Consider the following 52,551-nt stretch of genomic DNA (forward strand, 5'->3'; position numbering starts at 1 on the left):
GGTCACCGAGGCCCCGGCCCCGGCGAAGAAGGCCACCCGCACCCGGACCCGCAAGCCGAAGGCGGAGACCACCGAGACGGCTCCGGCCGCCGAGGCCGTCGTCGCCGAGGCCACCGCGGTCGTCGAGGCCGCTGCCGAGGCGGTCACCGAGGCCCCGGCCCCGGCGAAGAAGGCCACCCGCACCCGGACCCGCAAGCCGAAGGCGGAGACCACCGAGACGGCTCCGGCCGCCGAGGCCGACGTGGCCGAGGCCGTCGTCGCCGAGGCCCCCGCTCCGGTGAAGAAGGCGACCCGGGCCCGCAAGCCGAAGGCGGAGGCCGTCGAGACGGCTCCGGCTGCCGAGGCCGACGCCACCGAGGCCCCGGCCCCGGCCAAGAAGGCCACCCGGGCCCGCAAGCCGAAGGCTGTCGCCGAGACCGCCCCGGAGGCCCCGGCCGCCGAGGCCGCCGAGGCCGCCTCCGAGGTCCCGGCCCCGCGCAAGCGCACCCGCGCCCGCAAGGTCGCCGCGCCGGTGGAGGCCACCCCGGAGAGCTGACACCCCGTGTCTCCCCCCGAGGGGGCGGGCCAGGCCACCCGGCCGGGCCCGCCCCCTCGGGCGTTCCACGCCGCGGTCCCGTCCCGCCGATCGTTCCCGGGGCCCCGACCCGCCTCCGCCTCAGGTCACTAGGCTCGGGGCGCCGGGAGTCCCCGGCGGACCGGCGGGTCGCCGGCAGGACAGCAGGGAGAGCAGCCCATGAGCACGCCGCCGTTTCTGACGCTGCCCCGGTGCGCGCGGGCCGAGCGGGTGGTGACCGGGCGTGGGGAGTTCGCGGCGCTGCGGGCGGAGCCGGCCGGGCCGGTGCGCGGCTCGGCGCTGCTGGTGCCGGGGTTCACCGGCAGCAAGGAGGACTTCATCGCGCTGCTGGAGCCGCTGGCGGCGGCCGGGTACCGGGTGACGGCCGTGGACCAGCGCGGGCAGTACGAGACCGGCGGCCCGGACGACCCGGCGGCGTACGGCGTCGGGGCGCTCGGCGCGGACGTACGGGCGCTGACCGGGGCGCTGACCGCCGACGGCACCCCCTTGCACCTGCTGGGGCACTCCTTCGGCGGCCAGGTGGTGCGCGAGGCGGTACTCGCCGCGGCCGCCGAGGGCCCGCTGCCCTGGCGGTCGCTGACCCTGGTGTCCACCGGCCCGGGCGCGATCGATCCGGCCGAGGCGGCCCGCACCGAGCTGCTGCTGGACGCCCTGCGGGGCATGGACCTGGAGCAGATCTGGCAGGTCATGCGGCAGTTGGAGGCGGAGAGCGGGCAGCCGCGGCCGAACCTGGAACCGGCCGTCGCGGAGTTCCTGCACCGGCGCTGGCTGGCCAACGTGCCGCGGGCGCTGTCCGTCACCGGCGGCCATCTGGTGGCCGCACCGGACCGGGTGGCGGAGCTGGCCGCCGCCACCGCCGGACTGCCGCTGCTGGTGCTGTCGGGCGTGCGGGACCACGCCTGGCCGGTCCCGGAGCAGACCGCGATGGCCGAGCGGCTGGGTGCCCGCCGGGTGGTGGTCGCGGACGCCGGCCACTCCCCCAACGCCGAGCGGCCGGCCGCCACGGCCGAGGCGCTGGCCGCTTTCTGGGGCTGACGCGGCCGGCGCCGACGCCCGCCGGACCGGTCCGGTTCCCCCGGTTCACCGAAAGTGGTCTGTACCACTTCTGCAACTTCGACCGGCTTCACCACAGGACAAAATTCGTTAGTTACGGTAATCTTTGATTCTGTCCGGGAATCATCGCCGGCCTCCGCTCGGCGCCAATCTCCCGAAACCTGGACTTCACGGACGGGCAACGGCCCGGTAGCACCGCCACGTCACCGTGGTTCACGAGGCACTGGACGCACCAGGCAAGCAAGGGGGGCCCTTGCCGCAGCAGACCGCCGCACCCGCGACTACGACCCGCCCGGTCCGGTCTCACCGCCGGATCCGCAGGACCCCGAAAGGGCTGATACCGACTCAGCCGCGACCGCCCCGCCCCGCGGGGTCAGGAAAGGAGACGCCCATGACGAAGACCATGCGCTTCGAGATCGTCCGGCTCGACGACACCAACGGCTCCGCCGCCGACCGCCTCATCGCCGACGCCGCCACCGTGCGCGAGGTCGTCGACGCCGCCGCCCGCACCGGCGAGCGCCTGCTCATCCGCCCGTGCCCGACCGTCTGACCCGGCGCGGCGCCTCCGACCCGGAGCCCACACCCGCCGCCGACGACCCGGGAGCGTCCGATCCGGACGTTCCGATACCCGACTGACGCCCCGTCACCGCATTCGCCGATGACGGGGCGTCAGTGCGTTCGGGGTCGGAGCCGGAACGTTTGCCGCCGCCCGGGACGGGACATCCCCCAACGGGAACCGCCCGCGCCGCGCCCACCCGGTGCCGGTCCGGGCGTCCGCCACCGACAGGTGCCGCCGAGCCCTCCGTACGGGTGATCGTCCTTGACGCGGCGGTCCGGAGGGAGGAGCGTTGACGGCTATGAGGGGCGAGCCAAGCTGCCCGAGGTGCGCCGGTCGGGTCCGCGCCCCCGGTCTGTTCTCAGACACCTGGCAGTGCGACCGGCACGGAGCCGTGCACCCGATGCAGCCCGTGCTGCCCCCGAGTGTGGAGGCCCTCGGCGTCGCCGTCGCCCGCTCCCAGGTCCCGGTCTGGCTGCCCTGGCCGCTCCCGGTCGGCTGGCTCTACACCGGCATCGCCCACGTCGGTGACGACGTTTCGGGAGCCCGGGCCACCGCCGTCGCCTGCTCCGGACCGGCCCCGCTCGGCGGCTTCGGCGAGCTGGTGCTGATCGCCGAGGAGCTGGGCGTCGGCCTCGGTGCCCGCTACGCGGGCCTGCCCGGGCCGGACCCGGGCGACTCCGTCGGCCTCTACAAGCCCGCCGACGCCAAGCTGATGGCCGCCGGGCGGCCCACTCCGATGTTCCACGTCCCGGACGCCCCGGCCGACCGCGCGGTGTTCGCCGGCGAGGGCCGCGGGCTCTGGCTCTGGGCGGTCGCCTGGCCCGAGCAGTCCGCGCTGGTGATGTACGACGAACTGGTGCTGACCGACCTTCGCGAGGCGGGCGCCGAACTGGACCTGCTGCCCTGCGGGGCGCTCTCCCCCCGGCTGCTCGGCTGACCGCTGGCCTATCCTGGGCGGCACCCACGAGCCCCCAGGAGCCCGACCCGTGCGCATCGACCTGCACGCCCACAGCAACGCCTCCGACGGCACCGACAGCCCGGCCGAGCTGGTCGCCGCGGCCGTCGCCGCGGACCTCGACGTGGTGGCGCTGACCGACCACGACACCGTGGCCGGCCACGCCGAGGCCGCCGGGGCGGTGCGCGAGCTGCCCGCCGGCAACCGGCTGACCGTCGTCCCGGGCGCCGAGCTGTCCTGTGCCGTGGACGGCATCAGCATGCACCTGCTGGCGTACCTGTTCGACCCCGAGGAGCCGGAGTTCGCGCGCGAGCGGGACCTGGTGCGCACCGACCGGTTCCGGCGCGGTCGGGCGATCGTGGAGCGCTGCCGGGAGCTCGGCGCGGACATCAGCTGGGAGCAGGTGCGGCGGATCGCCGGGGCCGGCTCGGTCGGGCGGCCGCACATCGCCAGCGCGCTGGTCGAGGCGAGCGTGGTGGCCACCGTCTCGGACGCCTTCACCGCCGACTGGCTGGCCAACGGCGGGCGGGCGGACGTGCGCAAGCACGAGACCGACCCGGTCGCGGCGGTCCGGCTGGTCCGGGCGGCCGGCGGGGTGCCGGTGTTCGCCCACCCTGGCGCGGTCAAGCGCGGCCGGACGGTCTCCGACCAGGTGATCGCCGACCTCGCGGCGGCCGGGCTGGCCGGGCTGGAGGTCGACCACACCGACCACGACGAGGACACCAGGGTCCGGCTGCGCGGCCTGGCCGGCGAGCTCGGCCTGCTGGTCACCGGCTCCAGCGACTACCACGGCACCCGCAAGACCGTCCGGCTCGGCGAACACACCACCGACCCCGAGGTGTACGGGGCACTGCTGGCGCAGGCCACCGGCGCCAAGCCGATCGAGCGCTGAGCGGACGCGAGGACGGACGCGGGGACGGACGCGAACGCGGGGGCCGGGGACTCATGATCCCTTGCCCCGGGGTTCGACGCCGCCGCACCCCGTCCGATCACATCGCGGTCAGTCCAGCCGGACGCCGCGGCGGTTCGGGTCGCGCAGGTCGGCGCCCTGGTCGAGCCAGCGCTCCTGCAGCGCGGCCGCGCCGTGCACCCGCTTCCAGCCCGCCTCGTTGGGCGTCATCGGCAGCAGCGGCAGGAAGCGGACCGGATCGGCCGGCTCGGCCAGTTCCAGGTCCTCGACCAGGCCGCCCGGTTCGGCCGCGAGCACCGAGGTGAAGGGCGCGCCGTCCCAGAGCGGGGAGCCGAGGTCCAGCGAGCCGCCCGGGGCCACCACCAGGCCCTCGACCTGCGGGGTGGCGGCGAAGGTGGCCAGGGTGCGCAGCACGCTGTCGCGCCCGCCCCGGACGGTCAGCACCAGTTCGGCGCGCGGGCCGCGCACCTGGTCGGCGACCGGCGCGGTCGGGTCGGCCATCGGCGCGGCGGACATGCCGAGCGTGGCGTACCGCACGAGGTCCTCGGTGTCCGGGCCGAAGCGCAGCACCTCGATCCGGTCGGCACCGAGGAAGGTGACCGCGGCGCGGCCGCCCGGCTCGCCGAAGGTGGAGATCAGCCGGGCCTCGACGGCGGCCAGCACCGCCTCCCGGGAGAGCTCCGGGGAGGTGCCGCCGTGGGGGTCGCCGAAGAGCGGGAAGTCGTGCGCCATGCCGGTGAGCGTAACCCCCGGGGGTTCGCGGGCCGCGTGCGGGCGGGTGCGCGGGCGCTCGCGGCGGGGCCGCACAAGGATCCTGTAAAGCCTTCGGAAACCTCCGGGAAACCCCACGGCTTCGACGCCCGGTCAGATGTTAGGGTGAGCGACTGGCCACCGGGATCGTTTCGTCCCGGGGCGGCGGCGCGAAGGAGGTGGTTGCGGTGGATACCGGCCGACCATGCAGTACCGGCAGCTCTACCCGGCCCCGACTCCCCCGTACCCCGCGCCCCGCAGGCCCAACCGGCTGAATCAGCCGCGGTAGCCCCGGGCACAGGCCCCACGGCGGACGGACCGGCCGGGAGAGCACTTTCATCCCCCGTTTCACCGGTGTTCTCCGCCGTCGTACCGCGGCCGAACGTTTTTCCTTCCGCGCCGCCGCGCGACGGTTCCTGCCTCTGGGAGCCTGCCATGTCGATGATCAACAGCCTGCGCGCCGCCGTCCGCACCAACCGCCGCCGCGGTGCGTCCGGCGTCTACGACGTCCTGCCCGAGGACGCCGGTTCGGCGGTCGTGGACTGCGCGGTCTACCAGCACGGCAAGCGCAGGGGCGAGACGTGCAGCCCCCGCGAGGCCGCCCGGCGGGTCAAGGCCGCCCACCAACTCCCCGAGGGCGAGGGATCGTTCAGCTGGATCGGGCTGCACGAGCCGACCGAGGCCGAGTTCGAGGGGATCGCCCAGCGCTTCGGCCTGCACCCGCTCGCGGTCGAGGACGCGGTGCACGCGCACCAGCGCCCCAAGGTCGAGCGCTACGACAGCGTGCTGTTCGCCGTCTTCAAGACCATCCGCTACGTGGAGCACGACCAGCTCACGCCCACCAGCGAGGTGGTGGAGACCGGCGAGCTGATGGTCTTCGCCGGCCGGGACTTCGTCATCACCGTCCGGCACGGCGGCCACGGCTCGCTGCAGGAGCTGCGCCACCGGCTGGAGGCCGACGCGGACGAGACCGGGCTGCTCTCCAAGGGCCCGGCGGCGGTGCTGCACGCGATCGCCGACCACGTGGTGGACAACTACCTGCTGGTCGCCGAGCGGCTCCAGAACGACGTGGACGAGATCGAGTACGGCGTCTTCTCGGCCAAGGGCGGGCGCAGCGCCGATGTCGGCCGGGTCTACCAACTCAAGCGCGAGGTACTGGAGTTCAAGCGTGCCGTGGTGCCGCTGCTGCGCCCGATGCAGCAGCTGTCCGAGCCGCTCCAGCGGCTGGTCGACCCGGACATCCAGAAGTACTTCCGGGACGTCGCCGACCACCTGGCCCGGGTCGCCGAGCAGGTGCACGGCTTCGACGAGCTGCTGAACTCGCTGCTGCAGGCGAACCTGGCGCAGGTCTCGGTGGCGCAGAACGAGGACATGCGCAAGATCACCGCCTGGGCGGCGATCTTCGCGGTGCCCACCATGATCACCGGCGTGTACGGCATGAACTTCGATTACATGCCCGAGCTGCACCACGAGTACGGCTACCCGATGGTGCTCGGCGCGATCGTGCTGATCTGCGTCGGGATGTACCGGGGCTTCCGCCGCAACGGCTGGCTCTGACCGCCGCGGCCGGCTCCGGGCCGACGGTCAGCGCCGCCCACCGCGGGCGACCAGGACCAGGCCGAGCAGGATCAGCACCACCGCCGGGTAGGCGGCCGCCGGGGGCCACTGGCCCAGCCAGAGGGCGGCGATCAGCGCCGCACCCGGGGTCTCCAGCAGGATCGCGGTGGAGGTGATCGACGGCCCGAGGTTGCGCACCACGCGGTTGCTCAGCGAGTGGCCGAGCAACTGGGCGGCGACCATCAGCAGCACGATCTGCCACCACACCCCGGCCGGCCATCCGGCCAGCGGCGTTCCGGCCACCAGGCAGATCCCCAGCAGCACGACCGCCGTGGTGGCGTAGCAGACCAGGGTGTAGGCGGTGGTGCTGACGGTCCTGCGGACCTCGGCGCCCAGCAGCATGTACCCGGCCGCGGCCAGGCCCGCGCCGAGCGCGAGGGCGTCGCCGAGCAGTGCGCGCGGGGAGAGCGAGAGGTCCACGCCGGTCAGCACCAGCACGCCGGCGAAGGCGACGATCGTGCCGGTCCAGACCGCTCGCGGCGCCCGGACGCCCATCAGCCGCATCAGCAGGATGGTCCACAGCGGGGTGGTGGTGACCAGGGCGGTGGCCGAGGCCACCGAGGTCATCCGCAGGCTGGGCATCCAGAGCGCGAAGTGCACACCGAGCAGCACTCCCGCGGCCACCGCGAGCAGCAGTGCCCGCCGGCCGATCCCGCGCAGTTCGGCGCGGTGGCGCAGCAGCGCGTACGGGCCGAGGACGCCGACCGACATGACGTTGCGCCAGAAGGCGATCGCCAGCGCGGGCGCGGCGGTGGCGCTGATCAGCGGACCGGACAGCGAGATGCCGCCGATCGAGACGGCGAGCAGCAGCAGGTCGAGGGTGGGGAGCGGGTGCGCCGGCCCCGGGCCGGCGGTCGCGGTCGCGGGGGCGGTCGGGGCGGCGGAGGGGGCGGTCGCGGGCCGGGCGGCGGACACGGCGCTCCTTGCTGGTCGCGGGGGTGGGGCGGTCATACGGTAAGGCCCGTGGCGGCGCAATGGAACTGTCGCCCGGAGGCTGAGACGTCCGACCGGCTCCGGACCGCTCCGCCGGAGGGCCCCCGGTGGCCGTACGCTGTCCGCCATGGACCGTACGCCCGCCGCCGCGACCGCCGACGACTTCCTCGACCAGGCCCTGCTGGAGGAGGCCGCGAAGAAGTCCGGCCTGCTCTGGGTGCGCGCGGACGGGCAGGAGCACGCCCGGCCGCTGTGGCACGCCTGGCACGACGGCGCCGTCGTGGTGGTCGGCGGGGGCGGCGAGCAGCCGCTGCACGGCCTGGAGCCCGGCGCCGGGGCCGTGGTCACCGTCCGCAGCAAGGACAAGGGCGGCCGACTGACCGGCTGGAACGCCCGGGTGGTCGAACCGGCCCCGAACAGCGAGGCCTGGCTGGGCGCCGTCGAGGAGCTCAAGGGCAAGCGGCTGAACGCGCCCGACACCGACGCCATCACCACCCGCTGGGCCCGCGAGTGCCGGGTGCTGCGGCTGGAGCCGACCGGCCCGCTCACCGAGCACCCCGGGGCGATGCCGGACGGCTCGCACGCCGCGCAGCCGCTGCCCACCCCGGCCACCACTCGCCGCCCGATCCCGGCCGGCCTGCCCAAACTGCTGTTCAAGCGCCGTTAAAGGTTCACGCCCGGGACTCGTCCGGCGGCTACCGTGCCTCCCGGCCGGGCCCGGAACACGCGGGTAGCCTTGGCCGCGGACGCGCCCCCGGCGCATCCGGTACGGCATCGAGCGAGTCGAGGGAGTCCATGGCAGGGCCAGGCACCCGGGTCTTCATCTCCCATCTGTCCGCCATCGCGGTCTTCGACCCGAACGGCGACCAGGTCGGGCGGGTCCGGGACGTGGTCGTGTCGCTGCGGCTCGGCGGCCGCCCGCCGCGCGTGCTCGGCCTGGTGGTCGAGGTGGTCGGCCGGCGCCGGATCTTCCTGCCGATGACCCGGGTGACCAGCCTGGAGTCCGGCCAGGTGCTCACCACCGGCGTGATCAACATGCGCCGCTTCGAGCAGCGCCCGTCCGAGACCCTGGTGCTCGCCGAACTGCTGGACCGCACCGTCACCTGGTCCAAGACCGGTGAGCAGGTCACCGTGCTGGACGTCGGAATGGTGCAGAGCCGGCTGCGCGAGTGGGAGATCAGCAAGGTCTTCGTCCAGCTCGGCCGGGCCGGCCGGCTGCGCAAGGGCAAGGGCGAACGGCTCACCCTGGACTGGCAGGACGTCACCGGCTTCTCGCTGACCGAACAGGACCAGGGCGCGGCCAACCTGCTCGCCACCTTCGAGCAGCTGCGCCCCGCCGACCTCGCCAGCGTGCTGCACCACCTGTCCGCCAAGCGCCGGGCCGAGGTCGCCGCCGCCCTCGACGACGAGCGGCTGGCCGACGTCCTGGAGGAGCTGCCCGAGGACGACCAGGTCGAGATCATCGGCAAGCTCCAGGAGGAGCGCGCCGCCGACGTCCTGGAGGCGATGGACCCGGACGACGCCGCCGACCTGCTCTCCGAGCTGCCCGGCGACGAGGCCGAGCGGCTGCTCCAGCTGATGGAGCCGGACGAGGCCGCGCCGGTGCGCCGCCTGCTGACGTACGAGGAGGACACCGCCGGCGGTCTGATGACCACCGAGCCGGTCGTGCTGGAGCCGGACGCGACCGTCGCCGAGGCGCTGGCCCGGGTCCGGGTCAGCGACCACAAGCCCGCGCTGGCCGCGCAGGTCTTCGTCTGCCGCCCGCCGAACGAGACCCCGACCGGCCGCTACCTGGGCACCGTGCACTTCCAGCGGCTGCTGCGCGAACCCCCGTACGTCCTGGTCGGCTCGCTGGTGGACGACGACCTGGACCCGCTGCCGCCGGACACCCCGCTGTCGCTGATCACCAGCTACCTGGCGACCTACAACCTGGTCGCCGCACCGGTCGTGGACGACGCGGACCACCTGCTCGGCGCGGTGACCGTCGACGACGTGCTCGACCACCTGCTGCCGGACGACTGGCGCGACGCCGCGCTGCACGCCCACGACGAGGACCGCGACGACGAGAGCGAAGGGGTGACCGGTGGACGGTGACCGCAGCGGACGGCCGGACGACTCCGCGCGCCGACGCCTCCAGGGAGAACTGCGCCAGCTGCGTCAGCTGCGCGAGCTGCGCACCCGCGAGGGCGGCCGGGACCGGCGCTCGGACACCGCGCCGATCACCGGCACCGGCCGCGCCCGGCTCGACCAGCCGCGCACCGCGCGGCCCGGCCTGCTCTCGCTGCCGTCCTACGACCCGGAGGCCTTCGGCGTCCTGTCCGAGCGGATCGCCCGCTTCCTCGGCACCGGTCGGTTCATCGTCTGGATGACGGTGGTGGTCGTCGTCTGGATAGCGTGGAACACCCTGCTGCCGGCGAACGTGCGCTTCGACGAGTACCCGTTCATCTTCCTGACCCTGGCGCTGTCCCTGCAGGCCTCGTACGCGGCCCCGCTGATCCTGCTGGCGCAGAACCGCCAGGACAACCGGGACCGGGTCAACATGGAGCAGGACCGGGCCCGCAGCGACCGCAACATCGCCGACACCGAGTACCTGACCCGCGAGGTCGCGGCCCTGCGGCACGGGCTCGGCGAGGTGGCCACGCGGGACTTCATCCGGTCCGAACTCCAGTCCCTGCTCAAGGAGATCGACGAGCGCCGGGAGTCCTCCGACGCCCTGTGACCCTCGGCACGCTACCGGCGAGTCAAGGGAATCCGTCGGCGCCGTACCATCAAGGCATGGCCAACGAGACAGAGGTCGCGGCCGGCGTCACGGAGGAGTCCGTACGCCAGGCGCTGGCGACCGTCAACGACCCGGAGATCAACCGCCCGATCACCGAGATCGGCATGGTGAAATCGGTCGGGATCGCCGAGGGCGGCGCGGTGCGCGTCGCGGTCTACCTGACGGTCTCCGGCTGCCCGATGCGCGACACCATCGTCACCCGGGTGCGCGAGGCGGTCGGGAAGGTCCCCGGCGTGACCGGCGTCGAGGTCGAGCTCGACGTGATGAGCGACGAGCAGCGCAAGGAGCTGTCCCAGCTGCTGCGCGGCGGCGCCCCCGAGCGGGAGATCCCGTTCGCCAAGCCGGGCACGCTGACCAGGGTCTACGCCGTCGCCTCCGGCAAGGGCGGCGTCGGCAAGTCCTCGGTGACCGTCAACCTGGCGGCCGCGATGGCCGCCGACGGTCTGAAGGTCGCCGTGGTGGACGCCGACATCTACGGCCACAGCGTGCCGCGCATGCTGGGCGTCGAGGGCCGGCCGACCCAGGTCCAGGACATGATCATGCCGCCGCAGGCGAACGGCGTGAAGGTCATCTCGATCGGCATGTTCACCCCGGGCAACGCCCCGGTGGTCTGGCGCGGCCCGATGCTGCACCGCGCGCTCCAGCAGTTCCTCGCCGACGTGTACTGGGGCGACCTGGACGTGCTGCTGCTGGACCTGCCGCCCGGCACCGGCGACATCGCGATCTCGGTGGCCCAGCTGGTCCCCAACGCGGAGATCCTGATCGTCACCACCCCGCAGATGGCCGCCGCCGAGGTGGCCGAGCGGGCCGGCACCATCGCGGTGCAGACCCACCAGAAGATCGTCGGCGTGATCGAGAACATGTCCGGCATGCCGTGCCCGCACTGCGACGAGATGATCGACGTCTTCGGGACCGGCGGCGGCCGGACCGTCGCGGACGCGCTCACCCGCACCGTCGGCGCGACCGTCCCGGTGCTCGGCTCGATCCCGATCGACGTGCGGCTGCGCGAGGGCGGCGACGACGGCCGCCCGGTCGTGCTCGCCGCACCCGACTCCCCGGCCGGCGCCGCCCTGCGCGCCGTGGCCGGCAAGCTCGGCGGCCGCCAGCGCGGGCTGTCCGGCATGTCGCTGGGCCTGACGCCCAGGAACAAGTTCTGAGACCGTGACCGACGAAGGGCCGGGTGGCCGGACCACCCGGCCCTTCGTCGTACCGTCGCGCGCCCCGGGGCGCTACGGCCGGGTGTAGGCGGCCAGCTCCGGAACGGTGGAGAAGCCGATGCCGTAGGCGCTGACGCCGCGGCCGTAGGCGCCGAGCAGGACGCCGGGGGCCTCGCCGGCCAGCACCCAGCCGTACTCGGACTCGCGGTAGCGGAAGGGCTGCGGCAGCCCGTTGACGGGCAGGCTGAGGGTGGACCAGCCGGGGCCCGCCAGGTCGTCGGCGAGGTCCCAGGCGAGGCTGCTCTGCTGGTCCAGCCAGTCCTGGCGCAGCGCCCGGTCCAGCTGCCCGGGCCAGGTCCCGGCGAGCAGGCCGGAGCCGGCCAGCCAGGCCGCGGAGGAGGCGGAGGTCGCCTCCAGGGTGCCGGTGTTGTCGGCACTGCGGCGGCTGTCCCGGCGCGCCACCGTGACCACGACGGCGAACTTCCGCACGTCGCGCGGCTCGTACCGCTGGGCCGGCTCCTCGCCGTGGCCGAGCGAGCCGTAGTCGACGCTGCCCGCGGTGCGGGGGCCGGCGCCGGCCTGCACCAGGAAGCGACGGCCGGTCCAGCCCTCGTCCAGCCCGTACCAGGGGAAGTCTGCGGACAGGTAGGGCACCAGCGGGTCCACCGGGCCGGCCTGTCCGCCGACCACCGGGCCGCCGGCCGTGGCCGTCGCCCCTCCCGCCTGACTCGTCGCGTCCATCCCCGGGCCTCCTCAAACACACGTTTGCCTGCCGTGGCGCGCTCCCATGGTGGCGCACCGCGGCGCTCCCCGGGGCCGTTCCTGGTACGCGACGGGGCGCGTTGTGACGGACGGCTCAGCGGGAGCAATCAGCACAATAGCGGCGCACACGCCACCGCCCCGCTCAGCCGGTGGCCGGGCGGGGCGGGGGCGCGGAGCCGGAGGCGCCGTACGCGGTGCGGATCGACCGCCGTACGCGGCGTGATCAGGTGGCGTCGGGGTCGAACGGGGGGCGCTCGCCGGGCGCCAGCGGGGCGCCGGTGGAGGCGGCGGCCGGCTCGGACTTCTCGAAGCTGACGCTGCCGCTGCGGCCGTTGACCGGCGCCGCGGGCTTGTCGTCCAGGACCGAGCGGATGTCCAGCGAGTCCTTCATCTCCTTGAGGCCCAGCGGGTCGTCCTGGCCGCCCATGAGCTGCTTGCGGACGAAGGTCTTGGGGTTCAGGTCCTCGAACTCGAAGTCCTGGAACTCGGGGCCCAGCTCGCTGCGGATGTCCTCCTTCGCGTTGTCGGCGAAGGAACGGATCTTCCGGATGAAGCCCATGGTGTCCTGGATCAATTTCGGCAGTTTGTCCGGGCCGAAGATGATGATCGCCATCACGGCAAGCGTCAGGAGCTCCAGCCCACCCACGTCGCTGAACACCTTTGCTCCCTAGCTCGTCGGACGACGGTTCCTACAGGGTAATGGCCACCGGCGAGTCCCTGGTCCACGCTGGGATGAAGCCGTGGTAAAGACCTGCCGGTGGCCGAGGCCGTCCGGACCGGAACACCGGTGTCCGTCGAGGGCCGCTCTAGCGAGTCTGCTGGCGCAGGGCGGCGGGGCCCCCGGGGTAGCGCTCCGGGTAGCCCGGCGGGGTCGCCTCGCGGGTCGCGGCGACCGGGCGGCCCGGGAAGTCCACCGGGACCTGCGCGTTCATCGGGACGAGCCCGCCGCCCCGGCCGGTGCCGGCACCGGGCGGGCTGACGGTGGTGCCGTGGCGCTCCTCGCCCTGGGTGCTGAGCCCGCCGACGCCGCCGAGCGTCACCGCGGCGACGGAGAAGGCGCCCGCGGCCGCGAACACCAGTCGGCGTCCGCGCGCGGGAGGGCGCACGACGGCCGTGGAGGGCTGCGGACGGGCCGGGGCGGCGGTGGGCTCGGGACGGGCCGCGCGCCGGCCCATGAGCGGCCGCAGCACCGCGCCGCGCCCGAAGGCGCGCGGGTCCACCCCGGGCAGCGGGGCGTCGGCGCCGAGCGCGCCCGCGCCGAAGGAGGCCCCGGCACCGCGGCCGAAGGAGCCGCCGTCGAGCCGGCTGCCGCCGAGCGTGCCGGTGGCCGCGACCCCGCCACCGGGCAGGTCGTCGTCGTCATCGCGGCGGCCGCGTCCGGTCGGCCGGTCGCGGTCCGCCGGGGCGTCCTCGGGGAGGTTTCCGACGGCCATCAGGCGGGCCATCAGCGCGGAGGACGGGCCGGGGGTGCCGGTGCGGGTCAGCATGTGCTTGACGGCGCGGCCCTCGTCGGCCTCGGCGAGGCACTGGGGGCAGGTCGCCAGGTGGGCCTGGACGCGGTCGCGCGAGTCGTGGCCGAGTTCGCCGTCCAGGAAGGCGGAGAGGCGCTCGCCCAGGTGGTGCTCCTCGGCGGCGGGCGCGGTGGGGCGGACGGGAAGCGCGTGCAGCGCCGTGTCCGCGGGCAGTGCCACCGCGGGCAGCACGGGCTCACCGGGGTCGTCGCCTCCGCGACGGCCCGGCAGGGCCCAGCCCCGTCGGGTCAGGGACCGGTCGGACGCATCCGAACGATCCGAACCGGACCGGCTGGTTCCGCTCACGATCGCCTCCGTCCGCGCCCACCGGGCGCGACCGCGGCCTCGACCACGCCGACGCCGACCGGCACCGGCTCCTCCGAGCCGCCGCGGCGCTCACGGCCGGGGGCCGAGCCGGGGGCGCGGTGCTTGAGCGCGGCGCGCAGGTGCGAGCGGCCGCGGTGGATGCGGCTGCGGACGGTGCCGAGCTTGACGCCCAGCGTGGCGGCGATCTCCTCGTAGGACAGGCCCTCGATGTCGCAGAGCACCACGGCGGCCCGGAACTCCGGCGCGAGGGTGTCCAGCGCCTGCTGGACGTCGGCGTCGAAGTGGGTGTCGCTGAAGTGCTGGGCCGGGCTGGGCTCGCGGGAGGCGAGCCGCTCGGCCGCGTCCTCGCCGAGCGCGTCGAAGCGGATGCGCTGGCGGCGGCGGACCATGTCCAGGAAGAGGTTGGTGGTGATCCGGTGCAGCCAGCCCTCGAACGTGCCGGGGGTGTAGGTCGACAGCGAACGGAACACCCGGACGAAGACCTCCTGGGTGAGGTCCTCGGCGTCGTGCTGGTTGCCCGTCAGACGATAGGCGAGCCGGTAGACGCGGGCGCTGTGCGCCTCGACGATCTCCTCCCAGGTGGGCGGAGTCCAGGTCTGCGCGTCGGGACCTTCGGTGAAGGTCGCGAGGGCGGGGGCCTCGGTGGCACCGGCGGTCGGCGTAGCGGCCGCGGGCTGGTCCAGGTCGGAGTGCGCAGGCTGGTTCATCACGGGCTTCGGCGTACGGGCCGACGCGGTGCCGCGGGAGTGCCGCCGCACAGGGACGTCGCCCTCGGCCACACCTCCTCGGTCGGCTCTTCTGCCCAGCAGGGCCACCACCATATCCACCTCACCCGTCAAGCCCGGATAAAAGTGCCCGGGAGGCCTTCCGCACCCGGTCCGTCCTGACAACGGCCCGCCGCCGTACGCGGTTCCCGGTCGGCCAGTAATCTGTGCCAGGAAATATCGACATCCCTCGGCACCGGGCTGCCGCCCGGCGCTCCGAAAGAGGCAGCCATCAGCGAATTCGGGCCCGCACGTGCGGCTCTCGCCGACACCTACGTGAGCGAGGACGCGGTGCTGACCTACGCCCGGGCCCAGTCCGCGCGGACCGGGATAAAGGCGATCGGGCCGAGCGGCGGGGCGTGCCTGCGGCTGCTGGCCGCCGCGCTGGACGCCAAGGCGGTCGCCGAGATCGGCACCGGCACCGGGGTATCAGGGGTCTACCTGCTGCGCGGGATGCGGCCGGACGGCGTGCTCACCACGGTGGACTCCGAACCGGTGCGCCAGCAGCTGGCGCGCGAGGCGTACCAGGCGGCCGGGTTCGCGGCCAACCGCTCCCGGTTCATACCGGGCCGGGCCCTGGAGGTGCTGCCCCGGCTCGCCGACGGCCAGTACGACCTGGTGTTCTGCGACGGCGACCCGGTCGAGTCCTGCGAGTACCTGCTGGAGGCGCTGCGGCTGCTGCGGCCGGGCGGGATGGTCTGCTTCGAGGGGGTCTTCCAGGAGGGAAGGCTGGCCGAGCCGGAGCTCCAGGACCCGCAGACCGGCGCCGTCCGGGACCTGGTCCGGGACGTGCGGGAGAGCGAGGCCCTGCTGCCGGCACTGCTGCCGGTGTCGGACGGGCTGCTCTGCGCCATCAAGCGCTGAGCCCGGCGCCATCAAGCGCTGAGCCCGGCGCCCCGCGGGGACCGGGCCCGGAAAACGTGCGGACCCGGGCCGACATGACGTCGTACCCGGGCCCGGCAGCACATCTCCAGGAGATGGCGAGCACCTGCTGCGGTCAGCCGCAGGCCTTCTTCAGGGCCTCGCCGAGGGCGTCGGCCTCGTCAGGCGTGAGCTCCACCACAAGGCGTCCGCCGCCTTCGAGCGGAACGCGCATGATGATGCCCCGCCCCTCTTTGGTGACTTCGAGCGGGCCGTCACCCGTCCGCGGCTTCATGGCCGCCATGCTCGTTCCCCTTCCTGCAACCGCTCAGCTACGCACCGGCAGTCCGTCCACCGCCGGTATCGAACGCATTGATCGGAAGCCATTATCCCGCATGCCACGGGCTGATGACCAACATCACTCTCGGTGCAACCACGGCCGGACCGCCCCCAACCGCCGCAAACCGCGTCATAAGCCCCGGCGTGGCGGCGGCACGGACAGCACCGGAAGGTGCGATACCTCACACTCCCCAGGCCCCCGTGTGCTCCGGCATCCTGACACACACGACCGACACCGCCACGACCCCGGGAGCCCTCACCCATGTCCGATTCCGTGCTGTACGAGCTGGACGGCGGCCTGGCCGTCCTCACCATCAACCGCCCGGAGGCGATGAACGCGCTCGACGTCGCCACCAAGATCGCGCTGCGCGACGCCGTGACCGCCGCGGCCGCGGACCCGGCGGTGCGGGCCGTCCTGCTGACCGGGGCGGGCGAGCGGGCCTTCTGCGTCGGCCAGGACCTGAACGAGCACCTGACCCTGCTGAAGCGGGCCGAGGAGACCGGCGAGGGCGCGCTGCGGACCGTCGCCGAGCACTACAACCCGCTGGTGCGGGCGCTGGCCGGGATGCGCAAGCCGACCGTCGCCGCGGTCGGCGGGGTGGCGGCCGGCGCCGGCGCCTCGCTCGCCTTCGCCTGCGACTTCCGCTTCCTGTCCGACCGGGCCGGCTTCAACACCGCCTTCGCCGGGATCGGGCTGACCGCCGACTCGGGCGCCTCCTGGACGCTGCCCCGGCTGGTCGGGCACGCCAGGGCCACCGAGCTGCTGATGCTCCCCCGGACGGTCAAGGCCGCCGAGGCGATGGAGCTGGGCCTGGCCACCAAGGTGGTGCCGGCCGAGGAACTCGCCGCCACCGCCCGGGCCTTCGCCCGCGAGCTGGCCGAGGGCCCGACCGTCGCCTACGGCGCCATCAAGGAGTCGCTGGCGTACGGCGCCTCCCACTCGCTGGACGAACTCCTCGACAAGGAGGACGAGTTGCAGACGCTGGCGGGCGAGAGCGAGGACCACCGGATCGCGGTGCGCGCGTTCATCGCCAAGGAGAAGCCGACGTACCTGGGCCGCTGAGGCGCGCGGGGGCCGACCACCGGGTCCCCGCGCCGGCGGTCAGCCCTTGGCGCCGGTGCGGACGTGGCAGTCCGCCAGGTGGTCGTCGACCAGCCCGCAGGCCTGCATCAGGGCGTAGGCGGTGGTCGGGCCGACGAAGCGGAAGCCCTCCTTCTTCAGCGCCTTCGCCAGCGCCGTCGACTCCGGCGTGACGGCCGGCACCTCGCTCAGCGTGCGGGGGGCCGGCCGGTCCGGCTCGGCGGCGAACCGCCAGATCAGCGCGTCCAGGCCGCCCTCCAGATCGCGGGCGACCCGCGCGTTGGCGATCGCCGCCTCGATCTTGGCCCGGTTGCGGATGATGCCGGCGTCGGCGAGCAGGCGCTCCTTGTCCGCCTCGCCGAACTCGGCGACCTCGGCGATCTCGAAGCCCGCGAACGCGGCCCGGAAGCCCTCGCGGCGGCGCAGGATGGTCAGCCAGGACAGGCCCGACTGGAAGGCCTCCAGGCAGACCCGCTCGAACAGCGCGTCGTCGCCGTGCACCGGACGGCCCCACTCGGTGTCGTGATAGACCCGGTAGTCGTCGGTGGAATCGCCCCAGGCGCAGCGGCGCAGCCCGTCCGCACCGAGCACCGCGCCCTCGACCTCACCACTCATGCGCACCCGTTCACTTGTCGGCCCCCGGCTTCGCGTCCTCGGGGGTCTGCTCCCCGGCCGGCTGCTTGGCGAGCACCACGGCCGGCTCGACCACCTGGGCGAACTGCTCCAGGCCGGGCAGCGGCTCGGCCGCCGGGTCGGGGGCGGTGGTCGCCTCGACCGCGCCGCGCAGGTGGGCGGCGGCCTCCAGCTCGGCGATCCGCGTGTCGCGGTAGGCGAGTTCGGCGCCGAGGCGGTCCAGGACGTCGTCCACCTCGTCCATCCGGTAGCCGCGCAGCGCCATCGGCAGGCGCAGCTCGTCCACGTCCGCCTTGCCCAGCGGGCGGTCCTGCGGCAGTCGCGCGGAGATGCGGTCCGGTACCGCCTCCGGCATCGACCCACCCCCACCCAGCGCCACCAGGGCGGCACCACCGACCACCACGGCCATGGCGACCACGATCACCCAGAACACGAGCTGTCCTCCCGAACTCCCGGCCGGTCCGCTATGTGGTGGCAGGTAACCACACTGATCATGACAGCATGGTCCCTTAGTGAGGCCGGGGGCCATCATCGCACCCGCAGGAGCTGTGGAGGAGACATCGGTGGCACTGCGCCTGGGACCGCGGGAATTCGGTGACGACGAGCTGGTGATCATGGCGATCGTCAACCGGACGCCGGACTCGTTCTTCGACAAGGGCGCGACCTTCGCCGACCGGGCCGCCTTCGCCGCCGCGGACCGGGCGATGGCCGAGGGCGCGGCGATCCTGGACATCGGCGGGGTGAAGGCCGGGCCGGGCGACGAGGTCACGGTCGAGGAGGAACTGCGGCGCACCGTGCCCTTCGTGGCCGAGCTGCGCAAGCGCCACCCCGAGGCGGTCATCAGTGTGGACACCTGGCGGCACGAGGTCGGCGAGGCGGTCTGCGAGGTGGGCGCGGACCTGCTGAACGACGCCTGGGGCGGGGTGGACCCGAAGCTCGCCGAGGTGGCCGCCCGGTACGACGCCGGGCTGGTCTGCACCCACGCCGGCGGCGCCGAACCCCGCACCCGGCCGCACCGGGTCGGGTACGAGGACGTGATGGCGGACATCCTGCGGGTGACCGTGGGACTGGCCGAGCGCGCGGTGGAGCTCGGCGTGCGGCGGGACGCGGTGGTCATCGACCCGGGGCACGACTTCGGCAAGAACACCCGGCACTCGCTGGAGGCCACCCGGCGGCTGCCGGAGATGACCGCGACCGGCTTCCCGGTGCTGGTCTCGCTCTCCAACAAGGACTTCGTCGGCGAGACCCTGGACAAGCCGGTGAACGAGCGGCTGCTCGGCACCCTGGCCACCACCGCGGTCTCGGCCTGGCTGGGCGCGCGGATCTACCGGGTGCACCAGGTCGCGGAGACCCGCCAGGTGCTGGACATGGTCGCCTCGATCCGGGGCACCCGCGCCCCGGCGGTCGCCCGCCGGGGGCTGGCCTAGACCCCGCCCGGGCCGGGGCCCGCCCGCTGGTCCGGCCGACGGGGCGGGGCGGCCGGGCGTTGGGGCTAGATCTCGCCGGCGGGCCGGCGGGCGTCGGCGAGGATCTTCATGACCTCGTCGATCTCGTCGGTGATGTGGAACAGCTCCAGGTCGTGCGGGGCCGCCTTGCCCTGCGCGACCAGGGTGTTCTTCAGCCACTCGTAGAGGCCGCCCCAGTAGGCGCTGCCGTAGAGGATCACCGGGAAGCGGGTGACCTTCTTCGTCTGCACCAGGGTGAGCGCCTCGAACAGCTCGTCCAGCGTGCCGAGGCCGCCGGGCAGGACCACGAAGCCCTGGGCGTACTTCACGAACATCGTCTTGCGGACGAAGAAGTAGCGGAAGTTCAGACCGAGGTCGACGAACTCGTTGAGGCCCTGCTCGAAGGGCAGCTCGATGCCGAGCCCGACACTGAGGCCGCCGGCCTCGGAGGCGCCGCGGTTGGCGGCCTCCATCGCGCCCGGGCCGCCGCCGGTGATCACCGCGTAGCCGGCCTCGACGAGGGCCCGGCCGATCTCCACGCCCGCCTGGTACTCGGGCGAGTCGACCGGGGTCCGGGCGGAGCCGAAGACGCTGATCGCGGGCGGGAGTTCGGCGAGGGCGCCGAAGCCCTCGACGAACTCGGAGGTGATCCGCAGGACCCGCCACGGGTCGGTGTGCAGCCAGTCGGTGGGGCCGGTGGTGTCCAGCAGGCGCTGGTCCGTGGTGCTCGTGCCGACCTGGTCCCGGCGCACCAGCACCGGGCCCTTCTGCTTCTCGGGCCAGGCCTTCTTCTTCCGCGGCACCCCGACCTGCTCGGGACCGTGACCGTAGTGCTTCTCGTCTCCTGTGCCTGTCATGACGAAACCCTACGCCGATCTTCCCCCGTTTTCAGGCAACGGGGGAAGGTCGGTTGAGCAACCGGAAGGTGGCGTTCGGCCGCTGATCGTACGAGCTGAGCCGCGCGCGGCTCAGCTGGTCAGCCAGGCGCGCAGCCGCTCCTCGACCTCGGCGATGGCGCTCAGCGAGCAGTGCTCCTCGCGCTTGTGCGCCAGGTTCGGGTCCCCGGGGCCGTAGTTGACGGCCGGGACGCCGAGCGCGCTGAAGCGGGCGACGTCGGTCCAGCCGAACTTGGCCCGGGCCTGGCCGCCGGTGGCCGCCAGGAAGGCCTGGGCGGCCGGCTGGGCGAGTCCGGGCAGGGCGCCCGCGGCGAAGTCGGTGACGGTCAGCTCGAAGCCGTCGAAGACCTCGCGCACGTGCTTCTCCGCGTCGGCCTCGCTGCGGTCCGGCGCGTAGCGGAAGTTGACCGTGACGACGCACTCGTCCGGGATCACGTTGCCGGCCACGCCGCCGTCGATCCGGACCGCGTTCAGGCCCTCGCGGTACTCCAGGCCGTCGATCTCCACCCGGCGCGGCCGGTAGTCCGCGAGCCGGGTGAGCACCTCGGCGGCGTGGTGGATGGCGTTGTCGCCGAGCCAGCTGCGGGCCGCGTGGGCGCGCACGCCGGTGAGCCGCACCTGCGCCCGCAGGGTGCCCTGGCAGCCGCCCTCGACCATGCCGCCGCTGGGCTCCATCAGCACCGCGAAGTCGCCGGCCAGCCACTGCGGGTGGTCCTTGGCGAGGTGGCCCAGGCCGTTGCGGTGGGCCTCCACCTCCTCGCAGTCGTAGAAGACGAAGGTGAGGTCGCGGTTGGGCTCGGCGAGCGTGGCGGCCAGGCGCAGTTGGACGGCCACGCCGGACTTCATGTCCGAGGTGCCGCAGCCGTAGAGCAGGTCGCCCTCGACGTACGAGGGGAGGTTGTCGGCGATCGGCACGGTGTCCAGGTGGCCGGCCAGGACGACGCGCTCGGCCCGGCCCAGGTTCGTCCGGGCGACCACGTTGTTGCCGTGGCGGTCCACGGTGAGGTGCGGGTAGCCGCGCAGCGCGGCCTCCACGGCGTCGGCGAGCGCCTGCTCGTCGCCGCTCACCGAGGGGAAGTCGACGAGGCGGGCGGTCAGCGCGCCGCCGTCGAGAGTGAGGTCCAGGGGCGTCGGGTTCGGGCTGCTCATGGGCGCCAGCCTAGTCCGCGGCCCGGTGCGGGCCGGTGCGGCCGCCCGGTGACACGGACCGGCCCCCGCCGCCCCGGGGGCGGCGCCCGGACGGCGAGTGGGCGGGCAACGGCAACCGGGAGGCGCCGCACATCCGTCCGAGTGGGTACGGTGTCGGATCAAGGAGCAGGCGCGAGAGGGGCGACGGTGGCCAGGAGAAGGAGCAGCGAGGAGCTGGGCGACGAAGAGGAGCCCACTCGCCGCCGCGGGCCGCTGCGCGCCCTGCTGATGGTGATCGTCGGGCTGCTCGGCCTGGCCCTGGTCGCCGGTCTGGCCGTGGTCGGGATCTGGTGGTTCGGCTTCAAGCCGGGCGCGTCCGAGGAGTGCACGGTGAAGACCGCGGCGGGCAGCGGCACGCTGGAGCTGCCGCAGGCCGCCAACGCCGCGACGATCGCCGCGGTGGCGCGCTCGCGCGGGCTGCCGGACCGGGCCACCACGATCTCGCTGGCGACGGCCATGCAGGAGTCCAAGTTGCGCAACCTGGCGGGCGGCGACCGGGACTCGATCGGCCTCTTCCAGCAGCGGCCGTCGATGGGCTGGGGTACCCCGGCGCAGATCTCGGACCCGGTGTACGCGACCAACAAGTTCCTGGACGGCCTGGTCAAGGTCCCCGGCTACACCCGGATGCCGCTGACCGACGCCGCGCAGACGGTGCAGAAGAGCGGCTACCCGCAGGCCTACGCCAAGCACGAGACCAAGGCGACCCTGCTCACCTCGGCGCTGGCCGGCCGGGAGCCCGCCTCGTTCTCCTGCGTGGTGCACGACTACGCCAAGCCGGATCCGGCGGACTCCGCCTCCGCCTCCGCCTCCCCGGGCGCGACGCCGGGCGCCACCGCGACCCCGGCCGCGGCGCCGGACCGGGCCCAGGTGCTGTCCGACCGGGTGCGCCGGGAGTTCGGCCGCACGGTGACGCCGGCCACCGGCTACACCTCGACCGTCAAGGGCGCCGAGAACGCCGTCTCGCTGACCCCGGACCCGGCCACCGCCGCGCTGACCTCCTCCTCGGACGCGGGGGCGGACGGCGGGGTGGTCGCCGAGCGGGCGAGCGGCTGGGAGGTCGCCCACTGGGCGGTCGCCCAGGCCCAGCAGCTGGGCATCGCGACGGTCGCCTACGACGGGAAGATCTGGCGCAAGTCCAAGTCCGAGGACGGCTGGCAGAGCCAGACCTCGGGCACCTCGACCAAGCTCGTCCAGGTCACTCTGGCCCCGGCCGACAAGGGCTGACGCACTGGTGTTCGGGTTGCCGCCGGTCGGGTGATTCCGGTCAACCCCGGTGGACCGACCCCCTGTTCCGGCGAACCGGGATGGAGAACCGTCACTGCCCTTGGCCGGGGCCGGTTCGGCGACGTCCGGCCGGGCCCGGCGGACACCCCTGTCGTGGTCGTACGATCCGATGATCGGCCAGGAAGCTTCCTTGCACCGGCCGAAACCTTCTGGCTTCTCAAGCGGTAACAACGTCGTCCGCCCGATCGGCCACACCCGGCCCCCGGGGCGGACGGGACGGACCCAGACCCCTTCGAGGAGCCCCATGTCTCACCCCCTCACGCGCCGGATCGCCCAGGCCGCGCTCGTCGTGGCCGCCGGAGCGACCCCGCTGCTCGCCGCCGGCTCCGCGTCCGCCCTGGGCGGAGACGCCCTGCTGCCCAAGAGCGACCTCGCGGCACCGCTGGGCCAGCTGACCAACACCGACACCGGTTCCACCCTCCAGCACACCACCCACCAGCTCGGCCAGGCCGCCGGCACCACCGGTGCGGCCACCGTCGCCGCAGGCGTACCGGCCTCCGCCGACGCCGCCGGCAACATCGTCGCCCAGCAGCTGCCCGAGGCCAACGAGAAGGCCGGCTCGCTGACCGCCCCGGTCGACCAGACCGCCGCGACGGCCGGCCAGCTCTCCTCGGTCACCCCGAAGGTCACCTCGGCCCTGGCCGGCAAGCTCGGCGAGGCCGTCACCGGCAAGAGCACGGCCACCCGCAGCGCCACCGCCGGCACCGGCCCGCTCGACGGGCTCACGTCGGGCCCGGTCACCCAGACCCTGCCGGCCGCCGGGACCCTCACCGGCGCCGTCCCCGGCGGCACCGCCGTCGCCGACGCCCTGCCCGTCGGCGCGGTGCAGCGCGCGCTGCCGCTCGGCTCCGTCGAGCAGACCCTGCCGGCCGACCTGCCCGCCACCGACGTGCTCGGCCTGGCCGAGCACGGGTCGGCCAACCGCCTCGGCGGTGCCGACCTCGGCTCGAACAGCCCGCTGTCCGGCCTGACCGGCGCACTCGGCCCGCTCGGCGGCCTGCTGGGCAGCCTCAACGGCGGCGGCCTCAACGGCCTGCCGCTGTAACCCCCGCCTCCGCGGAGAACCCCGAAGGGGGCCGGTGTCCGTGACACCGGCCCCCTTCGCCGTACGGTCGTCCGGGTGCGGTCAGCGCGCCGCGCCCAGCCGCTCCACGGCCGCGGCGACCCGCTCGTCGGTCGCCGTGAACGCGACCCGCACGAAGCGGTCGCCGGCCGGCCCGTAGAAGTCGCCGGGCGCCACCAGGATGCCCAGCCCGGCCAGTTCGGCCACCGTCTCCCAGCACGGGCGGTCCTGGGTCGCCCACAGGTAGAGGCTCGCCTCGGAGTGCTCGATCCGGAAGCCGTACGCCTCCAGCGCCGCCCGCAGGGCCGAACGCCGGGCCGCGTACCGCTCGCGCTGCTCGGTCACGTGCGCGTCGTCCGCGAGCGCGGCGACCGTCGCCGCCTGGACCGGCGCGGGCACGATCAGGCCGCCGTGCTTGCGCACCTCCAACAGCTCCTTGACCACCACCGGGTCGCCCGCCACGAAGGAGGCGCGGTAGCCGGCCAGGTTGGAGCGCTTGGAGAGCGAGTGCACGGCCAGCAGGCCCTCGTGGCCGTCGCCGCAGACGTCCGGGTGCAGGACCGAGACCGGGTCGGCCTCCCAGCCCAGCTCCAGGTAGCACTCGTCGCTGACCAGCAGTGCCCCGTGCTCCCGGGCCCACTCGACGGCGCGGCGCAGCTCGTCCGCGCCCAGCACCCGGCCGGTCGGGTTGGACGGCGAGTTCACCCAGAGCAGGCGCACCCGGGAGCCGTCCAGCTCGTCCACCGAGTCGTACTCGACCGGCTCGGCGCCGCACAGCCGGGCGCCCACCTCGTAGGTCGGGTAGGCCAGGCGCGGGTAGGCGACCTGGTCTCCGGGGCCGAGGCCGAGCTGGGTCGGCAGCCAGGCCACCAACTCCTTGGAGCCGACGGTCGGCAGCACGGCCTGCGGGCCGAGCCGCGCGCCGAGCCGGCGGTGCAGCCAGCCGGCGATCGCCTCGCGCAGCTCCAGCGGGCCCCAGACGGTCGGGTAGCCGGGGGTGTCGGTGTGCGCGGCCAGCGCCTTCTGGACGACCTCGGGGACCGGGTCCACCGGGGTGCCGACGGAGAAGTCGCAGAGCCCGCCCGGGTGGGCCAGGGCGGTCGCCTTGTACGGTTCCAGCTTGTCCCAGGGAAAGACCGGGAGCTTGTCCGAAACGCGACGCGCCGCCCCCGGGTGGCCCGGGAACGGCGCGCGCGTGCTGTTGGTGCTCACAGCTGTTCTGCCACCGATCGTCAGTGGTCGGCGTTCTGCGGCGGCAGAGCGGCGATGAACGGGTGGTCACGCTCGATCAGGCCGAGCTTCGAGGCGCCACCGGGCGAACCCAGGTCGTCGAAGAACTCGACGTTCGCCTTGTAGTAGTCCTTCCACTCCTCCGGAGTGTCGTCCTCGTAGAAGATCGCCTCGACCGGGCAGACCGGCTCGCACGCGCCACAGTCGACACACTCATCCGGGTGGATGTAGAGCGATCGCTCGCCCTCGTAGATGCAGTCAACCGGGCACTCTTCGATGCACGCCTTGTCCTTCACGTCGACACAAGGCTGCGCGATGACGTAGGTCACGCTGTCGTTCCTCCTCGGAAGGGCCTGGTGGCCCGTTCTGTTCTGCTGCCGTGCGCGGTGAGCGCGGCGTCGTCGATGCCCGCCCCTAGTATCGCGGGTCGGAGACCGCAAATGCACAGGAGGTGGCCAGATGGCGACGGTCAACCCGGTCGGCGACCGTCCGGAGGTCCGGATAGATCGCTCTGACGTGGGACGACGCGTGTCGGTCCGACGCCTCGCGGAGTTCGTGGACGACCGGCCGGTGTTCCGGGATTCGATCGGCGTGCTCACATCGTGGGACGATCATGGGCTGACGATCGCCCCGCGTTCCGGCGATCCGGTGCACTTGCCGGAGAAGCTGCTGGTCGCAGGCAAGGTCGTGCCGCCGTTTCCGGTTCGGCGGGCCACGTTGCCGGTCACCGCGCCGGTCGAACTGCAGCGGATCGCGGGCCGCGGCTGGCCGGCCGTCGAGCAGGAGCCGCTCGGCGAGTGGACGCTGCGCGCCGCCGCCGGGTTCACCCGGCGGGCCAACTCCGTCCAGGCGCTCGGGGACCCAGGGCTGCCGCTGCCTCGGGCGCTGGCGGCCGTCCGCGCCTGGTACGCGGCGCGCGGGCTGCCCGCGTACGTCGAGGTGATCTCCCCCGGCTCGCCGACCGCGCTGGTCGCCGAACTCGACCGGCTCGGCGCCGGGTACGCGCCCACCCTGGTCCGCACCGCCCCGCTGGCCGTGCTCGCCCGGGTCGGCACCGGGCACGAGAGGGTCCGGCTGGCGCGGACCGCGGACGACCGGTGGCTGTCGGCGTACCGGCGGGTGAGCGGCGACCCGGCCGTCGAGGAGGCCGCCCGGCAGGTGCTGCACGGCGGGCCCTCCGTCTGGTTCGCCACCGTGCCGGGCGCCCCCGGGCAACCCCCGCCGGCGATCGGACGCTGCGTCGTCGAAGGGGACTGGGCCTGCTTCGGCGCGATCGAGGTCCAGCCGTACGCCCGGCGGGCCGGGCTGGCGACGGCGGTCATGGCGGTGCTCGCCTCGCGCGCGGCCGAGGAGGGGGCGAGCGGCGGGTACCTCCAGGTCGAGGCGGAGAACGCGGGGGCGATCGCGCTCTATGACGGACTCGGCTTCACGACCAGTCACACTTACCACTACGCCCTTCTTCCCCAGGGGTAGCCGCCAGGCCGTACCGTCCGACCGATCACCCGACCGTCCGTCCGCCACCTTGTCCGTCCGCCGTACGAAAGCCGTCGCCGTCACCGTGACCGAGCAGAGCAGAGACCGCTTCCGGACCGCCGCCCGCGCCGAGCAGCCCGACCCGGTGCTGCTGTGCCTGCTCGCCGCCGCCGAGCACGGCATGGTGCCCGACCCCGGCGACCCCGGCGAGCCGCCCGGCGTGGACGCACTGCTCGCCGCCTGCGAGGCCGCGCTGGAGCGGCACGCGGCAGCCGTCCGGCAGGCCGTCGCCGAGCGGGCGCCCACCGGGCCGGAGGAGACGGCCGCCCTGCTCGCCGCGGTGCTCGGCGGACGGGAGCGATTCCACGGACGGCAGTCGGACTACCGGCGCCTGGAGTCCTCGCTGCTGCCCGAGGTGCTGCGGCGGCGGCGCGGACTGCCGATCACGCTCTCCCTGGTGTGGACGGCGGTCGGGCGGCGCGCCGGACTGACCGTCCACGGCATCGCGCTGCCCGGCCACTTCATCGTCGCGGTGGGCGGCCCGGCGGGCGGCGAGGACTACGTCCTGGCCGACCCGTTCCACGGCGGTCGGCTGCTCGACCCGGAGGACGTCGAACGGCTGGTCGCCGCCGCCGGGCAGGAGTTCACCCCCGCCCTGCTCACCCCGGCCCAGCCGCTGGAGATCGTGCTGCGGGTGCTCGGCAACATCCGGGTCTGGGCCGCCGACCGCCCCGAGCACGCCCGCACCCAGCTGTGGGCCACCGAACTCTCCCTGCTGCTGCCCCGGCACCCGGCCCAGCTGCGCCTGGAACGGGCCGAACTCCTCGTCCGCACCGGGGACTTCCTCGGCGGATCGGCGGAGATGGACGCCTACGCGCAGATCCTGGACACCTTCGACCCGGACACCGCCGCCAAGGTCCGCCAGGAGGCCCGGGCGGCCCGGCACCGGCTCAACTGACCCTCCCGCCTACAGCCAGCCCTTCTCGCGGGCGATCCGCACCGCCTCGGTACGGTTGCGGGCCCCGGTCTTCTGGATCGCCATCGACAGGTAGTTGCGCACCGTCCCCTCGGACAGGTGCAGCCGCCGGGCGATGTCCGCGTTCACCGCGCCGTCGGCGGCCGCGCCCAGCACGTCCCGCTCGCGCGGGGTCAGCGGGTTGGCGCCCTCCGCCAGCGCGGCGGCGGCCAGCACCGGATCGATCACCCGCTCGCCGCGCAGCACCCGGCGGATCGCCTCCGCCAGCTCGGCGGCCGGCGCGTCCTTCACCAGGAAGGCGTCCGCGCCCGACTCCATCGCCCGGCGCAGGTAGCCGGGCCGGCCGAAGGTCGTCGCGATGACCACCTTCGTCCCGGGCGCCCGGCCGCGCAGCTCGGCGGCCGCCTCGATGCCCGTCATCCCCGGCATCTCGATGTCCAGCACGGCGACCTGCACGTCGTTCGCGAGCACCGCCGCCACCACCTCGTCCCCGCGGCCGACCTGCGCGACGACGTCGATGTCCCCCTCCAGCCCGAGCAGCGCGGCCAGCGCCTCCCGGACCATCCCCTGGTCCTCGGCGAGGAGGACTCTTACACATTGTACGGGCGTCTCTGACGCGTCGTCGTCCATATGACCAGCCTAGACAGCACGAAGCCCCGCCCGGAGAGGATCCGGACGGGGCGCTGTGGGGGTCTTACTCGGGGCGGCTCGGCGAGCACGCCCACGCGGAGTACCCGGGGCCGCTCGCGACTTCGCGGTAGCTCACCAGGGCTGGGCTGGTGGCTTCCCGCTTGCACCGGGTGCAGTAGATCGGGCCGACGCGCGGCCAGTCTTCACCGAGGGCGTTCGCGTGGTTGTTCCGGTGGAACGGGTCGAGCACGCAGGGGAAGTCCGGGCGCGGAGGAGGGCGCCGCACGTGGGCTTCGCGGTGGTTGCCGGGGTCATCACGCCACCGCCCTTGCGAGGGTGTGCGCGCCCGGGTAGGTGTATCCGGGGTCGGGCAGCCCCTCGGCAACCGCGCGCAGAGCTTCGCGTCGGTCGTACTGGCGCTGCATTTCGTCCAGACCAGCCCGCCGTGCTTCGTGGTCGATGTGTGGGCGGACCAACGGGCCCATGTGCAGGCGGTCCGACTTGGGCTGGTTCGCGGGCTCCGGGGTCGGCATGGGGGCGCTTGGTTCACGGTGGGGGAAGGCGGGGGTTCGACGGGTGTACACCAGGACGGGACAGGGGGCACCTGCCCGGCGGCGGCCCCGCGGCGCGGCCTCGCCGGTGAGCCAGAGTGCCAGGATCGTTGCCCCGGACAGGCAGCCGGCGGCGGCGGTGAACCAGCTCCGGAATGTAAGGTCTGACGTGTCGTGCAGCTCCTCGAAAGCTGTTCGGCGTTGCCCCCGACAGCCGGTCCTAAGCGGCGGTCGGGGGTTCTTTCGTGATCGACGGTACTCAACCTGTCCATACCTGTCCATGGCCATCCCGGGCTATGCCCGGCTGGCCCTCGCGACTACCGTCAGGGGGTGTTTGAGTTCAGCCCGTCCCGCCCGAAGTGGGAACAGATCGCAGAGATCGTCACCGCCAGAATTGCCGCCGGCGAGCTCCGACCCGACGACAAGCTGTCCGAGGTGGAGTTGTCTGCGGAATTCGGCGTGGACCGAAAGACCGTGCGGAAGGCGATTGCCTCACTGCGGGATGCCCACCTGGTGGTCACCCGTACCGGCATGGGCAGCTTCGTGACCCACCAGGAAGTACGCGGGGACGAGTAGGCCCCGCGCTACCGGAGTTCACCAGCGGAGCGGGGCGGTGAGGCGCGGGTAAACGTCGGAACGTCCGGACAGCGATCGTTCACGTCCCGGCCGCCGAACTTACTGGTCGAGCGGCTTACGGTGTCGGCCACTGCCCTTCCGAAGCAGCGAAACCGGTGTGTCCTCTTGCGGGTCCGCGAACCCGACCTCCCGCCGCACGATCACTGGATAGGCATCCGCATAAGTGCTGGCGACGCCCACCGGCTGCCACGCCGCACCGTCCCACTCCACAACCATGCGCGGAGCGTCCTCGAACAGGCCGCCGCGCCGGACAGTCGGGTCAAGGGTCAGCGCATCCCGTGTGCCCGGCGGCCGCTCGCGGTTGGCGCGAGCGTCGTACCACTCGGTCACGGTTTCGTCGTCGGGTTCGAGCACGGCTGGCCCTCTCGCTCGGCGTCAATCCGAGGTTAGCGGCCCGTCCGGTCGAGTGGAGCCCGGCCAACCCAAAAGCCCGAGCGGCGCCCGGTCGCGCAACGCATCGGCGTACGCGGTCGAGTCGTCGAACTCCCGGAAATGGGTGATCGGGTCCTGCGCGGCGTAGAGCATGGCGAGGGCGCAGCACAGGCAGAAGTCCTGTCCGGTCTCCACGTCCCGCAGATTCGCGTAGTGCTGACAACCGGACCACTGGCACCGCCTACGGTGCCTTCCGACGGCTCTCCGTCCCGCCATGCTCCGATGGTCCACCGTTCTACTTGGGTTCCTGACCGAGCACGGAGAGTCGCTGTGCCGAGCGGAGCCGCAGCGCGGTCTTGCTGGTCGGCAGTTCCGCCAGCGAGTCACCGAACAGCTTCACCAGGTTGCCGGCCAGCGCGGCGAAATCCTGCCCACCGAGGTTCGGCGGCAGCGCATCCCGCAGTTCCTCGCTGTCCTCGCACAGCTCCCAGAGTTTGCGCAACGCCCAGTGTTTCGTGAGGAGTTGAACGCCGAAGGTGATGTGCAGGCTGTGCTCCTCGGCGCTCTGCCCGGCGTGCACCCACCCGCGCGGGATGAACAGCACCTGCCCGGCCCGCAGCGTGACCGAGAAGTCCGGAGCGGTCGCCGCGAACCGGAGCTTGTCCTCCGGGTCGAACCCGATCTTCGACCAGTTGTGATGCTCCAGCGGGTTCACGAACGTCGGGGCGAACAGCCGCCACTCCTTCGCACCCTCGGCCTGTGCGATGAAGACGTGATGGCAGTCCCAGTGCCACCCGAACCCCTGCGCCTTCCCGGCCGGGGTGAGGTAGAAGTTCCCCGTCACGGGGTGGCCGAGCATGGACGACAGTTCCTTGCAGAACTTCATGATCGGCGGGTAGGACCGGTGCAGGCCGTTGAGAACCAGGGTGTCCGTCGGGTGGTCGGCGGACGGCCGCTCGGCGGTCAGCACACCGTCGCGGACCATGCCGAACCCTCCCGGTCGGATATCCGGATCGGCCAGGATCTCGCGGGCTGCCTGCCTGGTCGCGAGCTGTTGCAGGTCCGCCGTGTCACGGTCGTACACCGCGGGCGCCGAGGGCCACGCGGTGCGGAAGGCGTCCGGGTCGGTGACCAGCCTTGAAAGTGCAGTCTGCATGGTGGCGCTCCCTTCTCGTAGGGTGGGAAGGGGCGACCGCCCCAGTTGAGTTGGGGCGGTCGCCTCCCACTCACTTGCTGGTGCGTCAGGCGCCGATCAGGTGGTCGTACTGGCCGGACACGAAGGCGTTGCGCAGCTTGCGCAGCTCACCGGGGGTGCCGGTGATCACGGCGCCGTCGTTGTTGATGTTGGCGAGCGCCACCAGGCCGTTACCGGCGTCGGCGACCGCGAAGCACTCCACCTTGTCGTCCAGGTGGGAGTACGACGCCACCGACCAGTCCAGGCCGGGGTGCGACGCCGGGTCGAACTCCACGGGCTTGCTCATGTGCGTTTCTCCTCTTGTCAGCGAGCACGGCGGGCGCCATGCCCGTTGGTAGTGCCACCGCTACACCACGGGGCGTAGCGGGTAGTGCCCCGCTTCGGGGCCGGGTAGGTATCAGCAGCCCCGAAGTGGGAGTCCTGAGCCCGCCCCGGCCACAGGGGTTGGCGTTGTGGCCAGGACGGCAGCTCAAAGCCGGCGAGCGGTCACACGACCGCTTCGACCAGCGCGTCGATTCCCGCCGCCGGAGCGAAGGTTGTACACCTGACGGCCCACAGGACCCGCCGGGAGTCGCGCTCCTCGGCCTTGCCCCTGTCGCACGTCTTCGGCGTGGCCGTTCTCCACTTGGGCGGGTGGACTTCCTCGATGCACCACCGATCCTGGGCTCTCGGACGGGCCAAAGCACCCCCATACCCGAGACATGAGGGCGGTGTACGCGCTAGCGTCCCAGAAGGCCCAAACGTCCGGGGGATGACTCTTGAACATCGCTCTCCGACAAGGTATGGCGAACGCGAAGCTCACTCCGAGCCAACTGGCGACCCGCGTAGGCGTCACACCTAAGACCGTGGAACGCTGGCTATCGAACGCCGCGTTAGTACCGCACCAGAAGAACCGCAACGATGTGTGCGCAGCCCTGGGGGTTGATGAGCAAGTGATCTGGCCCAACACCGTCCGGGCGAACATCAAGACCGGCCACGACCGAGAGGTGTTCGCCGCCTATCCGTACCGATCAACCTGCCCAACGCCGGTTTGGGGTCAGCTGATTGGCAATGCTGTAGATGACATCTTCCTGGCCGGATACACGAACTACTTCGTGTGGCTGGAGCAGCCAGCGCTACACCAGACACTGCGACGCAAGGCCGAGGCCGGGTGTCGCGTCCGGTTCCTGCTGGGTGACCCCGAGTCTGAGACCACACGGCAGCGGGAGCGCATCGAAGGCGTGGCGCTGACCGTCTCGACCCGGATTCGAATCACCCTGGAGCACCTGGAAAAGCTCTCCGGCGTCGAAGGTGTCGAAGCCCGATTCAGCACACCCGATGACGGACCCAACCACGTAAGCCTCTCGGTCTTCCGTTTCGATCACGACGCCCTGGTAACCCCACATCTGGCACGGGTGGTTGGGCATGACTCCCCGATGATGCACCTCCGCCGATCGCAGGACGGCGGAATGTTCGATCGGTTTGCCGAGCACGCAGAAGAACTGTGGGAGCGCGGCGTCCCTACTCGCTGACCAAAAGCAAATGGGCCCGCCCTGCCCTCTGCGAGTGAGGACAGGGCGGGGCTGATTTGTTCCGCACAAATGCCTTGAACGGCCACGCGAGAGTTTTCCCTCCCTGCCGGTCAGGGTCAGGAGGAGAGGGAGTCACCCCCTGGGTAAAACCGCAGGTCAGAGCCCTGCAATTGGGCTTGGCTCGCTCAGCAGCCCAACCGCCCGACTGGTGAACGGCCGTCGCTCGGTTGTGACACTGCGTACACAGCGGCCGAAGCCGATGCGGAGCGTCAGGGCCTTCGACGCCTCGGGCGAGCAGCGAGCGGCGCGACTCCGGGTGGCGGTCGGCGATCACAGCCGGCCGCCCGCACAGCAGGCACCAGGGGTGCGCGTAGATGTAGGCGCGCCGAACCCGAGCCCACTTCCAGGAGTCGTAGCCGCGCTCCGCCGCACTGCCTCGCTGCTGCTCGGCCTCGCGCTGGTGCTGCGGGCAGCGACCACCACGGGCAGTCAGCTCGGGGCACCCCGGGACGGAGCACGGGGGGCGGGGTCGACGGGGCACGGGGCGCCCCCTCAATCCTGGGATGATCTTGGCGCGTAGGCCCCGGAACGCGCCGAGCCGTCGTGGCGGTGGGGCGTTGCCTGTGCGGGATGGCCTTGGCGCCTAGGCCCCGGAACCGCGGCAAGTCATGCCCTCGCGTGCCGCCACCGACAAGGAAGCCCGGGGGTTCAGCCAAGCGCCCGTTCGGACCGTGCGCGGCGAAGTGTGTGACTGGCAGGTAATCAGAATGGGATGAAACGGATGAAATGGTGTCCCGCGCTCTGTTGCCACGCTTCGGCGCACGTCACGGCGAAGCACGCGACCGCTGAACGGGTGAATTCTGGGGGCTCAGCGCGCTGGCGTACGACGTCGGCCGCCTGGGGAGCCCAACGTGAGTCCGCAAGGAACCGCGCGGAGTCTTTGGGGGCACCATGATTGAAGGCATGGACCGACAGGCAGGCAGCACGAAGCGACCTCCACAATTCGAACTCCGTTGGGGTGGGCTCCACTTGACCATCCAGCGCATCCCCGCGTGGCTCATCACGGCAGTCACAGCAGGCGGCGGAACCCTCGCGGCCTTGCTGGCACGGAAGTAGCAACTCAGGGGCTCACGGCGAACGCCCCGAAGTCCCTTGCGGTCTTCCCTCGGTGACAGGTGCGACACAGCGACCGCACGTTGTCGTCGGTGTCCTCGCCTCCGAGGGCGAGCGGCGCCCGGTGGTCAACGTCGACCAGCGCCGCGGGGAAGTCTCCGCCGCACACCCCGGAGCCCGCTCGGTCGACCTGCCGTCGAAGTCGCTCCGCCCCACTGTGGCGCCGCGCCACCAGGGCGAGCAGCCGACGGCGGGCCCGGACACTCGGACGGGCTTCGTAGGCCGCGTGGTGGGCCTCGCAGCGTCCTCGGCGAGTCGGAGGTTCGGTGCAGTCGATACAGCGCACGGCGCCCCCTCGGTGGTCGTACGAGTCGGCCAGTTGCAACCTTCCGAAGATGACCCATTTCATGGAACGAGTCATCCGGCGTAGGTTGCAGCCCGGCTCTGTGCCCATCCCGAGACTCGAACTCGGGAAGTCCGCGGCCGGTACCCCGTAGGGCCTCGACCGCGTGCCCCTGCCATTGGGGTTGTGGGCTGGTGGTCGTCCTCGCCGACTCACGGCCGGTCCGGACACGGTGGGGACTGCACGCGCTTACGACCCCTTTCGGCCCGTCCTGGCGGACGGGGTTACTCATAGGCGGTGCAGCCCCCGCACCCTGCCGCACGACTCCGGCGGCCACCCCCGAGAGGGTGCGTGGTGCACGGGCAGGGTTGCTGTAGGGGCAGGCACTCAGACCGCCGGTTCCCGTCGGTGGGGTGCGCGGTAATCCCGCCCCTACTGTGATGGAAGGCGCAACGAATTCCCGCGGCGTCGGCCGGGACTGTTGGTCCGCGCGCGACGGCATTCCTTTGGCCGCCGGTGTCTGATCCGGGCTGAGGAAGCGGTCCCGCGAAACCTGGTAGCCCATGGGGCCCGGCCCGCAACCCACAGACCGCCGTCCCGCTGTTCCTCCTTGGTGTCCCTGACCCGGCGCGACAGGGTCTCGCTGTACTCCCGCGCCTCTTCCGCCCGGTTGATGATCCAACGCCTATCCCGCGGCTCGTTGGAGTCGAGCCCGTCCATGTCGAAGATCACCCGGACCTTGCCGATGACCTTCAACAGGTCCTCGGCTCCCTTACGGCTGAACCGGTCGACCGCGTACGCCCACAGCGCGGGTACAACCCCGCCCGCGAGTGCCTTCAAGGCCCGGTCGAAGTCCGCCCGTTCCACGTCCTTGAAGCCGCTCGCAATGTCCTTCCAGACCTTCCGCACGGCGTAGCCCTCGCGGTGCGCGCGGCGGTGCCCCTGCTCCTCCTGGGCGTCCGTGCTCAACTCCTGCCGACCCCCGAACCAGCTTCGACTTACGGCAGTACAGGTCGATGCTCTGCGCCTCCGGCTTACCGCACAGGACACATATGTAGGTGTCGCTGTCTTGCATGGTGGTGCTCCAACTGACCGTTTCCGCTGGTCACAGCATGTTATGCATGTGTCCATGCCTCCTCGGCCAGCAGCACGCGGATCGAGGCCCCGTTGTCAGTGTCGTTCATGGCCACGACCTCAGGGCGTGCCCGGCGACGGCGACGGGCTTGTGTCTCCGGTAAGGGGAGGGTCCAGAGTGAGGCCCATGGACGGCAGCGACACGCTCTACTCGATCGGCGAGCTCGCCCGGCGCACCGGACTCACCGTCAAGGCCATCCGGTTCTACGCCGACACCGGCCTGGTGCCGCCCACCGACCGCACCGCGGCCGGCTACCGGCGGTACGACGTCCACGCGCTCGCCCGGCTGGACCTCGTCCGCACCCTGCGCGAACTCGGGCTCGACCTGCCCGCGATCCGCCGGGTGCTGGAGCGGGAGGCCCCGCTGCGGGAGGTCGCCGCCGCGCACGCCGGGGCGCTGGAGGTGCAGATCCGCACCCTCCGGCTGCGCCGGGCGGTGCTGCTCGCCGTCGCCCAACGCGGTTCCACACCCGAGGAGATGAGACTCATGCACAAGCTCGCCGCACTCTCCGACGCCGAACGCCGGCGCCTGATCCACGACTTCGTCGACGAGGTCTTCGGCGGCCTGGACGCCAACCCGGAGTTCGTCGCCATGATGCGCTCGGCCATGCCCGAACTGCCCGACGAGCCACGGGCGGAGCAGGTCGAGGCCTGGGTGGAACTGGGCGAACTCGTCCAGGACCCGGGCTTCCGCGCGGCGGTGCGCCGGATGGCCGAGCACCAGGCCGCCGAGCGCGCCGACGGGGACCGCACCGGCCTGCACGTCGAGCTCACCGGGACGGTGACCTCCCTGGTCCGGACCGCACTGGCGGCCGGCGTCGCCCCCGCCTCCCCCGAGGCCGACCCCGTCGTCGCCGCCCTCGCCGCCGCCTACGCCGAGGCCTTCGGCCGCCCGGACGACACCGCGCTGCGGCGGTGGCTGCTCGACCGCCTCGGGACGGCCGACGATCCCAGGGCCGAGCGCTACTGGCGGCTGATGGCGACCGTCAACGGCTGGCCGGTGCCGGAGAACCTGCGGGACGTATTCGAGTGGTTCACCGGGGCCCTCCGGGCCAGACTGTCGGGATGATCACCCTGGAACCGCTGCGCCCCGACCACGCCGAGGACCTGCTCGACTTCGAACGCGCCAACCGCGCCCACTTCGCCCGCAGCGTCCCGGACCGCGGTGACGACTACTTCACCGGGTTCGCGGACCGCCACGCCGCCCTCCTCGCCGAACAGGCCGCGGGCACCTGCCGGTTCCACGTCGTCCGCGACGCGGCCGGCGAGCTGGTCGGCCGCGTCAACCTCGTCGACCTCGCCGACGGCGGCGCCGAGATCGGCTACCGGGTGGCCGAGTCCGCCGCCGGCCGCGGCGTCGCCACCGCCGCCGTCGCCGAGGCGTGCCGGCTCGCCGCCACCGGGTACGGACTGCGCTTCCTCACCGCCGTCACCACCCGCGACAACCCCGCCTCGCAGGCCGTCCTCGCCCGGAACGGCTTCGCGTTCCGGCACGAGTTCCTCCTCGGCGACCGCCCCGCCCTCGCCTACCGCCGCGACCTGGCCGACCTCGGCTGAGGCACGCCGGCGGGCGGACCCGGCAGTCCGGCGGGCAGGGCGACCGGCCGAAGGGCCCGTGCCGCGCCGGGGACGGCGTGCGGGTCGAAGCCGAGCACGAGAACGGTGGGCACGAAAGGACGCTCACCCCGGCCGCCCGGGTTCCCCGCGCAGGAAGCGGGCCGCGTCGGCGAGGGTGAGCTTGGGATCGCTCCAGGAGCAGACCTCCAGCCAGGAGAGCCGGCCGTCCTCGGCGAAGAGCAGGATCTCGCCGTCGGAGCCGATCGCCGCCTCGGCCACCACGTCCGAGCGGGCGCCGTCCGCGACGCCGGCGAAGAGGGCCGTGCTGCAGCCGCACCGGCAGCGGGACTCCACGCGCAGGTGCGGGACCTGGGCGCGCAGGGGGTGGCCCTCGGGGAGGAGGACGTCGAGGACGCGGGCGACATCGGTGGGAAGGAGAGTCATGGGCGTCTGCGCAATCGTGTGGTGAGGGCCGACAGTTCGGCGACCCGCAGAAGGCGGGCGAGCAGGAGGTAGCCGACGGCGAGGGTGGCGGCGGCCGGCGCCAGGCCGTACCGCGCGGTCCACCAGGCCGCGGTGGCGGCCGGGAGGGCGGCGAGCAGCAGCCTGGCGTGGTCGCCCAGGACCCGCACCGGGCCGAGGCGTCGTCGCAGCAGCAGGGAGGCGCCCAGAACGGTCAGCAGGAACGAGCCCCCGTAGCAGCCGGCCATCCCGGTGACGGCCCAGCGCAGCGGCAGCAGCCGGTGGCAGAGCACCGCCCCCAGGGCCGTGGCGGCGACCGGCAGCAGGTTGAGCAGGAAGGGCGTGCGGCTGTCGCCCAGCGCGTAGAAGGCGCGGGTCAGCGCGTACGAGGCCGAGTAGAGGACCAGGCCGGGCGCGAAGGCGGTCAGCATTCCGGCGATGGCCCGGACGTCGGCGGGGTCGGTGCTCCCGTGCCCGAAGGCGAGCGCGCACAGCTGCGGCGCGAGGACCGCCAACCCGCAGGCCGCGGGGACGGTGACCACCGCGATGGTGCGCACGGTCCGGGCGAGCAGCGCCCGCACGGCCCGCGGGGAGTCGGCGGACGCGCTGAGCGCGGGCACCGCCGCCGTCACCAACGACACCGTGACCACCCCGTGCGGCACGATCCACAGCAGGTACGCGCTGCTGTAGGCGGTGTACCCGACGCCCGGCAGTCCGGCCGCGGCGGCCTGCGCGCCGACCGAGGTCGACAGCCTGGTGACCACCCAGTAGCCCGCCTGGTCGGCGAGCACCAGCAGCAGCGTCCACCCGGCGGCGCGCAGCGGCTCGCCGAGCCCCGCCCGCCGCCAGTCCCAGCGCGGCCGCAGCCGTACCCCGGCCGCCCGCAGGCAGGGCAGCAGCACCAGGCCCTGGGCCACCACCCCGGCCGTCGTCCCGGCCCCGAGCACGGTCAGGTCCCGCTCGTCGAAGGAGCGGTGGCCGACGAAGGCACCGAACACCCCGATCACCACCAGGTTGTTGAGCACCGGCGCCCACGCCATCGGCGCGAACCGCCGCCGGGCGTTGAGGAGTTGACCGAGCACCGTGAACAGCCCGTAGAAGAACACCTGCGGCAGGCACAGGTACGCCAGCAGCACCGTCCGGTCCAACTGGGCACCGTCGTACGAGGTGTAGGCCCGCACCACGTACGGCGCGCCGGGCACCACGACCGCCGTCAGCACCAGCAGGGCGACCACCAGCACCGTCACCAGCCGGTCGACGTGCGCCGCCCCGCCGTCCGCCGACTCCTTGGCGGCGCGCACCAGGTGGGGCACCAGCGCGGTGTTCAGCGCACCGCCGATCAGCAGCACGAACAGGATGTTGGGCACCGTGTTGGCCACGTTGTACCCGTCCGCGAGCAGCCCCGAGCCGAGGACCGCCACCAGCAGCGCCGAGCGGACGAAGCCGGTGGCCCGGGAGACCACCGTCCCGGCCGCCATCACCAGGCCGGGCGGGAGCGCACGGCGCGGCCTGCGGTGCCGGACGGGCACCGCGGGGCCTTCCAGAACACTCATCCGCCGGTCCCTCCCGCTCCGAGCAGCGCCGACCCGGACGGATCGGCGAACCCGGCGAGAGCATGCTCCGGCTCCCCTGAAGCGAGGCTGAGAAAGCTGAAGGCGGCTTAAGGAACGGATCCGGCGCCGATGGCATCCTGATCCGCATGGAGATTCTGGTGGTGGAGGACGACGCCCAGGTCGCGGCGGCCGTACGGCGCGGTCTGGAGGCGGAGGGCTACACCGTCGACCTCGCCCCGGACGGTCTCACCGGCCTGCGGCTGGCCCAGCGGCACGCCTACCGGGCGATCGTGCTCGACATCATGCTGCCCGGCCTGAACGGCTACAAGGTGTGCGAGGCGCTGCGCGTCGACGGCGTCACCACCCCGATCCTGATGCTGACCGCCAAGGACGGCGAGTACGACGAGGCCGAGGGCCTGGACACCGGCGCCGACGACTACCTCACCAAGCCGTTCTCCTACCTGGTCTTCCTGGCCCGGCTCCGTGCCCTGCTCCGCCGCAGCCAGACCCCGGGCCCGCTGCTGCGGGTCGGCGACCTCTGGCTGGACCCGGCGGGCCGCCGCTGCGGCCGGGGCGGCGCCGAGATCACCCTCACCGAGCGGGAGTTCGCCGTCCTGCGCTGCCTGGCCGAGCATCCCGGCGAGGTGCTCTCCAAGCGCCGGATCGTCGACGAGGTGTGGGACATCGCCTTCGACGGCGAGGAGTCCATCGTCGAGGTGTACGTCAGCATGCTGCGCCGCAAGGTGGACACCCCGTTCGGCGTCCGCTCGATCACCACGGTGCGCGGCGCCGGCTACCGACTGGAGACCGCACCGTGCTGAGCCGTCTCTCCACCCGCCTGCGCACCTCGCTGGCGGCCGGACTGACCGCGCTGCTGCTGCTCGGCGGCGGCGCCTGGTGGCTGCGCGGCCACCTGTACGACGCCCAGCTGGAGGCCGCCCAGGCGGAGGCCACGTCGCAGTCCCACGATCTCAGCAACGGCTACAAGCTCGGCCAGCAGCTGGTGGACAACTGGAGGCTGCCGTACGTGGTGCTGGGCGGCGACGGCCAGGTGCTGTTCATGGGCGGCACGCTGACCACCCAGCACCTGGTCGGGCCCCCGCCCGCCTCCGTGCCGCACCTGGCCCGGGACGACTGGCGGTCCGTCCAGCGGATCACCATCGGCCCCGCGGGCACGGCCGCGGCCAACCGCTACTCGGGACGCACCTTCACCGCGATGGGCAGCTGGAGCCCCCTGCTGCGCAAGGACGGCGACCAGACGAAGCCGATGGCCGGCCCGTTCACGGTGTACGTGCTGGTCACCCCGTTCGCCGCCGAGGCCTCGCTGCACACCATCGACCCGGTGCTGCGGCTGGGCGTGCCGGCCGCCGCACTGCTGGTCGCGCTGGTGGCCTGGGCGGCGACCAGCCGGGCGCTGCGCCCGGTGGAGGCGATCCGCGCCGGGCTGGCCGAGATCGGCGAGCACCGGCTGGACCGCCGCGTCCCGGTGCCGCGCGCCGGCGACGAGCTCACCCGGATGGCCCGGACCACCAACGCCACCCTGGACCGGCTGGAGCGCTCCGCCGTGCAGCAGCAGCGCTTCGTCGCGGACGCCTCGCACGAGTTGCGCAGCCCGATCGCCGCGCTGCGCACCAATCTGGAGGTGTCGCTGGCGCACCCCGAGCGCACCGACTGGCCGGCCACCACCCGGGAGGCGCTCACCTCGGTCGAGCGGCTCCAGCAGCTCACCGAGGACCTGCTGTTCCTGGCCCGGGACTCGCACCCGGCGTCGGCCGGCCGGCTCACCGACGTCGACCTGTCCGCCGTGCTGCGCGAACTCGCCGACCAGTACCGCCCGGTCGTCGGCGCCCGGCTCGCCCTGCGGGTGGACGCGCCCGAAGCGGTGCTGGTGCGCGGCAGCCGCATCCGGCTGCACCGGCTGGTGCGCAACCTGCTGGACAACGCCCAGCGGCACGCGGCCGCCGAGGTGGTGCTGTCCGTGCGGCACACCGTGCACGGCTGTGTCCTGGAGGTCCGGGACGACGGCCCGGGCGTGCCGCCGGAGGACCGCGAGCGGATCTTCGAGCCGTTCACCCGGCTCGACGAGGCCCGCAGCCGGGACGCCGGCGGCAGCGGTCTGGGCCTGGCCATCTCGGCGGACATCGCGACCCGGCACGGCGGCACCCTGCGGGTCGCCCACGCCCCGCACGGCGCCCGCTTCGTGCTGGAACTGCCGTCGGCCGGACGGGACTCCTAGTCCGGGGCGCGTCCGGGGCGCGTCTAGGGCGTGGCCGCGGACACCGTCCGCAGCGGCACCGAGGCCCTCAGCCGGAAGCCCCTCCCCCGCTCCCCCGGCCCGGTCTCCAGCCGCCCGCCGACCAGGGCCAGCCGCTCCTCCAGCCCGGACAGGCCGTTGCCCGGCTGGGACTTGCCCGGCCCGCGCCCGTTGTCGGTGATCTCCAGGACGGCGTAGCGCTCGCCGCTCGCCTCCCAGCTCTCGTCCGCCGTCACCGTGCAGACGGTGGCGCCCTCGCCGTGCCGGACCACGTTGGTGACGGCCTCGCGCAGCGCCCAGGCCAGCGCCCCGGTCTCCTCGTCGGCCAGCGACGGCCAGGCGTCCACCAGCTCCGGCGCGGCCTCCAGCCGGACCTGCGCGGCGGCCAGCGCGGTACGGGCGGCGGCCAGTTCGACCGGCAGGGTCGGGCGACGGAAGCCGGTCACCGCCTCCCGGACGTCGATCAGCGACTGCCGGGCGACCTGCTCGATGTCGGCGACCTGCGCCCGCGCCGCCTCGTCCTTGCCGGCGTCCATGAACCGCCCGGCCAGCTCGCTCTTCAGGGTGATCAGCGACAGCGAGTGCCCGAGCAGGTCGTGCAGGTCGCGGGCGAGCCGCAGCCGCTCCTCGGAGGCCGCCAGGTGGGCGACCGCGGCCCGGGCCTCGCGCAGTTCCTTCATGGTGGCGACCAGCCGCTGCAGACCGGTCATCGCGATGCCGGAGAGGAAGGCGCTGAGCGCGAAGGTGGACACGTTGTCGACGCCGGCCCCGATGCCCGTCCCGACGGCGGCGGTGAGCACGGCCATGGCGACCAGGGCGCGCAGCGCGTAGTGGGTCGGCACGATGATCGCGACGCACACCGAGGCGTAGATGAACAGCGTCAGGAACGCGGCTCCGAGGCCGACCGGGGCGGCGACGGCGAGCCCGACCATCGTCGTGACGATCACCAGGCAGGCCCGCGGCCGCATCCCGGCCTGCGAGCGGAAGACCACCAGCAGCACGTAGGCGACCACGAACCCGGCCAGGCAGCACCAGCCGAGCACCGTCCCGGCCGTGGTGTGGCCGCCGTTCAGCAGGTCGCCCGCCGGGTAGGCCAGGTAGAGCATCCACAGCATCATCCAGGCGACCTTGACCAGCAGCTGGCGCCTGCTCTCCACCGGGGAACCGGGCACGTTCATGAAGGACGCGCGCGCCACGCCCACCTCCGGCGGTTCGTCGGGGCGGTGGGCCTGGCGCGCGTCACTCATGTCGATCATCATGCCTGGCGGCTGTCACGGCGGTACAGGGCCGCCGCGGCGGCGCCGAACACCACGAGGAAGGCGGCCAGCCCGGCGACCGCGCCGGTGTCCAGGGAGTGCCCGGGCCGGGTGAAGTCGGCCAGCTGGTTGTACAGGTACACCGGGTTGAAGCGGGCGAACCTCTCCAGTGAGCCGCTCACCGGGAACCAGGTGCCGCCGAGCAGGGCCATCGCCATGTAGGTGATCATCACGATCGGCTGCACCGCGTCCGGCGCCGCCGCGTACCCGAGCGCCACCCCGAGCGCGGCGAACACGAAGCTGCCCAGCCAGAGCGCGGCCGCCAGCCCGAGCCACTGCGGCACGCTCAGCGAGACGCCCTGGCTCGCGCCGACCGCGAAGACCACCAGGATCGCCGGCAGCGTGGTGACGGCGGTCGCCGCGATCTTGCCGACGGTGTACGCCCGGCCGGGCAGCGCGGTCAGCCGCAGCTGGCGCACCCAGCCGCTCTTGCGCTCCAGCGAGATCCGCTGCGCACTGCCGGTCAGCACCGCGCCGACCGCGCCGAAGGTGGCCATCGAGACCATGAAGTAGGTCTTCACCGGCAGGCCCCCGGCGAGCTGGGTGGAGCCGTAGGCGTTGATGAAGAAGACGTACATCAGCGCCGGGTAGGCGACGGTGAAGAGCAGGTAGCGCCGGTTGCGGAGGGTCCGCAGGATCTCCAGCCGGATCAGGGTGGTCATCGCACGGTCTCCTTCTCGGTGTTCTCCCGGCCGGCGTCCCCGGCGCCGGCCTCGCGGTCCAGCTCGCCGGTGATGGTCAGGAAGGCCTGCTCCAGGCCCACGCCGGCGACCTCCAGCCCGCGCGGGTACAGCCCCGCCCGGTAGATCCCGGCCACGGTGGCGTCGGCGTCCGCGGTCCGGATCCGTACCGTCCGCACCCCCGCGACCCTGGCGGTGACGTCCAGCGACCGCACGCCCGGCAGGGTGCGCAGCACGGGCTCCTCGAACCCGCCGTCCGCGTCGTGGAGTTCGAAGGCGACCCGGCGGGCGCCGGCCCGCGCCTTGATCTCTGCCGAGCTGCCGTCGGCGATCAGCCGGCCCCGGTGCAGCACCAGGACGCGGTCGGCGATCGAGTCGGCCTCCTCCAGGTAGTGGGTGGCGAACAGCACCGTGCGCCCGGCGTCGGCCTGCGCGCGCATGCTCGCCCAGAACGACTGCCGCACGCTGACGTCCATGCCGGTGGTCGGCTCGTCCAGCACGATCAGGTCGTTGTCGCCGGCGATGGCCAGGGCGAAGCGGACCCGCTGCTCCTGGCCGCCGGACAGCTTGTCGACCCGCCGCTCCGCCAGCTCGGTGATCCCGGCGTCGGTCAGCACCTCCGTGACCGACCGGCCGCGCGGGTGCACGTCGCAGGCGAGCCGCACCAGCTCGCGCACCTTGACGTCGGTCATCAGCCCGCCGCTCTGCAGCATCGCACCGACCCGGCCGGCCTCGATCGCCGCCCGCGGGGTGGCGCCGAACAGGGTCACGCCGCCCCGGTCGGGCTCGCGCAGGCCGAGCAGCAGGTCCAGGCTGGTGGACTTCCCGGCGCCGTTCGGCCCGAGCAGGGCGACGGTCTCTCCCGGCCTCAGCACGAGGTCCAGTCCGTCCACGGCGCGCACCCGCCCGTAGCTCTTGCCCACGCCGCGGAAGGCGGCCACCTCGGTACCCATCGCCCGGCTCCTCTCCCTGATGGTGTCACGCTCGTGGCGTCACGGTCGGTGCTGTTCGCACCACCTCAGAGTCCCGCGCGGGCGGGTGGCGGCGGCAGTGTCCGCCGTCGTGCCTTCGGCATGACGGATGTCATGCCGGCGGCCGGTACCCCGGTCAGGGGCACCGGCCGCCGAAAGCGCTGGTCGGACGGGTGTCACACCCCCAGCGAGCGCTTCACGAAGTCGACCTGGAGCAGCAGCAGGTTCTCCGCGACCTCCTCCTGCGGGGTCATGTGGGTGACTCCGGACAGCGGCAGCACGGTGTGCGGGCGCCCGGCGGCGAGCAGCGCCGAGGACAGCCGCAGGGTGTGCGCGGCCACCACGTTGTCGTCCGCCAGCCCGTGGATGATCATCAGCGGGCGCTCCAGGCCGGCCGCGTACCCGCTCAGCGAGTTGGCGGCGTACACCTCGGGCCGCTCGGCGGGGTCGCCCAGGTAGCGCTCGGTGTAGTGGGTGTCGTACAGCTCCCAGTCGGTCACCGGCGCCCCGGCCACCGCCGCGTGGAAGACGTCCGGGCGGCGCAGCACGGCGAGCGCGGAGAGGTAGCCGCCGTACGACCAGCCGCGGACGGCGACCCGGTCGAGGTCCAGCGGGAACTCCCCGGCGAGCGCCCGCAGCGCCTCCACCTGGTCGTCCAGGGTGGCCCCGGCGAAGTCGAAGGCGATCGACTTCTCCCAGGCCGGCCCGCGCCCGGGCGTGCCGCGCCCGTCGGCGACGACCACCGCGAAGCCCTGGTCGGCGAACCACTGCGAGTTGAGGTGCGGGTTGTGCGCCTGGACGACGCGCTGGCCGTGCGGGCCGCCGTACGGGTCCATCAGGACGGGCAGCAGGCCGTCCCGCTCCCGGTCGTAGCCGGTGGGCAGGAAGACGGCCGCCGGGATGCGGCGCTCGCCGGCGAAGCGGAAGACCGGGCGGGCGGTGATGACCGGGGTCTCGGCGTACGAGGCGATGGTGGCGACGTCGTCGACCGCCAGGCCCTCGGGCAGGTCCCGGGCGACCTGGACCAGGGTGCCGGGCAGATCCGGCTCGGCGGTGGCCCGGACGGTGATCCCGCCGCCGTGCACCGCGCTGGTGACGGAGGTGAACGGCCGCCCGTTGGCGGACTCCCAGCCCAGTCGCGTGCCGTCGTGGCTGATCCGGCCGACGCCGATCCAGCCCGGCTCGGGGTCGGTCTCCTCGGCGCCGCCGGCGGCGCCGAAGAACACCTCCCGCTCGGTGACCGCGACGACCGAGCGGACGTGCAGGTCGGCCCCGGTCACGGCGCGGTCGCCGATCACCAGCGCCCGCACGCCTCCCTCGTCGGAGATCCGGACCAGCTTGCCGTCCGGGGTCCAGGCCGGCGCGCCCGGGAACAGCTCCAGCCAGACGCCGTCCTTCTCCTCGTGCAGCACCTCGGTGGCGCCGGTGGCGGCGTCCAGGCCGAGGATCCGCTGGCCGCGCTGGTCACGGGTCTGGACCAGGAGCAGCGGCACGCCGCCCTTCGACCAGTGCACCCGGCCCAGGTACGGGTAGGCCTCGCGGTCCCAGACCACCTCGGTGCGCCCGCCGTGCAGGTCGAGCAGCCAGAGCCCGACCTCGGCGTTGGCGCCGCCGGCCGCCGGGTAGGCGACCTCGGCGGGCTCACGGTCCGGGTTCGCCGGGTCGGCGATCCACCAGCGGCGCACCGGGCTGTCGTCGGCGCGCTCGACCAGCAGCCGGTCGCCCGCCGGGGACCACCAGAAGCCGCGGTCGCGGTCCATCTCCTCCTGCGCGATGAACTCGGCCTGGCCCCAGGTGACGTTCGGGCCGTCCGGCTCGGCGAGCACCCGGTCGCCGCCGCCGTCGGTGCGGGTCAGCCGCAGCTCGCCGGCGGTGTTGGCGTACGCGACGTAGGCGCCGTCCGGGGAGAGGCGCGGGTCCAGCAGCGGCCCCTCGGCGGGCAGTTCGGCGGTGGCGCCGGTGGTCAGGTCGGCGGTGAACAGGCGGCCGGAGAGGGCGAAGGCGGCCAGCTTCCCGGCCGCGTCCAGGGCGTAGCCGACGATGCCGGCCGAGCCCTCGCGGCTGCGCTCGCGGCGGGCCCTCTCGGCCGGGGAGAGGTCCTCCTCGCCGCCGCCGAGCAGCGCGGCCGGGTCGGCGGCGACCCGCTCCTCGCCGGTGGCGGTGTCGAGGGTCCAGAGCAGGTTGGCCCGGTCGCGGCCGGATCGCGAGCGGAGGAAGACGACCCGCGAGCCGTCCGGCGCGACGGAGAAGGAGCGGGGCGCGCCGACGGTGTAGCGCAGGGTCCGCGCGTACTGCCTCGGGAAGGTGTCGGCAGAGGTGTGGGAGGTCATGGCACCAGACCTTATGACGACGGACCACCACCCCCGGGCGTGCGTTGATCACTCGTTCGGAGCATCGTCGACAAGTACGCCCCAAAGAGGTCCAAACCGCCTCCGACCGGCCCACGCGCCCCTCGGATGCCACGATGCCCCGGCGCGCGCGGACTCACCGAGGGTAATGACACCCTCACCCATCGGGTATGACTTGTCGCGCGAGTGAACGCCCGGCCCCGTCCCGGACCGCGGTCACCCGCAGCCCCCAGTCCCGCACCGTCCCTCGCCGCTCTCCCCCGGGCGGCGTGCCCGAGAAGGGGTGTGAGCCGACATGGCGATGAACATCTCCGCCGCTGTGCTGATGCTGGTCATCGTGGTGATCCTGATCCGCCGGTCCGGCCTGAAGCTGGCGCACGCGATCGTCTGCGCGCTGCTGGGCTTCTACCTGGCCTCCAGCTCGATCGCCCCGTCGATCAGCCAGGTCACCAGCAACCTCGCCGGAATGATCAACGGCCTGAGGCTCTGACCCCGCCGCCGCGGCCGCGAGGGCCTGACGTCGCACGCGCGCCTGCCCCGCCCGCCCTCCGGGCGGACGACGGGAGCGTGACGACAGGCCCTAGGCTTCCTCCCATGACCGCGACTACCGGCCGCCGCCTCCTCCTGGTGCACGCGCACCCCGACGACGAGTCGATCGGCAACGGCGCCACCATGGCCCGGTACGCCGCCGAGGGCGCCCGGGTCACGCTGGTGACCTGCACCCTCGGCGAGGGCGGCGAGGTGATCCCCGCGCGGCTGGCCCACCTGACGGCCGATCGGGACGACACCCTCGGCGCGCACCGGATCGGCGAGCTCACCGAGGCGATGCGCGCCCTCGGCGTGACCGACTTCCGCTTCCTCGGCGGCCCGGGGCGCTACCGCGACTCCGGGATGATGGGCGTGCCCGAGAACGACGTGCCCGGCTGCTTCTGGCGGGCGGACGTCGAGGAGGCGGCCGGCCACCTGGTCGCGGTGATCCGCGAGGCGCGCCCGCAGGTGCTGGTCACGTACGACCCGGACGGCGGCTACGGGCACCCGGACCACATCCAGGCGCACCGGGTCGCGATGCGCGCCCACGAGCTGGCCGCCGACCCGGCGCACCGGCCGGAGCTGGGCCCGGCCTGGCGGATCGCCAAGGTGTACTGGAACCGGATGCCCCGCTCGGTGATCGAGGCCGGGCTCGCCGAGGCCGCCGCCAAGGCGTCCTTCCCGGGCGTGGCGCAGCCCTCCGACGTCCCCGGCGTGGTCGACGACGAGGTGGTCACCACCGCCCTGGACGGCGCGGCGTACGCGGGGCGCAAGGCCGCCGCACTGACCGCCCACGCCACCCAGATCACCGTGGACGGCGCCTTCTTCGCGCTCTCCAACGACCTCGCCCAGCCGCTGTTCGCCACCGAGTACTACCAGTTGGTGCACGGCCAGGCCGGGCCGGGCGGGCCGGAGGACGACCTGTTCGCCGGCCTTCCGCTCGACGCCGCCCACGCCGAGGAGGGCACCCGATGAGCAAGTCCGACGCCACACCGCCGCGCCGCACGCTCGCCGCCGCCGTCCTCGGCACCCGCGAGGAGCGGCTGGCGGAGCCCCAGCCCCCGCGCGCCGCCCGGATCGGGGCCTACGTCCTGTTCTTCCTGCTGGGTGCCGCGGTGTCGGTCTGCGGATCCTTTGTGCAGGCCCTGTGGCCGCCGGTGGGAGTCCTGCTGGCGCTCGCCGCGACCGGCGCCACCTTCTACGGCGGCCTGCGGGTCACCGGCACCCGGCTCGGCGCGGGCGCGCCCGCGGCCGGCTGGTTCCTGGCGATGCTGCTGCTGATCGTGCCCCGGCCCGAGGGCGACAACGTGCTGTGGTCCAACGCCACCTCGCTGGCCTGGCTGTTCGCCGGGTCGGTGCTGGGCGTGATCTGCGCCACCCTGCCCACCCGCACCAGCTGGTTCCCCGGGGTGCCCGGCCCCCCGCGCTGACCCGGGTCGTGCACGGCGTACCGTACCGCGTACGACGAGCAGTCAGGAGCGTACGGCCTTACTCTCATACCGGAGGAACCGGACGTATCAGGATCTGTCCGAAGCCGTTCGCCGCTCAGTTCTTCCCAGTATGGTGGTCCCGCAGAACGCCGTACCCGACCGCCGCCCGCCCCAGCCAAGGCCCGGCGACCACGAACCGCGGTCGCGCCGCACGGCCCGCCCGCGAACCCGGAGCAGAGCAGCATTGAGCAGCCGCGAATCTGACAACGCCCACCCGACGCCCCGGCGCACGGGCCCGGACGCCTACCCGTCGGGCACACCGCCCTACGGCACGCCGGGGCTCCCCGGCGGCGACCGGGCCGACGCCGGACCGGGCGCCGCGTCGGGCGGCGAGGACGACGGTCCGAAGACCGAGACCACCCTGACCACCCGGGTCCGGATCAACATCCCCGGCTCGCGTCCGATCCCGCCGGTCGTCGTCCGCAGCACCGTCAAGAACGAGGACGGCCCGGGCGATGACGCCCCGGCCGCCGCCGCCGAACCGGGCGGCCCGCGGCACCGCTCCGCGCCGACCTCGCCCGTCCTCGGTGTGATGGACGACGGCGGCCGCCAGGCCGCCCCGCCGAACCTGCCGCCGGAGTGGCAGATCCCGCCGATCCCGCCGGCGACCTCGGAGTCGGAGTCCACCGGCGCCTGGTTCCGCCCGCGCCAGAAGAAGGCCGCGACCGCCGAGTCCGCGCCGGCCACGGCTCCGGCGACCGTTCCGGCCGGTGCCGTGGGCACGACGGAGGCCCCGGTCGCCCCCGGCGGCGCCGAGCCGCGCCCGCAGGGTGCCCGTCCGGCCGCGGGCCGACCCGCCCGTGCCGACGGCGCGCGGAACGGCACCCCGAACGGCCGGCCGGTGCCCGCCCAGGGCAAGCAGCCGAACCCGGCAGCCGCGCCCGTCGCACCGTTCCACGCCGAGGCCCCGGTGGAGGAGCCCGGCGTGTACGAGGCCGCCGACCCGTTCGCGCCGGTCACCGACCCGTTCGGCACCTCCGTTCCCGACGCCGGCGCGCAGGGCCTGCCCCGGCGCGACGGCGGGCAGCAGAGCCGCGGACAGCAGACCGGGCAGCAGACCGGGCAGCCGCAGAACCGTCAGCAGCGCAAGAACCGGCCGGGCGGGCAGCCGCAGCCCGGCCCGCAGAACGGCTTCCAGCCGAACGGCCACCAGGCGCCCGCGCCGCACCCGCCGGCCGGGCCGGTCACCGAGCCGAACCCGGAGGACACCTCCGTCGACGGCTTCGCGCCGATCCGCGACAACACCCCGCCGCCCGCCGCGATACCCGGCCTGCCCCGGAACGGCGTCCCGCACGGCGCCGACGGCCGTCCGCAGCCGGGCCTGTTCGCCTCGGCCCCGACCGGCACCGATCCGTTCGCCGCCCAGCGCCCGGCCGCCCCCGGCCACGGCCAGGAGGTCCCCGCCGCTCCGGCGGGCCCCGGCGCCCTCTTCCCGGGCGCGCCCGGCACCGCCGCGCAGCCCGGCGACCCGGAGGCCACCGCGGTCACCCCGCTGCCGGCCCCGGCGCCCGGCCCCCGGCCCGAGGGCTCCGAGGAGACCCGGAACGCCAAGGGCGGCAAGGGCGGCAAGGGCGGCAAGGCCACCCCGGCCCCCGCTCCGGCCCCCGCCAAGGCGAAGGCCGAGCCCGCCGCCCCGGCCAAGGCCAAGCGCGGCGGGGCCGGCAAGAAGCTGGTCAAGCTGGGCGTCTACGGCATCGTCGCGGTGCTGTTCCTCGGCGCCGCCGCGTACGGCACCGGCCTGATGCTCAACCAGTCCGACGTCCCCAAGGGCACCGTGGTGCTCGGCGCCGAGATCGGCGGCAGCAGCCGCGACCAGGCGATCCACCAGCTGGACGAGTCGGTCGGCAAGGCCGGCCAGCAGCCGCTCAAGCTGAAGATCGGCGACCAGGCCGTGGACCTCGACCCGGCGGTCGCCGGCCTGAGCTTCGACACCACCGCCACCGTGGACGGCCTGGCCCAGCACAGCTACAACCCGCTGGACGTCTTCAAGTCGCTCAAGGGCGGCACCAAGACCGTCGCTCCCGAGGTCAAGGTCGACAAGGCCAAGCTCAAGGCCGCTCTCGACACCCTCGCGGCCGGCTCCGGCCAGGGCCTCCAGGAGGGCTACGTCAAGTTCGGCGACGTCAACGGCGAGCCGATCGTCGTCCCCGGCCGGGCCGGCCAGGCGGTGGACTCGGCGAGCGCCCTGGACGTGATCGCGCAGGCCTACCGCGACCGCGCCGACGGCAAGCCCGAGCAGCCGATCGCCCTGGCCGTCACGGCCGCCCAGCCGAAGATCTCCACCCAGGCCCTCCAGGGCGCCGCCGACACCCTCGGCAAGCAGATCGCCGCGGGCAAGGTGCACGTCGTGGCCGGCGCCAAGTCCTGGGACTTCGGCCCGAAGACCGCCGCCAAGGCGCTCACCCTCGTCCCGGACGCCTCCGGCAAGATCGTGCCCAAGTGGGACCTCGACGCGCTCGCCGCCCAGCTGGGCACCGCGTTCGACAAGGTGAAGGTCAAGAAGAACGGCCAGGTCGCCGCGATCACCCCGCAGGACGTCGCGGACGGCATCACCTCGGTGCTCGACAAGACCGGCGACAAGGACCGCACCTTCAAGTTCGTGGTCTGACGCGGTCGGGGGCCGGCGCGTCCGCCGTACCCGCACCGCACGAGGGGCGGGCCCGCATCCGGGCCCGCCCCTCGACAACACCCGTCCCGGTCAGCAAGATGTGACGCCACACCATCCGCCACATCCACCCCGGGGAGCACGCCGATGCGCCGCCGCCTCCAGCACCACGGGACGGCCCTGCTCGCCGGTCTCACCGCCCTCACCCTCTCGCTGGCCCTCTGCTCCTGCACCTCCGGTCAGGACGCCGCCGAGGCCCCGACGGCCGCCCTCGCGTCGCCCAAGCTCACCTCGGTCGACATCAACCCGCACGACCGGGCCCAGCTGCGCCAGGGCGGCACCCTGAACCTGGCGATCGCCCAGTTCTCCCGCCAGTGGTCGCCGATCCACACCGACGGCAGCGAGTCCTCGACCGTCATGGTCAGCAAGCCGCTGCTGCCGACCTTCTTCCGCTCGGACGCGGCCGGCACCCAGACCCCCAACCCGGCCTACCTGCAGGAGGCGCACGCCGAGCTCAGGGACGGCCGGCAGGTGGTCACCTGGACGCTCAACCCGAAGGCCCACTGGTCCGACGGCACCCCGATCACCTGGCGCGACATCGAGGCCAACTGGCGTGCCCTGAACGGGAAGGACCCGGCCTACAAGTCCTCCAGCAGCACCGGCTTCGAGCTGGTCTCCGCGGTGGAGCGCGGCAAGGACGACTTCCAGGCCGTGATGACCTTCGACCACCCGTTCTCCGAGTGGCAGTCGATGTTCAACAGCGCCGGCAACGCCCCGCTGCTGCCCGCCGGCCGGATCTCCACGCCGGACCTGTTCAACTCCTCCTACCTGGACGCGTTCCCGGTCACCGCCGGCCCGTTCAAGGTCGAGCAGCTGGACCGCGCCGCCCAGACCGTCACACTGGTCGCCGACCCCTCCTGGTGGGGCGACAAGCCGGTGCTGGACCGGATCGTCTTCCACGCGATGCTGCCCGACGCGATGCCCGCCGCCTTCGCCAAGGGACAGCTCGACCTCGTCAACATCGGCCCGGACGTGGCCGGCTACCAGGTGGTCAGGAACACCAAGGGCGCCGCGGTGCGCCGGGCCGGCGGACCGGACTTCCGCCAGCTCACCCTGAACGCCCGCACCCCCGCGCTCGGCGACGCGACCGTGCGCCAGGCCGTCTTCCAGGCGATCAACCGGGACGTGGTGATCCGCTCCGACCTCAGCGGCCTGGACTGGCCCGCCGTCCCGCTCAACAACCACCTGCTGGTCACCAACCAGAACGGCTACCGCGACAACTCCCTGGGCCTGGCCCGCTACGACCCCGCCGAGGCGGCCCGCAAGCTGGACGCGGCCGGCTGGAAACCGGACGGCGACGTGCGGAGGAAGGACGGCCGCGAGCTGAACCTGCGGATGGTCGTCCCGGCCGGCGTCAACCCGGCCCAGGCCGAGGCCGCCAACACCACCAGAATGCTCAAGGACGTCGGCATCAAGGTCACCACCGTGACCGCCCCCGCCAACGAGTTCTTCGACAAGTACGTCAACCGCAACGACTTCGACATCGCCGCCTACTCGCTGATCGGCACCCCCTTCCCGGCCAGCGGAAACCGCGCCAACTTCGTCCAGAGCGGCGGCACCAACCACGTCGGGGCGGGCAGCCCGGCGGTGGACGCCGCGCTCGACCGGGCGGCGGCCGCGGCCGACGCCGCCACCGCCACCGAGGCGATCAACCAGGCCGACGGGGAGCTCTGGAAGGTGGCCGGCGTCCTGCCGCTCTACCAGCGCCCGCAGCTGTACGGGGCCCGCGCCGACCTCGCCAACATCGGCGCGCAGGGCCTGTCCGACATCGTCTGGGAGAACGTCGGCTTCGCGAAGTAGCCGCCGGCCGGGCCGGGCGCGGCCTCAGCCGTGCAGCGTCTCGCGCCAGTAGTGGCAGGCGCTGCGGCGGCCCGCCAGCTCCGCCCCGTGCTCGCCGGTCACCGGTGTCAGCGCGGGGAGTTCGGTCCGGCAGCGGTCCTGGGCGCGCGGGCAGCGGGGGTTGAAGGCGCAGCCCTCCGGGGGACTCAGCAGGCTCGGCGGCAGGCCCTTGATGGCGTGCAGGTTCCGGCCCTTCTGGTCCAGCCGGGGGATGGAGTCCAGCAGTCCCCGGGTGTACGGGTGCGCGGGCCGGGCGTACAGCTCGTGCACCGGGGCGGTCTCG

54 protein-coding genes and 1 pseudogene are annotated in these 52,551 nt (G+C 73.5%); 28 read left to right on the plus strand and 27 right to left on the minus strand.

The window, feature by feature from the left end; genetic code table 11:
• The 5 genes and pseudogenes from ACZ6EM_RS35170 to ACZ6EM_RS35190 form a co-directional block, all read left to right on the plus strand.
• Window positions 1-535, plus strand: a pseudogene (locus ACZ6EM_RS35170) (hypothetical protein); the annotation flags it as partial.
• Between the two features lie 198 nt (window positions 536-733).
• On the plus strand, window positions 734-1,609 hold the full coding sequence (locus tag ACZ6EM_RS35175; protein ID WP_452178009.1) for an alpha/beta fold hydrolase: 876 nt from the start codon (window positions 734-736) through the stop codon (window positions 1,607-1,609).
• Window positions 1,610-2,018: 409 nt separating this feature from the next.
• Window positions 2,019-2,177 (plus strand): hypothetical protein, encoded by a 159-nt coding sequence (locus tag ACZ6EM_RS35180; RefSeq protein ID WP_359903649.1) that lies wholly within the window; start codon window positions 2,019-2,021, stop codon window positions 2,175-2,177.
• 307 nt (window positions 2,178-2,484) lie between these two features.
• Window positions 2,485-3,123 carry a DUF6758 family protein gene (locus ACZ6EM_RS35185; protein ID WP_401049598.1) on the plus strand — a complete coding sequence of 213 codons (639 nt, stop codon included), beginning with the start codon at window positions 2,485-2,487 and terminating at the stop codon, window positions 3,121-3,123.
• Between the two features lie 49 nt (window positions 3,124-3,172).
• A complete protein-coding gene (locus ACZ6EM_RS35190) occupies window positions 3,173-4,033 on the plus strand; it encodes a PHP domain-containing protein (RefSeq protein ID WP_465774193.1) in 861 nt (286 codons plus the stop codon).
• A gap of 108 nt (window positions 4,034-4,141) precedes the next feature.
• Here the strand turns inward: ACZ6EM_RS35190 and ACZ6EM_RS35195 are convergent, their stop codons facing one another.
• Window positions 4,142-4,783 carry a suppressor of fused domain protein gene (locus ACZ6EM_RS35195; RefSeq protein ID WP_359903526.1) on the minus strand — a complete coding sequence of 214 codons (642 nt, stop codon included), beginning with the start codon at window positions 4,781-4,783 and terminating at the stop codon, window positions 4,142-4,144.
• A 453-nt stretch (window positions 4,784-5,236) separates the two neighbouring features.
• Here ACZ6EM_RS35195 and corA point away from each other — a divergent pair, with 453 nt between their 5' ends.
• The gene (gene corA, locus ACZ6EM_RS35200; protein WP_401049602.1) at window positions 5,237-6,358 is read left to right on the plus strand and encodes a magnesium/cobalt transporter CorA; all 1,122 of its coding nucleotides are present in this window, start codon (window positions 5,237-5,239) and stop codon (window positions 6,356-6,358) included.
• A 27-nt stretch (window positions 6,359-6,385) separates the two neighbouring features.
• Here the strand turns inward: corA and ACZ6EM_RS35205 are convergent, their stop codons facing one another.
• Window positions 6,386-7,333 (minus strand): DMT family transporter, encoded by a 948-nt coding sequence (locus tag ACZ6EM_RS35205; RefSeq protein WP_465774194.1) that lies wholly within the window; start codon window positions 7,331-7,333, stop codon window positions 6,386-6,388.
• Between the two features lie 145 nt (window positions 7,334-7,478).
• Between ACZ6EM_RS35205 and ACZ6EM_RS35210 the strand changes: the two genes are divergently transcribed.
• The 4 genes from ACZ6EM_RS35210 (at window position 7,479) to ACZ6EM_RS35225 (ending at window position 11,287) form a co-directional block, all read left to right on the plus strand.
• Window positions 7,479-8,018, plus strand: a complete 540-nt coding sequence (locus ACZ6EM_RS35210; protein ID WP_401045007.1) for a hypothetical protein — start codon at window positions 7,479-7,481, stop codon at window positions 8,016-8,018.
• A 128-nt stretch (window positions 8,019-8,146) separates the two neighbouring features.
• The gene (locus tag ACZ6EM_RS35215; protein WP_359903533.1) at window positions 8,147-9,445 is read left to right on the plus strand and encodes a magnesium transporter MgtE N-terminal domain-containing protein; all 1,299 of its coding nucleotides are present in this window, start codon (window positions 8,147-8,149) and stop codon (window positions 9,443-9,445) included.
• 76 nt (window positions 9,446-9,521) lie between these two features.
• Window positions 9,522-10,070, plus strand: coding sequence for a DUF1003 domain-containing protein (locus ACZ6EM_RS35220; protein ID WP_380350196.1), 549 nt, complete (start codon window positions 9,522-9,524; stop codon window positions 10,068-10,070).
• 56 nt (window positions 10,071-10,126) lie between these two features.
• The gene (locus ACZ6EM_RS35225) at window positions 10,127-11,287 is read left to right on the plus strand and encodes an Mrp/NBP35 family ATP-binding protein (RefSeq protein ID WP_359903536.1); all 1,161 of its coding nucleotides are present in this window, start codon (window positions 10,127-10,129) and stop codon (window positions 11,285-11,287) included.
• Between the two features lie 72 nt (window positions 11,288-11,359).
• On the opposite strand, the gene ACZ6EM_RS35230 is transcribed toward ACZ6EM_RS35225, so the two are convergent.
• From ACZ6EM_RS35230 to sigE, 4 genes are all read right to left on the minus strand, one after another.
• Window positions 11,360-12,028: a hypothetical protein gene (locus ACZ6EM_RS35230; protein ID WP_359903538.1), complete on the minus strand. Its 669-nt coding sequence runs from the start codon at window positions 12,026-12,028 to the stop codon at window positions 11,360-11,362.
• A 244-nt stretch (window positions 12,029-12,272) separates the two neighbouring features.
• Complete coding sequence (locus tag ACZ6EM_RS35235; protein ID WP_359903540.1) at window positions 12,273-12,707, minus strand: sec-independent translocase; 435 nt, start codon at window positions 12,705-12,707, stop codon at window positions 12,273-12,275.
• A gap of 148 nt (window positions 12,708-12,855) precedes the next feature.
• Complete coding sequence (locus ACZ6EM_RS35240) at window positions 12,856-13,740, minus strand: zf-HC2 domain-containing protein (RefSeq protein ID WP_401044996.1); 885 nt, start codon at window positions 13,738-13,740, stop codon at window positions 12,856-12,858.
• A 122-nt stretch (window positions 13,741-13,862) separates the two neighbouring features.
• Window positions 13,863-14,594, minus strand: coding sequence for an RNA polymerase sigma factor SigE (gene sigE / locus ACZ6EM_RS35245; protein WP_387694254.1), 732 nt, complete (start codon window positions 14,592-14,594; stop codon window positions 13,863-13,865).
• A gap of 258 nt (window positions 14,595-14,852) precedes the next feature.
• Between sigE and ACZ6EM_RS35250 the strand changes: the two genes are divergently transcribed.
• On the plus strand, window positions 14,853-15,515 hold the full coding sequence (locus ACZ6EM_RS35250) for an O-methyltransferase (RefSeq protein WP_380540056.1): 663 nt from the start codon (window positions 14,853-14,855) through the stop codon (window positions 15,513-15,515).
• A gap of 133 nt (window positions 15,516-15,648) precedes the next feature.
• Here the strand turns inward: ACZ6EM_RS35250 and ACZ6EM_RS35255 are convergent, their stop codons facing one another.
• A complete protein-coding gene (locus tag ACZ6EM_RS35255) occupies window positions 15,649-15,816 on the minus strand; it encodes a DUF3117 domain-containing protein (RefSeq protein ID WP_014137929.1) in 168 nt (55 codons plus the stop codon).
• Between the two features lie 297 nt (window positions 15,817-16,113).
• Between ACZ6EM_RS35255 and ACZ6EM_RS35260 the strand changes: the two genes are divergently transcribed.
• Window positions 16,114-16,914, plus strand: coding sequence for an enoyl-CoA hydratase-related protein (locus ACZ6EM_RS35260; protein ID WP_401044998.1), 801 nt, complete (start codon window positions 16,114-16,116; stop codon window positions 16,912-16,914).
• Window positions 16,915-16,953: 39 nt separating this feature from the next.
• Here ACZ6EM_RS35260 and ACZ6EM_RS35265 read toward each other — a convergent pair whose 3' ends face one another.
• Together ACZ6EM_RS35265 and ACZ6EM_RS35270 are read right to left on the minus strand one after the other, a co-directional pair.
• Window positions 16,954-17,547 carry a DNA-3-methyladenine glycosylase I gene (locus tag ACZ6EM_RS35265; RefSeq protein WP_359903548.1) on the minus strand — a complete coding sequence of 198 codons (594 nt, stop codon included), beginning with the start codon at window positions 17,545-17,547 and terminating at the stop codon, window positions 16,954-16,956.
• 10 nt (window positions 17,548-17,557) lie between these two features.
• Complete coding sequence (locus ACZ6EM_RS35270; RefSeq protein WP_401045001.1) at window positions 17,558-17,998, minus strand: DivIVA domain-containing protein; 441 nt, start codon at window positions 17,996-17,998, stop codon at window positions 17,558-17,560.
• Window positions 17,999-18,179: 181 nt separating this feature from the next.
• Here ACZ6EM_RS35270 and folP point away from each other — a divergent pair, with 181 nt between their 5' ends.
• On the plus strand, window positions 18,180-18,992 hold the full coding sequence (gene folP / locus ACZ6EM_RS35275; protein WP_380540053.1) for a dihydropteroate synthase: 813 nt from the start codon (window positions 18,180-18,182) through the stop codon (window positions 18,990-18,992).
• 65 nt (window positions 18,993-19,057) lie between these two features.
• Here the strand turns inward: folP and ACZ6EM_RS35280 are convergent, their stop codons facing one another.
• Window positions 19,058-19,867 (minus strand): LOG family protein, encoded by an 810-nt coding sequence (locus ACZ6EM_RS35280; protein ID WP_359903553.1) that lies wholly within the window; start codon window positions 19,865-19,867, stop codon window positions 19,058-19,060.
• A 111-nt stretch (window positions 19,868-19,978) separates the two neighbouring features.
• Complete coding sequence (gene dapE / locus ACZ6EM_RS35285) at window positions 19,979-21,055, minus strand: succinyl-diaminopimelate desuccinylase (protein ID WP_380539910.1); 1,077 nt, start codon at window positions 21,053-21,055, stop codon at window positions 19,979-19,981.
• Window positions 21,056-21,322: 267 nt separating this feature from the next.
• Between dapE and ACZ6EM_RS35290 the strand changes: the two genes are divergently transcribed.
• Entirely contained in the window at window positions 21,323-22,318 is a 996-nt protein-coding gene (locus tag ACZ6EM_RS35290; protein ID WP_465774207.1) for a VldE C-terminal domain-containing protein, read from the plus strand.
• Window positions 22,319-22,622: 304 nt separating this feature from the next.
• The gene (locus tag ACZ6EM_RS35295; RefSeq protein ID WP_452178007.1) at window positions 22,623-23,423 is read left to right on the plus strand and encodes a hypothetical protein; all 801 of its coding nucleotides are present in this window, start codon (window positions 22,623-22,625) and stop codon (window positions 23,421-23,423) included.
• 81 nt (window positions 23,424-23,504) lie between these two features.
• Here the strand turns inward: ACZ6EM_RS35295 and dapC are convergent, their stop codons facing one another.
• A complete protein-coding gene (gene dapC / locus ACZ6EM_RS35300) occupies window positions 23,505-24,653 on the minus strand; it encodes a succinyldiaminopimelate transaminase (protein ID WP_465774195.1) in 1,149 nt (382 codons plus the stop codon).
• A gap of 20 nt (window positions 24,654-24,673) precedes the next feature.
• On the minus strand, window positions 24,674-25,000 hold the full coding sequence (fdxA, locus tag ACZ6EM_RS35305; protein WP_030061559.1) for a ferredoxin: 327 nt from the start codon (window positions 24,998-25,000) through the stop codon (window positions 24,674-24,676).
• Window positions 25,001-25,130: 130 nt separating this feature from the next.
• Between fdxA and ACZ6EM_RS35310 the strand changes: the two genes are divergently transcribed.
• The gene (locus ACZ6EM_RS35310) at window positions 25,131-26,144 is read left to right on the plus strand and encodes a GNAT family N-acetyltransferase (protein WP_465774196.1); all 1,014 of its coding nucleotides are present in this window, start codon (window positions 25,131-25,133) and stop codon (window positions 26,142-26,144) included.
• 49 nt (window positions 26,145-26,193) lie between these two features.
• The gene (locus tag ACZ6EM_RS35315; RefSeq protein WP_380539898.1) at window positions 26,194-27,102 is read left to right on the plus strand and encodes a transglutaminase family protein; all 909 of its coding nucleotides are present in this window, start codon (window positions 26,194-26,196) and stop codon (window positions 27,100-27,102) included.
• 9 nt (window positions 27,103-27,111) lie between these two features.
• Here ACZ6EM_RS35315 and ACZ6EM_RS35320 read toward each other — a convergent pair whose 3' ends face one another.
• A complete protein-coding gene (locus ACZ6EM_RS35320) occupies window positions 27,112-27,750 on the minus strand; it encodes a response regulator (RefSeq protein WP_452178005.1) in 639 nt (212 codons plus the stop codon).
• An 881-nt stretch (window positions 27,751-28,631) separates the two neighbouring features.
• Between ACZ6EM_RS35320 and ACZ6EM_RS35325 the strand changes: the two genes are divergently transcribed.
• Window positions 28,632-28,877, plus strand: a complete 246-nt coding sequence (locus ACZ6EM_RS35325; protein ID WP_452178004.1) for a GntR family transcriptional regulator — start codon at window positions 28,632-28,634, stop codon at window positions 28,875-28,877.
• Window positions 28,878-28,976: 99 nt separating this feature from the next.
• Here the strand turns inward: ACZ6EM_RS35325 and ACZ6EM_RS35330 are convergent, their stop codons facing one another.
• The 4 genes from ACZ6EM_RS35330 to ACZ6EM_RS35345 all read right to left on the minus strand — a co-directional run bounded on the left by ACZ6EM_RS35330 (window position 28,977) and on the right by ACZ6EM_RS35345 (window position 30,790).
• Window positions 28,977-29,291, minus strand: a complete 315-nt coding sequence (locus ACZ6EM_RS35330) for a DUF6087 family protein (RefSeq protein WP_401055507.1) — start codon at window positions 29,289-29,291, stop codon at window positions 28,977-28,979.
• Between the two features lie 21 nt (window positions 29,292-29,312).
• Window positions 29,313-29,504, minus strand: a complete 192-nt coding sequence (locus ACZ6EM_RS35335) for a hypothetical protein (protein ID WP_401055506.1) — start codon at window positions 29,502-29,504, stop codon at window positions 29,313-29,315.
• Window positions 29,505-29,604: 100 nt separating this feature from the next.
• Window positions 29,605-30,465: a JmjC domain-containing protein gene (locus ACZ6EM_RS35340; protein ID WP_465774197.1), complete on the minus strand. Its 861-nt coding sequence runs from the start codon at window positions 30,463-30,465 to the stop codon at window positions 29,605-29,607.
• Between the two features lie 85 nt (window positions 30,466-30,550).
• The gene (locus ACZ6EM_RS35345; RefSeq protein WP_465774198.1) at window positions 30,551-30,790 is read right to left on the minus strand and encodes a hypothetical protein; all 240 of its coding nucleotides are present in this window, start codon (window positions 30,788-30,790) and stop codon (window positions 30,551-30,553) included.
• A gap of 496 nt (window positions 30,791-31,286) precedes the next feature.
• On the opposite strand from ACZ6EM_RS35345, the gene ACZ6EM_RS35350 reads away from it, so the two are divergent.
• Entirely contained in the window at window positions 31,287-32,015 is a 729-nt protein-coding gene (locus tag ACZ6EM_RS35350) for a DUF5919 domain-containing protein (RefSeq protein WP_465774199.1), read from the plus strand.
• Window positions 32,016-33,135: 1,120 nt separating this feature from the next.
• On the opposite strand, the gene ACZ6EM_RS35355 is transcribed toward ACZ6EM_RS35350, so the two are convergent.
• Both ACZ6EM_RS35355 and ACZ6EM_RS35360 read right to left on the minus strand, forming a co-directional pair.
• Entirely contained in the window at window positions 33,136-33,582 is a 447-nt protein-coding gene (locus tag ACZ6EM_RS35355; protein WP_465774200.1) for an HNH endonuclease, read from the minus strand.
• 321 nt (window positions 33,583-33,903) lie between these two features.
• The gene (locus tag ACZ6EM_RS35360; protein ID WP_452178000.1) at window positions 33,904-34,440 is read right to left on the minus strand and encodes a recombinase family protein; all 537 of its coding nucleotides are present in this window, start codon (window positions 34,438-34,440) and stop codon (window positions 33,904-33,906) included.
• Between the two features lie 292 nt (window positions 34,441-34,732).
• On the opposite strand from ACZ6EM_RS35360, the gene ACZ6EM_RS35365 reads away from it, so the two are divergent.
• Window positions 34,733-35,674 carry a MerR family transcriptional regulator gene (locus tag ACZ6EM_RS35365; RefSeq protein ID WP_401050358.1) on the plus strand — a complete coding sequence of 314 codons (942 nt, stop codon included), beginning with the start codon at window positions 34,733-34,735 and terminating at the stop codon, window positions 35,672-35,674.
• Entirely contained in the window at window positions 35,671-36,162 is a 492-nt protein-coding gene (locus ACZ6EM_RS35370) for a GNAT family N-acetyltransferase (RefSeq protein WP_380539892.1), read from the plus strand. Before ACZ6EM_RS35365 ends, ACZ6EM_RS35370 begins: the two co-directional genes overlap by 4 nt.
• 123 nt (window positions 36,163-36,285) lie before the next feature.
• On the opposite strand, the gene ACZ6EM_RS35375 is transcribed toward ACZ6EM_RS35370, so the two are convergent.
• A complete protein-coding gene (locus tag ACZ6EM_RS35375; RefSeq protein ID WP_387694237.1) occupies window positions 36,286-36,606 on the minus strand; it encodes a hypothetical protein in 321 nt (106 codons plus the stop codon).
• On the minus strand, window positions 36,603-38,177 hold the full coding sequence (gene murJ, locus ACZ6EM_RS35380) for a murein biosynthesis integral membrane protein MurJ (RefSeq protein WP_452177997.1): 1,575 nt from the start codon (window positions 38,175-38,177) through the stop codon (window positions 36,603-36,605). Before murJ ends, ACZ6EM_RS35375 begins: the two co-directional genes overlap by 4 nt.
• A gap of 146 nt (window positions 38,178-38,323) precedes the next feature.
• Between murJ and ACZ6EM_RS35385 the strand changes: the two genes are divergently transcribed.
• Together ACZ6EM_RS35385 and ACZ6EM_RS35390 are read left to right on the plus strand one after the other, a co-directional pair.
• A complete protein-coding gene (locus ACZ6EM_RS35385; protein ID WP_380539886.1) occupies window positions 38,324-38,998 on the plus strand; it encodes a response regulator transcription factor in 675 nt (224 codons plus the stop codon).
• A complete protein-coding gene (locus tag ACZ6EM_RS35390) occupies window positions 38,992-40,413 on the plus strand; it encodes a sensor histidine kinase (RefSeq protein ID WP_465774201.1) in 1,422 nt (473 codons plus the stop codon). The genes ACZ6EM_RS35385 and ACZ6EM_RS35390 overlap by 7 nt, the downstream gene beginning before the upstream one ends.
• Before the next feature lie 23 nt (window positions 40,414-40,436).
• Here ACZ6EM_RS35390 and ACZ6EM_RS35395 read toward each other — a convergent pair whose 3' ends face one another.
• The 4 genes from ACZ6EM_RS35395 to ACZ6EM_RS35410 all read right to left on the minus strand — a co-directional run bounded on the left by ACZ6EM_RS35395 (window position 40,437) and on the right by ACZ6EM_RS35410 (window position 45,728).
• Window positions 40,437-41,678 (minus strand): sensor histidine kinase, encoded by a 1,242-nt coding sequence (locus tag ACZ6EM_RS35395; RefSeq protein ID WP_452177995.1) that lies wholly within the window; start codon window positions 41,676-41,678, stop codon window positions 40,437-40,439.
• Between the two features lie 8 nt (window positions 41,679-41,686).
• Window positions 41,687-42,409: an ABC transporter permease gene (locus ACZ6EM_RS35400; RefSeq protein ID WP_452177994.1), complete on the minus strand. Its 723-nt coding sequence runs from the start codon at window positions 42,407-42,409 to the stop codon at window positions 41,687-41,689.
• A complete protein-coding gene (locus ACZ6EM_RS35405; protein WP_465774202.1) occupies window positions 42,406-43,380 on the minus strand; it encodes an ABC transporter ATP-binding protein in 975 nt (324 codons plus the stop codon). The genes ACZ6EM_RS35400 and ACZ6EM_RS35405 overlap by 4 nt, the downstream gene beginning before the upstream one ends.
• Window positions 43,381-43,574: 194 nt before the next feature.
• Entirely contained in the window at window positions 43,575-45,728 is a 2,154-nt protein-coding gene (locus tag ACZ6EM_RS35410) for a S9 family peptidase (RefSeq protein ID WP_401049739.1), read from the minus strand.
• Window positions 45,729-46,041: 313 nt separating this feature from the next.
• Between ACZ6EM_RS35410 and ACZ6EM_RS35415 the strand changes: the two genes are divergently transcribed.
• From ACZ6EM_RS35415 to ACZ6EM_RS35435, 5 genes are all read left to right on the plus strand, one after another.
• The gene (locus ACZ6EM_RS35415) at window positions 46,042-46,236 is read left to right on the plus strand and encodes a DUF2304 family protein (RefSeq protein WP_049658010.1); all 195 of its coding nucleotides are present in this window, start codon (window positions 46,042-46,044) and stop codon (window positions 46,234-46,236) included.
• 104 nt (window positions 46,237-46,340) lie between these two features.
• The gene (mshB, locus tag ACZ6EM_RS35420) at window positions 46,341-47,249 is read left to right on the plus strand and encodes an N-acetyl-1-D-myo-inositol-2-amino-2-deoxy-alpha-D-glucopyranoside deacetylase (RefSeq protein WP_465774203.1); all 909 of its coding nucleotides are present in this window, start codon (window positions 46,341-46,343) and stop codon (window positions 47,247-47,249) included.
• On the plus strand, window positions 47,246-47,704 hold the full coding sequence (locus ACZ6EM_RS35425; protein WP_359899579.1) for a DUF6113 family protein: 459 nt from the start codon (window positions 47,246-47,248) through the stop codon (window positions 47,702-47,704). Before mshB ends, ACZ6EM_RS35425 begins: the two co-directional genes overlap by 4 nt.
• Before the next feature lie 244 nt (window positions 47,705-47,948).
• Window positions 47,949-50,372 carry a peptidoglycan binding domain-containing protein gene (locus tag ACZ6EM_RS35430; RefSeq protein ID WP_465774204.1) on the plus strand — a complete coding sequence of 808 codons (2,424 nt, stop codon included), beginning with the start codon at window positions 47,949-47,951 and terminating at the stop codon, window positions 50,370-50,372.
• A gap of 144 nt (window positions 50,373-50,516) precedes the next feature.
• Window positions 50,517-52,229, plus strand: coding sequence for an ABC transporter family substrate-binding protein (locus ACZ6EM_RS35435; protein WP_465774205.1), 1,713 nt, complete (start codon window positions 50,517-50,519; stop codon window positions 52,227-52,229).
• A gap of 24 nt (window positions 52,230-52,253) precedes the next feature.
• Here the strand turns inward: ACZ6EM_RS35435 and ACZ6EM_RS35440 are convergent.
• Window positions 52,254-52,551 (minus strand): oligopeptide/dipeptide ABC transporter ATP-binding protein (locus ACZ6EM_RS35440; RefSeq protein WP_465774206.1); only part of this gene is annotated, 298 nt, incomplete at its 5' end.

Source organism: Kitasatospora sp. NPDC041917 (genome assembly GCF_055589745.1).

Coding starts and splice junctions, on each gene's coding strand:
- ACZ6EM_RS35370 (WP_380539892.1), top strand. CDS start 35,671: ATGATCACCCTGGAACCGCTGCGCCCCGACCACGCCGAGGACCTGCTC.
- ACZ6EM_RS35230 (WP_359903538.1), bottom strand. CDS start 12,028: ATGGACGCGACGAGTCAGGCGGGAGGGGCGACGGCCACGGCCGGCGGC.
- ACZ6EM_RS35210 (WP_401045007.1), top strand. CDS start 7,479: ATGGACCGTACGCCCGCCGCCGCGACCGCCGACGACTTCCTCGACCAG.
- ACZ6EM_RS35340 (WP_465774197.1), bottom strand. CDS start 30,465: ATGCAGACTGCACTTTCAAGGCTGGTCACCGACCCGGACGCCTTCCGC.
- ACZ6EM_RS35415 (WP_049658010.1), top strand. CDS start 46,042: ATGGCGATGAACATCTCCGCCGCTGTGCTGATGCTGGTCATCGTGGTG.
- ACZ6EM_RS35425 (WP_359899579.1), top strand. CDS start 47,246: ATGAGCAAGTCCGACGCCACACCGCCGCGCCGCACGCTCGCCGCCGCC.
- ACZ6EM_RS35365 (WP_401050358.1), top strand. CDS start 34,733: ATGGACGGCAGCGACACGCTCTACTCGATCGGCGAGCTCGCCCGGCGC.
- ACZ6EM_RS35375 (WP_387694237.1), bottom strand. CDS start 36,606: ATGACTCTCCTTCCCACCGATGTCGCCCGCGTCCTCGACGTCCTCCTC.
- mshB (WP_465774203.1), top strand. CDS start 46,341: ATGACCGCGACTACCGGCCGCCGCCTCCTCCTGGTGCACGCGCACCCC.
- corA (WP_401049602.1), top strand. CDS start 5,237: ATGTCGATGATCAACAGCCTGCGCGCCGCCGTCCGCACCAACCGCCGC.
- ACZ6EM_RS35260 (WP_401044998.1), top strand. CDS start 16,114: ATGTCCGATTCCGTGCTGTACGAGCTGGACGGCGGCCTGGCCGTCCTC.
- folP (WP_380540053.1), top strand. CDS start 18,180: ATGGCGATCGTCAACCGGACGCCGGACTCGTTCTTCGACAAGGGCGCG.
- ACZ6EM_RS35405 (WP_465774202.1), bottom strand. CDS start 43,380: ATGGGTACCGAGGTGGCCGCCTTCCGCGGCGTGGGCAAGAGCTACGGG.
- ACZ6EM_RS35180 (WP_359903649.1), top strand. CDS start 2,019: ATGACGAAGACCATGCGCTTCGAGATCGTCCGGCTCGACGACACCAAC.
- ACZ6EM_RS35225 (WP_359903536.1), top strand. CDS start 10,127: ATGGCCAACGAGACAGAGGTCGCGGCCGGCGTCACGGAGGAGTCCGTA.
- ACZ6EM_RS35345 (WP_465774198.1), bottom strand. CDS start 30,790: ATGAGCAAGCCCGTGGAGTTCGACCCGGCGTCGCACCCCGGCCTGGAC.
- ACZ6EM_RS35355 (WP_465774200.1), bottom strand. CDS start 33,582: ATGGGCACAGAGCCGGGCTGCAACCTACGCCGGATGACTCGTTCCATG.
- ACZ6EM_RS35185 (WP_401049598.1), top strand. CDS start 2,485: ATGAGGGGCGAGCCAAGCTGCCCGAGGTGCGCCGGTCGGGTCCGCGCC.
- ACZ6EM_RS35435 (WP_465774205.1), top strand. CDS start 50,517: ATGCGCCGCCGCCTCCAGCACCACGGGACGGCCCTGCTCGCCGGTCTC.
- ACZ6EM_RS35385 (WP_380539886.1), top strand. CDS start 38,324: ATGGAGATTCTGGTGGTGGAGGACGACGCCCAGGTCGCGGCGGCCGTA.
- ACZ6EM_RS35265 (WP_359903548.1), bottom strand. CDS start 17,547: ATGAGTGGTGAGGTCGAGGGCGCGGTGCTCGGTGCGGACGGGCTGCGC.
- ACZ6EM_RS35295 (WP_452178007.1), top strand. CDS start 22,623: ATGTCTCACCCCCTCACGCGCCGGATCGCCCAGGCCGCGCTCGTCGTG.
- ACZ6EM_RS35290 (WP_465774207.1), top strand. CDS start 21,323: ATGGTGATCGTCGGGCTGCTCGGCCTGGCCCTGGTCGCCGGTCTGGCC.
- ACZ6EM_RS35350 (WP_465774199.1), top strand. CDS start 31,287: ATGGCGAACGCGAAGCTCACTCCGAGCCAACTGGCGACCCGCGTAGGC.
- ACZ6EM_RS35215 (WP_359903533.1), top strand. CDS start 8,147: ATGGCAGGGCCAGGCACCCGGGTCTTCATCTCCCATCTGTCCGCCATC.
- ACZ6EM_RS35255 (WP_014137929.1), bottom strand. CDS start 15,816: ATGGCGGCCATGAAGCCGCGGACGGGTGACGGCCCGCTCGAAGTCACC.
- ACZ6EM_RS35395 (WP_452177995.1), bottom strand. CDS start 41,678: ATGAGTGACGCGCGCCAGGCCCACCGCCCCGACGAACCGCCGGAGGTG.
- ACZ6EM_RS35195 (WP_359903526.1), bottom strand. CDS start 4,783: ATGGCGCACGACTTCCCGCTCTTCGGCGACCCCCACGGCGGCACCTCC.
- ACZ6EM_RS35175 (WP_452178009.1), top strand. CDS start 734: ATGAGCACGCCGCCGTTTCTGACGCTGCCCCGGTGCGCGCGGGCCGAG.
- ACZ6EM_RS35400 (WP_452177994.1), bottom strand. CDS start 42,409: ATGACCACCCTGATCCGGCTGGAGATCCTGCGGACCCTCCGCAACCGG.
- ACZ6EM_RS35280 (WP_359903553.1), bottom strand. CDS start 19,867: ATGACAGGCACAGGAGACGAGAAGCACTACGGTCACGGTCCCGAGCAG.
- dapE (WP_380539910.1), bottom strand. CDS start 21,055: ATGAGCAGCCCGAACCCGACGCCCCTGGACCTCACTCTCGACGGCGGC.
- ACZ6EM_RS35320 (WP_452178005.1), bottom strand. CDS start 27,750: ATGGACGACGACGCGTCAGAGACGCCCGTACAATGTGTAAGAGTCCTC.
- murJ (WP_452177997.1), bottom strand. CDS start 38,177: ATGAGTGTTCTGGAAGGCCCCGCGGTGCCCGTCCGGCACCGCAGGCCG.
- ACZ6EM_RS35410 (WP_401049739.1), bottom strand. CDS start 45,728: ATGACCTCCCACACCTCTGCCGACACCTTCCCGAGGCAGTACGCGCGG.
- sigE (WP_387694254.1), bottom strand. CDS start 14,594: ATGAACCAGCCTGCGCACTCCGACCTGGACCAGCCCGCGGCCGCTACG.
- ACZ6EM_RS35310 (WP_465774196.1), top strand. CDS start 25,131: ATGGCGACGGTCAACCCGGTCGGCGACCGTCCGGAGGTCCGGATAGAT.